The sequence below is a fragment of the Vibrio salinus genome (assembly GCF_021272385.1).
Classification (GTDB): Bacteria; Pseudomonadota; Gammaproteobacteria; order Enterobacterales; family Vibrionaceae; genus Vibrio; species Vibrio salinus.
The window spans coordinates 403,700-461,370 of sequence record NZ_JAJSDZ010000005.1 but is presented as its reverse complement, the minus strand read 5'-3'; the positions used below and the strand labels follow the sequence as shown (position 1 = coordinate 461,370).

General features: G+C 42.5%; 50 protein-coding genes and 1 pseudogene (2 of these 51 running past the window's edge). 25 read left to right on the top strand and 26 right to left on the bottom strand.

From position 1 onward, the window contains the following. From citF to citC, 4 genes are all read left to right on the top strand, one after another. Positions 1 to 55, top strand: the end of a protein-coding gene (citF, locus tag LRQ06_RS02235) for a citrate lyase subunit alpha (RefSeq protein WP_232764815.1). The gene continues 1,457 nt to the left of window position 1, outside the view; the window shows 55 of its 1,512 coding nt (coding positions 1,458-1,512); its start codon lies off the left edge, out of view; its stop codon occupies positions 53 to 55. After that, on the top strand, positions 56 to 592 hold the full coding sequence (gene citX / locus LRQ06_RS02230; protein ID WP_232764814.1) for a citrate lyase holo-[acyl-carrier protein] synthase: 537 nt from the start codon (positions 56 to 58) through the stop codon (positions 590 to 592). Continuing rightward, the gene (citG, locus tag LRQ06_RS02225) at positions 573 to 1,661 is read left to right on the top strand and encodes a triphosphoribosyl-dephospho-CoA synthase CitG (protein WP_232764813.1); all 1,089 of its coding nucleotides are present in this window, start codon (positions 573 to 575) and stop codon (positions 1,659 to 1,661) included. Before citX ends, citG begins: the two co-directional genes overlap by 20 nt. Before the next feature lie 279 nt (positions 1,662 to 1,940). Continuing rightward, entirely contained in the window at positions 1,941 to 3,035 is a 1,095-nt protein-coding gene (citC, locus tag LRQ06_RS02220; protein ID WP_232764812.1) for a [citrate (pro-3S)-lyase] ligase, read from the top strand. A gap of 109 nt (positions 3,036 to 3,144) precedes the next feature. Here the strand turns inward: citC and LRQ06_RS02215 are convergent, their stop codons facing one another. Further along, entirely contained in the window at positions 3,145 to 3,669 is a 525-nt protein-coding gene (locus tag LRQ06_RS02215; RefSeq protein WP_232764811.1) for a citrate lyase holo-[acyl-carrier protein] synthase, read from the bottom strand. 300 nt (positions 3,670 to 3,969) lie between these two features. On the opposite strand from LRQ06_RS02215, the gene LRQ06_RS02210 reads away from it, so the two are divergent. From LRQ06_RS02210 to LRQ06_RS02185, 6 genes are all read left to right on the top strand, one after another. Beyond that, positions 3,970 to 4,215, top strand: coding sequence for an OadG family protein (locus LRQ06_RS02210; RefSeq protein ID WP_232764810.1), 246 nt, complete (start codon positions 3,970 to 3,972; stop codon positions 4,213 to 4,215). A 31-nt stretch (positions 4,216 to 4,246) separates the two neighbouring features. Continuing rightward, complete coding sequence (gene oadA, locus LRQ06_RS02205) at positions 4,247 to 6,043, top strand: sodium-extruding oxaloacetate decarboxylase subunit alpha (RefSeq protein ID WP_232764809.1); 1,797 nt, start codon at positions 4,247 to 4,249, stop codon at positions 6,041 to 6,043. 9 nt (positions 6,044 to 6,052) lie between these two features. After that, complete coding sequence (locus tag LRQ06_RS02200) at positions 6,053 to 7,357, top strand: sodium ion-translocating decarboxylase subunit beta (protein WP_232764808.1); 1,305 nt, start codon at positions 6,053 to 6,055, stop codon at positions 7,355 to 7,357. A gap of 231 nt (positions 7,358 to 7,588) precedes the next feature. Continuing rightward, positions 7,589 to 9,262, top strand: a complete 1,674-nt coding sequence (locus LRQ06_RS02195; protein ID WP_232764807.1) for an ATP-binding protein — start codon at positions 7,589 to 7,591, stop codon at positions 9,260 to 9,262. A gap of 250 nt (positions 9,263 to 9,512) precedes the next feature. Continuing rightward, on the top strand, positions 9,513 to 10,430 hold the full coding sequence (locus tag LRQ06_RS02190; protein ID WP_232764806.1) for a triphosphoribosyl-dephospho-CoA synthase: 918 nt from the start codon (positions 9,513 to 9,515) through the stop codon (positions 10,428 to 10,430). A gap of 111 nt (positions 10,431 to 10,541) precedes the next feature. Then, positions 10,542 to 11,069 carry a lipocalin family protein gene (locus LRQ06_RS02185; protein ID WP_232764805.1) on the top strand — a complete coding sequence of 176 codons (528 nt, stop codon included), beginning with the start codon at positions 10,542 to 10,544 and terminating at the stop codon, positions 11,067 to 11,069. A 45-nt stretch (positions 11,070 to 11,114) separates the two neighbouring features. On the opposite strand, the gene hutG is transcribed toward LRQ06_RS02185, so the two are convergent. After that, on the bottom strand, positions 11,115 to 11,921 hold the full coding sequence (hutG, locus tag LRQ06_RS02180) for an N-formylglutamate deformylase (protein WP_232764804.1): 807 nt from the start codon (positions 11,919 to 11,921) through the stop codon (positions 11,115 to 11,117). An 87-nt stretch (positions 11,922 to 12,008) separates the two neighbouring features. Here hutG and LRQ06_RS02175 point away from each other — a divergent pair, with 87 nt between their 5' ends. After that, positions 12,009 to 13,364 carry a formimidoylglutamate deiminase gene (locus LRQ06_RS02175; RefSeq protein WP_232764803.1) on the top strand — a complete coding sequence of 452 codons (1,356 nt, stop codon included), beginning with the start codon at positions 12,009 to 12,011 and terminating at the stop codon, positions 13,362 to 13,364. A gap of 6 nt (positions 13,365 to 13,370) precedes the next feature. Here the strand turns inward: LRQ06_RS02175 and hutC are convergent, their stop codons facing one another. Then, positions 13,371 to 14,129 carry a histidine utilization transcriptional repressor HutC gene (gene hutC / locus LRQ06_RS02170; protein ID WP_232764802.1) on the bottom strand — a complete coding sequence of 253 codons (759 nt, stop codon included), beginning with the start codon at positions 14,127 to 14,129 and terminating at the stop codon, positions 13,371 to 13,373. A 143-nt stretch (positions 14,130 to 14,272) separates the two neighbouring features. Here hutC and LRQ06_RS02165 point away from each other — a divergent pair, with 143 nt between their 5' ends. After that, positions 14,273 to 15,409, top strand: a complete 1,137-nt coding sequence (locus LRQ06_RS02165; protein WP_232764801.1) for an alpha-hydroxy acid oxidase — start codon at positions 14,273 to 14,275, stop codon at positions 15,407 to 15,409. A gap of 47 nt (positions 15,410 to 15,456) precedes the next feature. Here the strand turns inward: LRQ06_RS02165 and LRQ06_RS02160 are convergent, their stop codons facing one another. The 7 genes from LRQ06_RS02160 to hisC all read right to left on the bottom strand — a co-directional run bounded on the left by LRQ06_RS02160 (position 15,457) and on the right by hisC (position 22,852). Beyond that, positions 15,457 to 16,212, bottom strand: a complete 756-nt coding sequence (locus LRQ06_RS02160) for an SDR family NAD(P)-dependent oxidoreductase (RefSeq protein WP_232764800.1) — start codon at positions 16,210 to 16,212, stop codon at positions 15,457 to 15,459. Continuing rightward, positions 16,205 to 17,521 (bottom strand): hypothetical protein, encoded by a 1,317-nt coding sequence (locus tag LRQ06_RS02155; RefSeq protein WP_232764799.1) that lies wholly within the window; start codon positions 17,519 to 17,521, stop codon positions 16,205 to 16,207. The genes LRQ06_RS02160 and LRQ06_RS02155 overlap by 8 nt, the downstream gene beginning before the upstream one ends. A gap of 2 nt (positions 17,522 to 17,523) precedes the next feature. Further along, positions 17,524 to 18,840 carry a histidinol dehydrogenase gene (gene hisD, locus LRQ06_RS02150; RefSeq protein ID WP_232764798.1) on the bottom strand — a complete coding sequence of 439 codons (1,317 nt, stop codon included), beginning with the start codon at positions 18,838 to 18,840 and terminating at the stop codon, positions 17,524 to 17,526. Positions 18,841 to 18,871: 31 nt separating this feature from the next. After that, entirely contained in the window at positions 18,872 to 19,636 is a 765-nt protein-coding gene (locus LRQ06_RS02145) for an ABC transporter ATP-binding protein (protein ID WP_232764797.1), read from the bottom strand. Positions 19,637 to 19,638: 2 nt separating this feature from the next. Further along, positions 19,639 to 20,496: an ABC transporter permease gene (locus tag LRQ06_RS02140; RefSeq protein WP_232764796.1), complete on the bottom strand. Its 858-nt coding sequence runs from the start codon at positions 20,494 to 20,496 to the stop codon at positions 19,639 to 19,641. 1 nt (position 20,497) lies between these two features. After that, positions 20,498 to 21,481 carry an ABC transporter substrate-binding protein gene (locus LRQ06_RS02135; protein WP_232764795.1) on the bottom strand — a complete coding sequence of 328 codons (984 nt, stop codon included), beginning with the start codon at positions 21,479 to 21,481 and terminating at the stop codon, positions 20,498 to 20,500. 240 nt (positions 21,482 to 21,721) lie between these two features. Beyond that, complete coding sequence (gene hisC / locus LRQ06_RS02130) at positions 21,722 to 22,852, bottom strand: histidinol-phosphate transaminase (protein WP_232764794.1); 1,131 nt, start codon at positions 22,850 to 22,852, stop codon at positions 21,722 to 21,724. Between the two features lie 459 nt (positions 22,853 to 23,311). On the opposite strand from hisC, the gene LRQ06_RS02125 reads away from it, so the two are divergent. The 4 genes from LRQ06_RS02125 to LRQ06_RS02110 are packed head-to-tail and all read left to right on the top strand — an operon-like array spanning position 23,312 to position 26,308. Further along, complete coding sequence (locus LRQ06_RS02125) at positions 23,312 to 24,139, top strand: transporter substrate-binding domain-containing protein (RefSeq protein ID WP_232764793.1); 828 nt, start codon at positions 23,312 to 23,314, stop codon at positions 24,137 to 24,139. A gap of 21 nt (positions 24,140 to 24,160) precedes the next feature. Further along, positions 24,161 to 24,820 (top strand): amino acid ABC transporter permease, encoded by a 660-nt coding sequence (locus tag LRQ06_RS02120; protein ID WP_232764792.1) that lies wholly within the window; start codon positions 24,161 to 24,163, stop codon positions 24,818 to 24,820. Further along, a complete protein-coding gene (locus LRQ06_RS02115) occupies positions 24,817 to 25,482 on the top strand; it encodes an amino acid ABC transporter permease (protein WP_232764791.1) in 666 nt (221 codons plus the stop codon). Before LRQ06_RS02120 ends, LRQ06_RS02115 begins: the two co-directional genes overlap by 4 nt. A 1-nt stretch (position 25,483) precedes the next feature. Then, entirely contained in the window at positions 25,484 to 26,308 is an 825-nt protein-coding gene (locus LRQ06_RS02110) for an amino acid ABC transporter ATP-binding protein (protein WP_232764790.1), read from the top strand. 286 nt (positions 26,309 to 26,594) lie between these two features. Here the strand turns inward: LRQ06_RS02110 and dfrA are convergent, their stop codons facing one another. Continuing rightward, entirely contained in the window at positions 26,595 to 27,068 is a 474-nt protein-coding gene (gene dfrA, locus LRQ06_RS02105; RefSeq protein WP_232764789.1) for a trimethoprim-resistant dihydrofolate reductase DfrA, read from the bottom strand. A 164-nt stretch (positions 27,069 to 27,232) separates the two neighbouring features. Next, positions 27,233 to 27,865, bottom strand: coding sequence for a lysozyme inhibitor LprI family protein (locus tag LRQ06_RS02100; RefSeq protein ID WP_232764788.1), 633 nt, complete (start codon positions 27,863 to 27,865; stop codon positions 27,233 to 27,235). Positions 27,866 to 27,888: 23 nt separating this feature from the next. Between LRQ06_RS02100 and LRQ06_RS21295 the strand changes: the two are divergent. Beyond that, positions 27,889 to 28,014: pseudogene (locus tag LRQ06_RS21295) on the top strand (IS982 family transposase); the annotation flags it as partial. A 95-nt stretch (positions 28,015 to 28,109) separates the two neighbouring features. Here the strand turns inward: LRQ06_RS21295 and LRQ06_RS02090 are convergent. The 3 genes from LRQ06_RS02090 to pdxR form a co-directional block, all read right to left on the bottom strand. After that, positions 28,110 to 30,902, bottom strand: a complete 2,793-nt coding sequence (locus LRQ06_RS02090) for a M16 family metallopeptidase (protein WP_232764787.1) — start codon at positions 30,900 to 30,902, stop codon at positions 28,110 to 28,112. A gap of 856 nt (positions 30,903 to 31,758) precedes the next feature. Beyond that, positions 31,759 to 32,520 carry an SDR family NAD(P)-dependent oxidoreductase gene (locus LRQ06_RS02085; protein WP_232764786.1) on the bottom strand — a complete coding sequence of 254 codons (762 nt, stop codon included), beginning with the start codon at positions 32,518 to 32,520 and terminating at the stop codon, positions 31,759 to 31,761. A gap of 68 nt (positions 32,521 to 32,588) precedes the next feature. Continuing rightward, positions 32,589 to 34,088, bottom strand: coding sequence for a MocR-like pyridoxine biosynthesis transcription factor PdxR (gene pdxR / locus LRQ06_RS02080; RefSeq protein ID WP_232764785.1), 1,500 nt, complete (start codon positions 34,086 to 34,088; stop codon positions 32,589 to 32,591). A 201-nt stretch (positions 34,089 to 34,289) separates the two neighbouring features. Between pdxR and LRQ06_RS02075 the strand changes: the two genes are divergently transcribed. The 5 genes from LRQ06_RS02075 (at position 34,290) to LRQ06_RS02055 (ending at position 38,898) form a co-directional block, all read left to right on the top strand. Then, positions 34,290 to 35,645: an aminotransferase family protein gene (locus LRQ06_RS02075; protein ID WP_232764784.1), complete on the top strand. Its 1,356-nt coding sequence runs from the start codon at positions 34,290 to 34,292 to the stop codon at positions 35,643 to 35,645. A gap of 243 nt (positions 35,646 to 35,888) precedes the next feature. Next, a complete protein-coding gene (locus tag LRQ06_RS02070) occupies positions 35,889 to 36,755 on the top strand; it encodes a transporter substrate-binding domain-containing protein (protein ID WP_308218816.1) in 867 nt (288 codons plus the stop codon). A gap of 66 nt (positions 36,756 to 36,821) precedes the next feature. Then, the gene (locus LRQ06_RS02065) at positions 36,822 to 37,463 is read left to right on the top strand and encodes an amino acid ABC transporter permease (RefSeq protein WP_232764782.1); all 642 of its coding nucleotides are present in this window, start codon (positions 36,822 to 36,824) and stop codon (positions 37,461 to 37,463) included. 12 nt (positions 37,464 to 37,475) lie between these two features. Continuing rightward, a complete protein-coding gene (locus LRQ06_RS02060; RefSeq protein ID WP_232764781.1) occupies positions 37,476 to 38,141 on the top strand; it encodes an amino acid ABC transporter permease in 666 nt (221 codons plus the stop codon). Continuing rightward, entirely contained in the window at positions 38,134 to 38,898 is a 765-nt protein-coding gene (locus tag LRQ06_RS02055; RefSeq protein WP_232764780.1) for an amino acid ABC transporter ATP-binding protein, read from the top strand. The genes LRQ06_RS02060 and LRQ06_RS02055 overlap by 8 nt, the downstream gene beginning before the upstream one ends. Before the next feature lie 89 nt (positions 38,899 to 38,987). On the opposite strand, the gene LRQ06_RS02050 is transcribed toward LRQ06_RS02055, so the two are convergent. Further along, positions 38,988 to 39,575 carry a DUF938 domain-containing protein gene (locus LRQ06_RS02050; protein ID WP_232764779.1) on the bottom strand — a complete coding sequence of 196 codons (588 nt, stop codon included), beginning with the start codon at positions 39,573 to 39,575 and terminating at the stop codon, positions 38,988 to 38,990. 523 nt (positions 39,576 to 40,098) lie between these two features. On the opposite strand from LRQ06_RS02050, the gene LRQ06_RS02045 reads away from it, so the two are divergent. After that, positions 40,099 to 41,979, top strand: a complete 1,881-nt coding sequence (locus tag LRQ06_RS02045) for a methyl-accepting chemotaxis protein (RefSeq protein WP_232764778.1) — start codon at positions 40,099 to 40,101, stop codon at positions 41,977 to 41,979. Positions 41,980 to 42,073: 94 nt separating this feature from the next. On the opposite strand, the gene hutH is transcribed toward LRQ06_RS02045, so the two are convergent. The 4 genes from hutH to LRQ06_RS02025 all read right to left on the bottom strand — a co-directional run bounded on the left by hutH (position 42,074) and on the right by LRQ06_RS02025 (position 47,662). Next, positions 42,074 to 43,606: a histidine ammonia-lyase gene (gene hutH, locus LRQ06_RS02040; RefSeq protein WP_232764777.1), complete on the bottom strand. Its 1,533-nt coding sequence runs from the start codon at positions 43,604 to 43,606 to the stop codon at positions 42,074 to 42,076. A gap of 10 nt (positions 43,607 to 43,616) precedes the next feature. Next, positions 43,617 to 45,314, bottom strand: coding sequence for a urocanate hydratase (gene hutU / locus LRQ06_RS02035; RefSeq protein WP_232764776.1), 1,698 nt, complete (start codon positions 45,312 to 45,314; stop codon positions 43,617 to 43,619). A 70-nt stretch (positions 45,315 to 45,384) separates the two neighbouring features. Next, positions 45,385 to 46,593, bottom strand: a complete 1,209-nt coding sequence (hutI, locus tag LRQ06_RS02030) for an imidazolonepropionase (RefSeq protein ID WP_232764775.1) — start codon at positions 46,591 to 46,593, stop codon at positions 45,385 to 45,387. Between the two features lie 160 nt (positions 46,594 to 46,753). Further along, complete coding sequence (locus LRQ06_RS02025) at positions 46,754 to 47,662, bottom strand: 1-aminocyclopropane-1-carboxylate deaminase/D-cysteine desulfhydrase (RefSeq protein ID WP_232765455.1); 909 nt, start codon at positions 47,660 to 47,662, stop codon at positions 46,754 to 46,756. Between the two features lie 389 nt (positions 47,663 to 48,051). Here LRQ06_RS02025 and fabV point away from each other — a divergent pair, with 389 nt between their 5' ends. Beyond that, on the top strand, positions 48,052 to 49,254 hold the full coding sequence (fabV, locus tag LRQ06_RS02020; RefSeq protein ID WP_232764774.1) for an enoyl-ACP reductase FabV: 1,203 nt from the start codon (positions 48,052 to 48,054) through the stop codon (positions 49,252 to 49,254). A 62-nt stretch (positions 49,255 to 49,316) separates the two neighbouring features. On the opposite strand, the gene LRQ06_RS02015 is transcribed toward fabV, so the two are convergent. After that, positions 49,317 to 50,999 (bottom strand): aspartate:alanine antiporter, encoded by a 1,683-nt coding sequence (locus LRQ06_RS02015; RefSeq protein ID WP_232764773.1) that lies wholly within the window; start codon positions 50,997 to 50,999, stop codon positions 49,317 to 49,319. Between the two features lie 162 nt (positions 51,000 to 51,161). After that, positions 51,162 to 51,425, bottom strand: a complete 264-nt coding sequence (locus tag LRQ06_RS02010) for a GrxA family glutaredoxin (RefSeq protein ID WP_232764772.1) — start codon at positions 51,423 to 51,425, stop codon at positions 51,162 to 51,164. A gap of 282 nt (positions 51,426 to 51,707) precedes the next feature. Here LRQ06_RS02010 and LRQ06_RS02005 point away from each other — a divergent pair, with 282 nt between their 5' ends. After that, a complete protein-coding gene (locus LRQ06_RS02005; protein WP_232764771.1) occupies positions 51,708 to 52,961 on the top strand; it encodes an iron-containing alcohol dehydrogenase in 1,254 nt (417 codons plus the stop codon). A 72-nt stretch (positions 52,962 to 53,033) separates the two neighbouring features. On the opposite strand, the gene LRQ06_RS02000 is transcribed toward LRQ06_RS02005, so the two are convergent. The 4 genes from LRQ06_RS02000 to LRQ06_RS01985 form a co-directional block, all read right to left on the bottom strand. Beyond that, positions 53,034 to 53,888 carry a MurR/RpiR family transcriptional regulator gene (locus LRQ06_RS02000; RefSeq protein ID WP_232764770.1) on the bottom strand — a complete coding sequence of 285 codons (855 nt, stop codon included), beginning with the start codon at positions 53,886 to 53,888 and terminating at the stop codon, positions 53,034 to 53,036. A 303-nt stretch (positions 53,889 to 54,191) separates the two neighbouring features. Beyond that, on the bottom strand, positions 54,192 to 55,823 hold the full coding sequence (gene panP, locus LRQ06_RS01995) for a pyridoxal-dependent aspartate 1-decarboxylase PanP (RefSeq protein WP_232764769.1): 1,632 nt from the start codon (positions 55,821 to 55,823) through the stop codon (positions 54,192 to 54,194). A 137-nt stretch (positions 55,824 to 55,960) separates the two neighbouring features. Next, complete coding sequence (locus LRQ06_RS01990; protein ID WP_232764768.1) at positions 55,961 to 56,857, bottom strand: LysO family transporter; 897 nt, start codon at positions 56,855 to 56,857, stop codon at positions 55,961 to 55,963. Positions 56,858 to 56,869: 12 nt separating this feature from the next. Next, a protein-coding gene (locus LRQ06_RS01985; protein WP_232764767.1) for an HDOD domain-containing protein crosses the window boundary here: on the bottom strand, positions 56,870 to 57,671 show its 3' portion. 119 nt of this gene lie beyond the right edge of the window; 802 of the gene's 921 nt are visible here — the last part of the coding sequence; its start codon lies off the right edge, out of view; it ends in the stop codon at positions 56,870 to 56,872.

Sequence of the window (57,671 nt, the reverse complement as noted above, 5' to 3'; positions counted from 1 at the left end):
TTATGTTCGCTATCGCGATGGTTCCGTGATTGATGTAATTAAACAGGTGAAATAAATGAATGCCGAACGTGCCACAGAAGTTGGACTAGCTGAACATTTAGCAAATAAAGAAGCTCGGGTAGTCCGGCAGAATAGCATGCTTGCAAGGTTTTCCCGGCCACTGGTGTCTCTGACGATTAACATTCCCGGCCCATGTAAAATGACCCCTGCGTCGAAGAAAGTTTTTTCTGAGGCGACAGAAGCTGTAAAAGCGGTTTGTAAAGACAAGGGTTGGAATATTGTCGGACGTCAGATAACGGAGAAAAACACAGGTCCGGAGGCAATTTTTGCCATTGATGTTCCTGATGTTCTTGAACTAAAGCGTGCGATGATTGAAATCGAGTCATCGCACCGGTTAGGCCGTCTGATGGATTTAGATGTTTGCGGGGAAAACGGTAAAATGGTATCCAGGCGTAGTCAGGAAATGGCACTGAGAAAGTGTCTTATCTGTGATAAACCTGCCGTTATCTGTGCGCGTTCGGCTGCTCATTCACTTTCTGAATTGACTGAATGTATCGAAAGGATGGTATTTGATGACAAACGTTGCGCCTAATCTTGATCTTCTGATAGATCCGACGCTCTCCGTTGTCGAATCGGATAGTCCGGTTTCTTTAATAGAGGAACCAAATGGGTTAAAAGTGATTTCCGATTTTGCTTATCATTCTATGCTGGTTGAGGTTCACCATACGCCGAAGCCCGGTTTGGTGGACGTAGAAAGTAATGGTGCTCATACCGATATGGATGTGCCTCTGTTTGAGTTAAGTGCGCAGGCCATCCGACCCTATATTGAACATTTTGCAGCGACCGGATTCTTTTACCGGGATCTGCCTGCTCATGCACTGTTGTCTAAGCTGAGACCGGTAGGTATTGAAGCGGAAAAGGCAATGCTCAAAGCGACATCTGGTGTAAATACTCACAAAGGGATGATCTTTGGGCTTGGTTTAATTACCGGTGCTGCCGGTTGGTTGCTCGGAAAATCATTACCGGTCGATGCGCTTCATATAAGCAAAGTAATTAAAGCGACATGCCAGCTATTGGTTCTGGATGAGCTTAAAAAAAATCGTTCACAGGCTGATTGTGAATCGAATGGACAGCGTCTGTTCCGAGAATATGGGTTGACTGGTGCCAGAGGTGAAGCGGCTTCTGGTTACAGTACGATTCTGGATTATGCGTTACCCGAGTTTGAGTCTTTGATTTTAGACGGTGCTTCTTCCGAAGATGCTCTGAGACAAACATTGTTGGTGATCATGGCGAAGAATCAGGATTCCAATGTTGTTAACCGTTCTGGCGTATCTGGTTTGAGTTATGTTCAAAGCTGTGCAAGAAACTTGTTAAATCAGGGTGGGGTTGAAAATCCGAAGCTAAAAGAAGTGCTAAGAACTTTAGATCATAGTTTTATTCAGAAAAATATTAGCCCGGGTGGTAGTGCTGATCTGTTAGCGATGACTTGGTTGCTTGCACAGATCGAGCAGCTTGATTTGCTTCCCAACCACAAGGATGCACTATGGGTGGCTAAAACATTAAATACCGCTAATCAGTGTGATTGTAAATGCTCAGAACTTTCACTTGGTTCTTGTGTTTGTTCAAATCAGAGCATTTATCATCAAGAATTATCATCTTGAGCTTTGACTCGATTTAGTATGCGATTATATGGCGATGTGCATTATTTTTCTCCGGTTATCTTATCCGCTTATAAAGAAGCCAAGATAAAATAGTAGTGACATCAATTAAAACCATTAACGCTATTTAAAGTATTTTTTTCCGTTTGAGGATATGATTCAGGTCATTATTCTTAACTCATTTAAAAGCGACAATTTGGATGTCCGGGTTTACTGAATTCTGGCTTTAATGGTGACAGTCAGAAACCTGATTAACAGACCGACTAAAATTGAGAAATGTCCGTGATCACATCGTATTCCTTTGAAAAAGTAGTAACCAGCAGCAAGACAGAAAAAATGACGAAAGTCGCGTCTTTTCTTTCTGATATGGGGTTAGGTATCGATGATGACGTTGAATTTTTTCTTGTCGCTTTGGATGGCGATAAAATAGTTGCTTGCGGTGGACTGGCAGGAAATATTTTAAAGTCGATAGCGGTAAGTCAGGAGCATCAGGGGCAGGGAGTGTCGACAACACTTTTATCGGAACTGGTGTCATTGGCTTATGAACAAGGTCGGTTTCATCTCTTTATTTTTACCAAGCCGGAAAATTACCAGATGTTTCATAATGCGGGTTTCTACCAGCTTACTTCGGTAAAAGATCGAGTTATTCTTTTAGAAAACAGCAAAGTCCGCTTGGATAATTATTGCCAACAGCTCTCAAAATTAAAGCATGAAGGCGATAAGATCGGCAGTATTGTCATGAATGCAAATCCGTTTACGTTTGGTCATCGTTATCTGGTGGAATATGCTGCCAGCCAGTGTGATTGGGTTCATTTGTTTGTAGTAAAAGAAGACAGCTCTTTCTTTGGCTATGAAGACCGTTTTAATATGATTAAAGCCGGATTAAGCGATATTAAAAATGTCACTATTCATCCTGGTTCCGACTACATTATTTCTCGCGCAACTTTTCCAAGCTATTTTCTTAAAGATGAAGGAGTAGTTAACTACTCTCATACTGCTGTGGATTTGCAGCTTTTCCGTAACCATATTGCGACCGCTTTGGGTATTACCCACAGGTTTGTCGGTACGGAGCCCATATGCAAAGTGACCCGTTTTTATAATCAGCAGATGCATAATTGGCTGACAACACCGTCAATCGACAGCAAGCCTGTAACCTTGGTGGAAATTCCAAGAAAAGAACAGGAACAGAGACCAATTTCAGCATCGTTGGTGAGGCATCTGTTGTTTAATAACGAGTGGGATGAGTTACATAAACTGGTTCCGGAAACAACATATAACTACCTGAGAGAGTTGTTCAGCAATGAAGACAGTGAGTATCAACATAAGAGAAAAACAGCAATAACTACGTCTTCATCTGTTGCTCCTGTTGCATTGTAAATTTCGATGTTTTCTGAGGAACTGATACAACTGATATAAAAAGCCAGACCGTATAAAATAGACGGTCTGGCTTTTATCTGTTGGAACTAAGGAAAGAGTATATTCTCATTCAGGCAGATGTTGTTGCTCTGTCCATCATGACGGTTATTTGTTTTTCTATTTCGTCACATTCAAAATAGTTTTCATTAGAATGGAACAGCGCTGTAGATTTGCGGAACATGTGTTTTCTTGGTGGCATATTACAGGAAGCTCGGGAAAGTGCCTGACCGAAAGAATTGTACACATCAATATTCATTAATTTCCCCAACGGGTGCTCGTGCTCAATCTTCATCATTATTTTTTTTATAAGTTTAGCGTCATGCGTATCGATTACTAACATAGCGTCACTGCCCAGCTTATGATGTGTGCGATGACGGGCAATGCATTTCCATTGAACTTTTTTCAGTTCTGTTTCCACGTGCCCTAACGCATCGGTGAAGATTTGATTCGCATAATCTTTTTCTGCCAGTTCGTTTGGCAGGTAAGCAGAAACCAGGATGACAGGTTTCTGATACTTAGCAGACAATCTCTTTTGTCTGTGTATCCGGTCCTGTTTGTATTCATAACTGTTTATCAAAGTGGGGCTGGTGAGCATTGCTTAGTCCTTCTGTTGTAGCCTCAATGTCCTATCAGAATAATGTAAGAAATTCTTTCATTAATGAGGTATGCAGGGCACTCAGCTATGTTTAAAGAGATTTAAATGGTGTTTATGAACGTAATTCAGCGATTTGCTAATGAATAGCTGATTTAACATGTCCTTTTGTCCATCATGGGTTTTCTTCATAAAAATCATATAAGTTGTTTAGTGGTTACAATTGAATGACCCTCTTCACGTAGTTATCCATATCTCGTCAGTAAACTGGCATGACCTAATAAAAGAAGGTCTAAGTTAACAATGAATGAAGGTCCGATTATCTTAGAAGGTGTAACCCTCATGACTCTTGGCATGGGGTTCGTTTTCATATTTCTACTGATTCTGGTTGGGGCGATTAAGCTTTTGGCTGTCGTAGCAATGCGATTTGACCCCGTACAGAAACCTTCTCCTGCAGGCGCATCAGTGTCGTCCAACCCGACTTCGGATGACAGCCTTATTGCGGCTATTTCCGTAGCGCTTCATCACCACAAGAAAAACTTCAGTTGACACTGTAAGTAAGAATTTAAAGGGATTATCCATGTCTAAAATAACGAAACCGTTAGGTATTACTGACGTTGTTCTTCGAGATGCTCATCAGTCTCTCTTTGCTACCCGACTACGCCTTGATGATATGTTACCTATTGCCTCTAAACTGGATGAGATTGGTTACTGGTCTCTTGAATCATGGGGTGGTGCAACATTCGATTCTTGTATTCGCTTCCTTGGCGAAGATCCATGGGTTCGTTTACGTGAACTGAAAAAGGCAATGCCAAACACAAAACAACAGATGTTATTCAGGGGGCAGAATATTCTGGGTTACCGGCACTATGCTGATGATGTTGTTGATAAATTTGTTGAACGTGCCGTTGCAAATGGTATGGATGTCTTTCGGGTTTTTGATGCCTTAAACGATGTCCGGAATTTAAAACAGGCAATTCAGGCAGTAAATCGTCAGGGGGCGCATGCTCAGGGAACGATTTGTTATACGACCAGTCCGGTACATACTATGCAGTCATGGGTGGATGTTGCAGAACAGCTGGTTGAATGTGGCGTTAATTCTATTGCCATCAAAGACATGTCTGGCGTGATGTCACCATATGAAGCTTATGAACTGGTTTCTACCCTGAAAAAACAGCTGGATATTGAGCTTCATATTCACTGCCATTCTACAGCCGGCCTTGCCGATATGACGTTGCTGAAAGCCATTGAAGCCGGTGCTGATAGGGTTGATACCGCTATTTCTTCAATGAGTGGAACTTATGGTCATCCGGCAACTGAGTCTATTATTGCTGCTATGAAAGGGACCGAAAGAGATACTGGTCTGGATATTGAGAAAGTCGAGAGTGTGGCGGCCTATTTCCGCGAAGTCCGTAAGAAGTACCATTCTTTTGAAGGTCAAATGAAGGGTACGGATTCCCGCATTCTGGTCGCTCAGGTTCCGGGAGGAATGCTGACCAACATGGAAAGTCAGCTTAAACAGCAGAATGCACTGGACCGTATCGATGAAGTATTGGAAGAAATCCCACGTGTCCGTCAGGATTTAGGATACATTCCTTTAGTTACACCAACATCCCAGATTGTCGGAACCCAGGCAGTGATTAATGTGATGATGGGTGAACGTTATAAAACAATTTCAAAAGAAACGGCGGGTATTCTTCGTGGCGAGTATGGTAAAACACCAGCCCCGGTTGATCAGGCGTTACAAGAAAGAGTACTGGAAGGTCTGGATCCGATTACCTGTCGTCCTGCCGATTTGATTGAACCGGAGGTCAGTGCTCTGACCGGGCAGGTTGAAGCGATAGCAAGAGAAAAAGGCATCACTCTGGCTGAAAATAGGATTGATGATATTCTGACCGTTGCTCTGTTTGATCAGGTGGCATGGAAATTCCTGGAAAACCGCGGAAATCCTGACGCATTTGAACCGGTTCCGACAGAAGCTGAGCCAGCTCCGGCTGTTTCTGCTGCGAAATCGGGTAAAGATGAACCGGCGGTTTATACCGTTAATGTAAATAATCAGTCTTATGTAGTTCAGATTAATGAAGGTTGCGATCCGGTTGTTCTTTCTCAAACTCAGACTGAAGCTCCGGTGGCAGCAGCGCCGGCTCCATCCGTTGCAGCAGATGCTGAAACTGTCACTGCACCACTGGCTGGTAATATCTGGAAAATTCATGCTAAAGCCGGACAACCTGTAAAAGAAGGCGAAGTTTTGCTTATTCTGGAAGCCATGAAAATGGAAACCGAAATCCGGGCTGCCCGCGATGGTGTTGTCAATGAACTCCAGGTATCCGAAGGTGATTCGGTTCAGGTTGGTGATGCTTTACTGGCAATAGCATAAGGGAAAGAAATGGATAGTATTCTAGGACTGATAAGAGACTTCGGTTTTCTTCATCTGCAATTGGGTCAGGCCATCATGATTGGCGTTGGTCTACTGCTTCTTTATTTGGCTATTGTGAAGCAGTTTGAGCCACTACTTCTTGTTCCTATTGGTGTTGGTGGCATTCTGGCTAATCTGCCGGATGCCAACCTGGCGGCGAGTGCGGTGGATGCCGCTCTCCATGCAGGGAAACTGGATGTCATGCAGGCTTTCGCTTCAATTCTGGGAACAACGGATGTGTCTTCCGAGGGTATTAAGCATTTGATTTCTTCGGCAACACCAAAACAGTACGCAGAACTGAAACTGATGGCGGAACAATTCAGTTATACCGATGGTATGCTATACAGCTTTTATAGTGTTGCAATTGCTTCCGGTATCGGACCTCTGGTGATTTTTATGGGTGTTGGAGCCATGACGGATTTTGGTCCGCTTTTGGCAAACCCTAAGACATTGTTACTTGGTGCCGCAGCGCAATTCGGTATTTTTGCAACGGTGCTTGGTGCTCTGGGATTAAGTCAGCTAGGTATTATGGACTTCAGTGTTGCACAGGCTGCTGCGATTGGAATTATCGGTGGCGCAGATGGTCCAACAGCCATTTATGTGTCAAGCAAGCTGGCTCCGGAACTGTTGGGAGCAATTGCTGTGGCAGCATACTCATATATGGCGTTGGTGCCTATGATTCAGCCACCGATTATGAGAGCCCTGACAACGGAAAGTGAACGAAATATTGTGATGAATCAGTTGCGCCCAGTGGGTAAACTGGAAAAAATTTGTTTTCCTCTGATGCTGCTTATTTTAATTGCAATGCTGTTGCCTTCCGCTACTCCGCTGTTGGGTATGTTTTGCTTCGGTAATCTGATGCGTGAATGTGGTGTTGTGGAACGATTGAACGACACTGCTCAGAATGCTCTTATTAATATCGTCACCATTTTCCTCGGGTTGTCGGTAGGTTCTAAACTGATGGCCGAGAAGTTTCTTCAGCCTCAAACTCTGGGAATTCTGGCTTTGGGTATTGCGGCATTCTGTGTCGGAACTGCGGCGGGATTATTGATGGCTAAAGCGATTAATATGTTGTCTAAAGAAAAAATGAACCCACTTATAGGCTCTGCCGGGGTATCAGCTGTACCAATGGCGGCCAGGGTCAGTAATAAAATAGGCCTTGAAGCCAATGCCCAAAACTTTCTTTTGATGCATGCGATGGGACCCAATGTGGCTGGTGTTATCGGATCGGCAGTCGCTGCCGGCGTGATGATCAAGTATGTTCTGGGAGGCTGACGTAAGCGGTGGATAAAAGATTTAAATAACAATAAAAACAATATGTGTATAATAGGTTATCAGAGCAAGACTCTTGCTGGTGTTAACTGATTGATTAAATGGGAGAAAGTAATTTCTCCCTGTTGTCGTTTTTGAATTCAGTTATGAGGGCGTTGTTTTTGTCGCAACGTGACCTCATCAGGTTCAACGGATATTGAGCCAGTAATGAGATGGTATCAGGATGGGAACTTCATGTTAAATACACCAATTAAATTGTTAGAGAAAATTCAGAATAGCGTTTCTTTCCGAAATAAAATATTTATATTTATCTTAGTCTCCATGGGATTTCAGTTAGCATTTATCGCCGATAATTTCCGCAGTGCTCTTTTGAATACACTTGAGCATCAGGTTGGAACCCGGGCATTGGTGCAGGCGGAAGAAATCGCCAGTGATCCTTCTATTATTAAGGCTGTCAGCCAAAGGAATATCCCTGAATTAGAATCTATTGTCGGACGTCTTCGGAAAATATCAGATGCGAATTTTATTGTTGTTGGTGATGACAAAAAGATTCGTTTGTCTCATCCCGTAACCGATTTAATCGGGACGCCAATGCAAAGTACTGATAACGAGGGAGTATTACAAAAAGGCAAGTCTTATATCTCATTTAATTCAGGGAGTTTAGGGTATTCAGTCCGTGGAAAAACACCGGTAAAAAATAGTCAGGGTAAGATTATTGGTGTTGTTTCAGTCGGATATCTAATCGATAGAATTGACGGTTGGCTGATAGAATACGCGAAGCCGTTATATCAGGACTTTTTTATTATACTATTTATTACTTTAGTTGTGGGGTGGTTATTCTCAAACCACGTTAAAAAGAATATGAATGGTAAAGAGCCCGCAGAAATTGCTTTTGCCTATAATATGCGTAAATCCATAATGCAATCGGTATACGAAGGTATTATTGCTATTGATAAAAAAGGAAAAATCCTGACGGTGAATAATACGGCTCGTGCGCTGATTGGCACCGAAAAGAGCCCCAAAGAGTTACAACAACATAATATTACTGATTTTATAAATCAGGGGCAGTTTTTTTTCCATACACCATTCGAAGAAAACTTAAACGACGAACTTATTAAAATTAATAACAATGTTCTTATTGCAAATCGAGTGGCTATTTTTGATCAGGATAAATTTATCGGCTGGGTGATAAGCTTCCGGAAAAAAGAGGAAATTAGTTCACTGACCAAAGAATTAGCGCAGGTTAAGCAGTATACCGATAGTCTTCGTGCACTCAGAGATAATTATGAAAACAGGATGTCCACTGTCGCAGGATTACTTGAGATGGGTGATATAAATACGGCTCTTGAATTTATCTACAGTGATAAACATCGTAAGCAAGAAATTATAGATTTCATTGTTGAACGTATACATTGTAAGCAGGTTGCCGGTATTTTAATTGGTAAAGCTGCCCGTGCGAGAGAGTTGGGGCTTGAACTACAGTTTGATCCTCTGTGCCAGTTGATGGATGAAAAGAGAGCTATCACGATCAGTGAGCTTTCAGCAGTTATCGGTAATTTGCTTGATAATGCTTTTGAAGCATCACAGAAAAACCCAGAAAGTAATAATGTAGTTTCTTTTCTTATTTCTGATGCCGGAAAGGAATTAGTTATTGAGGTGAAAGATAATGGTTGTGGTATTGATCCTGAATTTGCTATGACAATGTTTTCTAAGGGAGTATCAAGTAAAAATGCCCCAGAGAAAGATGCCAGTGGTGTCGGACTCTATCTTATCAATCGTTATGTTAACCATGCAGGAGGCGTGATTTTGGTAGACGATGCGAAACCGAAAGGAACTATTTTCTCTATTTTTATTCCTAAAACTGAAATCATTGAGAATGAAGTGGTGGAAACAGAATCAGAGGTGTAATGATTCATAGTGCCTTTTAATATTTTTGCCTCTGAATGACGAAAATTAAAACCATAAAATGCATTGATGTTGTTAATGCCAAAGCGAAGCATGAAGAATATCATTTTTAGTATGCTTATCTCATAGCAAAATAGGATTTTACAAAGTTTGTCAGGTTCCAAATGGTTCAATCAAAATAGCAAGAAAAGTGGTTTTCGTAACGTAATATGATTGATAGAAATGGAGCACTTTAATACGAGTATGATAAGTCATGATTTCAAATAATTTTTTTAAGCTGTTAATGGACGATTGTGAGATCTGTCAGAAATCCGCCAGTGGTAAACTACAGCTTAATATCTGTGAGCTTGCGGGGAATATGGCTTATCATGCAATAATGCTGGAAATACACCTCACACCTAAAGCCGGTCTTATTGATTGCTCATCCGAAAGCATTCAGGAGAAGATTGATATTGATACGTCTATTGCCAGTGCAAATGTGCTCAGAACGTACATGAAGGAATTTGTTCAAACAGGCATGGAAATGAAGCATAAAGAAGCCTGGCATTTATTTCCGGCGTTGCAGGAAGTGGGATTAAAGGCTGAAAAGGATGTCTTAAAAGCGGCAAGTGGGAAAATATCGCAACGAGGTATGATTTTCACACTTGGCCTAATCTGTGGGGCTGTTGGTTGGTTATTTGGCCGAAAGCGGTCATTCGATGCGGTGCAGATTCGGAGAGTTATTACTTTTTGTTGTGCTCCCCTTACGGCGGGACAGCAAGGTTCTTCTGTAACAGGTAACTCCTGTTACAAGAAAGTATCCGGAGTACAAACAGAAGCGGCACAAGGTTATCCGACTATTTTTCATCATGCGTTACCTGCTTATGAAAAATCTATCGAAGCAGGACAATCAGAAGAACAGGCTTTATCAAAAACACTTTTGGTGCTTATGGCAAATAGTCATGACACCAGTATCATTAAACAGGGTGGTCTTGAAGGATTAGCTTACGTTCAGGATTATGCTTTTGATATGTTACTTCACCCCTCGACAACTGACGTGGAATTTGAAAAGAAAATCTTAGCCTTTGACCGAGAATTGAAGCAAAAAAAACTGTGCCCGGAAGGAAGTGCTGTGTTACTGGCGGCTACCTGGCTTTTAGCTCAGTTAAATATTTGTAATGAAAGAATATGATACATGTTAGCGTATGTTATTCTATCAGGAATATATTTTCCTGAAAGACTGTTAGGTTAGAAAAGTTTTTACTTAGATGATCAATAGATCTTAAGAGGGATGAGTTAACAAGTGAAAAAATTCTTCGTCATAATTATCTCTTCTCTCATTTGTGGCTGTTTAGGGATGCCCGATTCCGTTGTTCCGGTAAAACAGTTTGAAGTAGACCGGTATTTAGGTAAATGGTATGAAATAGCCCGGCTCGATCATTCTTTTGAACGTGGCCTCACCAATGTTACGGCTGAGTATCGTTTGCGTAGTGATGGTGGCATATCTGTTTTAAACCGGGGGTTCTCTGAGAAAAAAGGGGAGTGGCAGGAAGCGAAAGGGAAAGCTTATTTTGTCAATAATCCGGATGATGGCTATCTTAAAGTGTCTTTTTTTGGTCCTTTCTATGGTTCTTATGTCATTTTTTATTTAGACAAAGAGAACTATCAATATGCGTTTGTCTCTGGCCCGGATCATTCTTATTTGTGGTTGCTCTCCAGAAAACCGAAGGTAGAACCGTCGGTCTCCAAAGCGTTTAAAACACTGTCTGCAAAACTGGGCTTTAATACAAAAAATATCATTTGGGTTGATCAAAAGGGGCCTTGGGAATAGTTAAGAATGTCTGCATTTGCCCCTTAATGCCGCCCGTGTGAGTTATTACTCTGAAACTTGAGAGTATTGTTCGGCAACCGATTGATAAAAAAGAGTAACGATGTTTTTAAGAACGGGCATAAGCTGGCTGGCTTTTTTCTGATCCCAGGAAAAAGGTGGTTTTTCAGTCATATAATTGGTTTGTGCCAGCTCAAGTTGCATCGCATGCTGATGTTGTTCCGGTAAACCGTATGCCCGGGTAATATGCCCACCTTTAAAACGTCCGTTAATAATCCAGGAGTAGTTCTGGCTGAGACAGTAATTTTTCAGCTCGGTTACGGTTTGGCTTTTACAGCTTTTATCTGTGTTTGTGCCGATATTTAAATCAGGCAGAGGGCCATCAAATAATCTGGGTATGCAGGAAGCTATGGAGTGGGCATCAAATAATACCGCGTATCCGAATTCATCTTTGAATTGCGTTAACACGGACTGGATCTGTTGGTGATACGGTATCCAGATCTGTTTCAGATATTCCTTTCTGGTTTCAGCGGAGGGGGCCTGTCCATCTTTATAAACCGGAGAACCATTAAATAAGGTGGTGGGGAAAAGTCCGGTAGTTGCTGTGTTATAAAGAGGCTGATCATCCGCCGGACGGTTCAGATCGATCACAAAACGGGAATAATTGGCGACGATCATATGAGCTCCCATATCAAGTGCAAACTGATACAGTCTTTTTACGTGCCAGTCGGTATCCGGCAGGCTTTTCGCCTCATTCGTGAGTCCTGTTTCCACTTCTTTTGTCAGGGATGTTCCTGCATGAGGAATGCTGATCAATAGTGGAATGCTTCCCGGAATATAATGAAATGGGGTCATAACAATTCTCCTCCTGACAGAGTATTGCATATTTGTATATGTGTAGTATAAATATGTATATACAAATTAGCAGGGAAAGCCAGAAAGATGAAGCAGTTTTTTATTGATGATGCTTATGTCCGGGGTCAGTGGGAAAAAAATGTGTTTATCTCCGTTGATGATAACGGATTGATTGATCAAATTACTCCGGATGCCCGGAAAGACAGTGAAGCGTTACATATTAAAGGGATCGTTATTCCCTCCATGCCCAATCTCCATTCACATGCTTTTCAGCGGGCAATGGCGGGATTATCTGAGGTCGCCGGAAACCCTAATGACAGTTTCTGGACCTGGCGTGAGCAGATGTATCATCTGGTTGAACGCTTGACGCCGGAACAGGTTCATGCGATTGCAGCCTACCTGTATGTTGATATGTTGAAAGGAGGGTACACGCAGGTCGCAGAATTTAATTATCTTCATCATGATGTGCAGGGACGCCCTTATAAAGACGACGATATGTCGGAACAATTGAAAGCGGCCGCGAAATATACCGGTATTGGTCAGACATTATTACCGGTGTTGTATTCCTTCAGTGGGTTTGGTGATCAACCTGCCCATTCTTCGCAGAAGCGCTTTATTCAGACGACGGAGCAATATTTAAGTCAGTTTGAAACGTTATCCGGCAATCAGGAAAGCCTGCAAAATTCGGGTATTTGTTTTCACTCACTTCGTGCGGTCAATGTGCAACAGATACAAGAAATCCTTGATGCTTTACCTGACGGATTGCCGGTACATATTCATATTTCAGAGCAGCTAAAAGAGGTGAACGACTGCCTCGAATGGTGTGGTCAGAGGCCGGTTGAGTATCTTTGTCATAATATGAATGTGAATGAACGGTGGAATTTAATTCATGCAACTCATCTTTGTCCGGATGAAGTGACGGCTATTACACAACGTGGTGCCGTTGCTGGTATTTGCACCACGACTGAAGGCAATCTGGGGGATGGTATTTTCCCTATGGTTGATTTTTTGCAGCAGAATGGACGTTGGGGAGTCGGTTCCGATAGTCATGTGTCTCTGAGTGCTATTGAAGAGCTAAGATGGCTGGAATATGGACAACGCTTAATACATCATAAACGGAATTGTCTTGTGACCTCTGAGAATAAATCCGTGGGAGAGGTTTTATGGACTCAGGCTGCGAAAGGCGGAGCTCAGGCCTGTGGTTTGAGACTGGGTGTACTGGATACCGGCTATCGCGCTGACTGGCTGGAACTGAAGCCTGATGAATGGATGTCCTGTCTGCCCCGGGAACAATGGTTGAACCGTTGGCTGTTTGCAGGAGAAAAATCTCAGATAGACAATGTTTATGTTGCCGGGTGTAAAGTTATCAGCAACGGACATCATCCTTTGGAAGAAAAATTATCATCAGATTTTCGAGTTGTCATGAAAAACCTGATCCGATAACTGTTTCTATCTGTGGTGCCCTTTAAAATGACCGAGCAGTTTGTAGCGGGAACCCGGATACAGGAGTTTTGAATAGGTGACGATTTTATTTTCACTCCAGGTTTGCCGGCGAATAAGAAGACATGGTTCAAATTCATCAATATTCAGATAAGCCCTTTGACGGTTTGTTGGCATAACCGCTTCAACAATGTGTTCTCCGGCGGTAAGCGGGGCGATTTTCATCAGATAGGTATAGGGTGTCTGATTTTGATAATCCTGATGAAGATAGTCCGGAGCCATCTGCGGATTAACCAGTCGTTCTTCGAGTTGAACCGGAACCTGGTTTTCGTAGTGGATGATATGAGAATAAAATATTTTATCGCCGGTACTGAGCCCCAGCACGGCTGCCTGTTCCGGATCGGCGCGTATCTCTGTCAGAGAAAGCAGTTTACTGGTATGGGTATGTCCTCTTTGGGTGATTTCTTCTGCAATATTATGAACTTCTAACATAGCGGTGTAGCCTTTCATTTCAGCGACGAAAGTACCAACTCCCTGCATTCTGAACAGATAGCCTTCCGCTGTTAGTTCGCGCAGGGCCCGGTTAATTGTCATCCGGCTTACACCCAGTTCAGAAACGAAATCACTTTCAGACGGGATTTTCTGGTTGCACTTCCACTTACCGTTTGCGATATGGTGAACAATGGCATCTTTGACGCGTTTGTAAATTGGTGCCGGGTTGTCTTCCATTTTGCTTATCAGATGTTTTGCGAGAGGTTTATCTGCCATCTACATGCTTACCAGTTTATTAGGGGGATAAAGCTATCTTAGCGTGAAATAGTTTTAGATGTATATACAAGTTAGGTGTAACATCGGATAAATAAGTGAAATGAAATAATATTCAGTCGATTGTACATGTAAAAGGACGATACATGATTTTAAATTCAGAGGATTACAGAAATAAAGCCAGACACATTCTGCCAAAGTTTGCATTCGATTATGTTGACGGAGGAGCAGAATCAGAATCCACGATGCAGCTAAACCGTCATGCTTTTTCTAAATGGGGATTTATCCCATCCGTACTTGTTGACTGCGATGAACGGGATACTTCTGCCAACTGGTTTGGAAATACGTTTTCAGCCCCGTTTGCGGTGGCTCCTACGGGATATAATGGCATGCTTTGTCATTATGCGGACGAACACCTGGCTCTGGCTGCCGGTCAGAGTGGTATTCCTTATATTCAGAGTACGGTCTCGACCAGTTCCATTGAAGAAATCGGAAAACACAATCTGAAGAATCACTGGTTCCAGCTGTACGTTTTGCGGGACCGTTCAGTGACGGAAGATCTGCTATCACGGGCAAAACATCAAGGGTGTGAAACATTAGTTGTCTCTGTTGATGCGGTGTATTTTGGTAATCGTGAGCGGGATAAACGAAATTATTCGAAAGCGTTTCATTTATCGTGGAAAAGTAAGTTGAATATTGCCATGCACCCATATTGGGTCGGGAAAGTGATCCTGCCTCAGGGCGTTCCCGGCTTTGGTAACCTGATTCCTTATCTTCCTGAAAAATACCGGAAAGGCGTCAGTGCCGCCGCATACTTTGCTGAGCAGATGGATCCGACATTAGACTGGGAAACATTAAGCTGGATACGCAGTCTGTGGGATGGAAAACTGGTGATTAAAGGAGTGATGAGTGTAAATGATGCCAGACAGGCGATTGCAAGAGGTTGTGACGGCATTGTATTGTCTAATCATGGAGGGCGTCAGTTAGACGGAACCATCAGTCCACTGGATATGCTTCAGGATGTGAGAGAAGCGATAGGTCAGACCCCGCTATTACTGGTTGATAGTGGATTCCGTCGTGGTACCGATATTGTAAAAGCCATTGCTCTGGGCGCGAATGGTGTGTTAATCGGGCGGCCTTTTTTATATGCGCTGGCAGTGGAAGGTCAGAAAGGTGTAATGAAAGTAATGGACATTCTTAAGCAGGAAGTTGGTCTTACCATGGCTCAGCTTGGCTGTAAAACCCTCGGTGATATTGATGCTTCATTGCTGAAATCGCTGTGAAGTCGTGGGAAAAGCAGGAGAGGCTTTATGCTTTCCTGCTGAACGAATCAAATGGCAGCCAGATAGCCTCCATCCACATAAATGACCTGTCCGGTAATATATTTTGAGGCATCTGAAGCCAGAAAGATAGCGGTGCCGATCAGATCATCCAGTTCTCCAAAACGTTGCTGAGGTATTTTACTCAGCATTTGTTCACACCAGTTTTTGTCCTCGTAAAACACTTCGGTCATTTCAGTCTGAAAATAGCCCGGACCGATACCATTGATCCGGATTCCCTGCGAAGCCCATTCTGTACTTAATGCTCTGGTTATGCCTAAGACTCCGGATTTCGATGCCCCGTACGGAACGGCACCGGGAACTCCAACTTCACTGGTTAATGAACACAGATTAATAATGGAACCATGGCCATTTTTTATCATTTTTTTTGCGGCGGCCTGGGCGCAGAAAAGTGAACCTTTCAGATTGGTATCAATGATTTTGTTCCAGATATCTTCCGTCAGATCCAAAGACGGGCAAACCCGTTCGGTTCCTGCGTTATTGATCAGAATGTCAATATTGTCAATTTGGCTGAATACCTGTTTGATATTGGATAGATTGGTTACGTCGAGTTCGAACGCTTGTAGGGTTCCGGATACGTCACCAATACTTTCAATGGCTTTCTCAAGATCCGTCTGAGAGCGGGCGGTAAGCATCACATTAGCACCGGCTTTCGCAAATCCATCAGCAAGCGCTAACCCTATTCCCCGGCTTGCTCCGGTGACTAATACATTTTTTCCAATAACCGAAAATCGTGAATCATTCATTTTTTTCATCCTGAGATATCGATATCTTATCAAGCCAGTTACTTAAACTGCTTTCTGATGAATTCGCCAGACTTACCGCAATGGCAAATCCCAGAGGTGAGCTATGAGTGGTATGAGAACTAAGGCCGTTAGCCCGGAGGTCCATGACGAGTGTCGGGCAACAGAATAGCCCCATCCGGATGATTTCTTTCCAGTCAGAAGGTAGTACATTCTTTCTCTGTAAGAAGGTAATAAGAGGTTTCCAGTAGTGAGTGACTTTTGATTCTAAAAATAAGCCTCTGAGACGGGAGAGCTGCCAGTTGTGCGTGACGATAATCCGGTTCGATTCAGGATCGTATTGGGCGGTAACCTCATACTGTTGTTCAGCCAGTGACGGTTCGTATAACCAGTATGGATGGGCGTATATATTGTGAAATGTGGCTTTTATCTCAGCCAGTAACGCGGGAATGTATTCCCCGGCAAAAGCTGGGTCGAATAAGGATAGGATGGCTTTTTCTCCGTCTTCATACCACACATTCGCATTATGAGCATCACCATGAGCCGTGACCACTCCGTGACGGGCTAAATGCTCAGGTTGTAATTTTTTTGCAGACAGGGTGAATAGTTCATGAATGGATAAAGGGAAAAGGTCTCCGTTTATTTGCCATTTTGCATGAGAGAAGGTCTCCCAGTCCAAAATGACATTTCCCAGCTGAAAACGTTTATTTACATAAAATGTGTTTACCCGACCGCCGAATCCATCCGGATTTTTACCATCGGTTAATCTTCGGTAAAATAGTTGGTGTATGGCTTCAGCACCGACCTGTTCTGCCGTGGCCGTTTTATAGGATTGCAACGTTTTCGACAGTGTTAATTTATCGAATTCAATCTGGGCATCAACAACTGAAAAAAGAAGATCCGGATTGTGACCGGATTCGATTTCCCGGCAGACATCCGCCAATCTACTATCATTTCTTTTGTTGTACAGCAGGATTTGTCTTCCCGGTTCTTTACAGGCGAAAACCGGAACATCAACCGGAAAGCCATGTTCTTTGAGTAATTCTGCCCGGTAATATTCCTCAATGGAGTGTTCTTCGCCTTCTTCATGATGATACTTGAAAAAGTACTCACGACCATTGCTGAGAGAGACGAAGCCATTCAGTGAATTCAGGCTGTATTGATCGCGGTTGATTGACAATTGGATGACGTCTGATTCTGTGAGTTCAGATATTAGTGTTTTCAGCTTTTCCGCTGCACCATTCCAGTCTCCTTTTTTACTCAGGGCATGTGCCTGAGCGGCGAGGGGGGCGCTCAGAATGGAGGATGTCATTTTTATTCTCCCTGAATGCGTTGGCGTACTTCTGACACGGCAAGAGCATGGCTGGAAAAACCTTCGTATTCAGCAAGACGTTTCGCATTTTCTGCCAGTTCAGGATAACCTTCTTTGGTGACATAACCGATGGATATGCGTTTCATATAGTCAAACACGGATAGCGGTCCGGCAGTTTTTGCTGCGCCATTCGTTGGCAAAACCGCGTTGGGACCCAGAACAAAATTACCTAAAGAGATCGGAGTATGTTCACCCAGTAAGATCTCTCCGGCATTCCGGATTCTGGTCATGGTTGCCATCGGCTCTGTCGAGTGGATTTCTAAATGCTCCGGAGCGTATTGATTGACAAACTCAATCGCGTGTTCGAAGTCTTTTGTCAGAATGATGCCGCCATGTTCACCACACAATACTGTCTGGGAAAAGCTTGCACGTTGTTCCGGCATTTTCTGCCAGTATTCGGGTATGGCTGTCAACGCTTCATTTGCTACCCGTTCGGAGGATGTAACAAGAAATGCGGATGAATCCGGGCCGTGTTCTGACTCTATCAGCAAGTCCAGTGCGGCAAGTTTTCCATTTGCAGAATCATCGGTCAGAATGATGCTTTCACTCGGACCTGCCGGTACTCCCGGATCCAAAAGGTGAGCCAGTTGCTTTTTGGCTGCAACGACCCAGGGGCTGCCCGGCCCCACGATTTTCAGACATTTCGGTACCGACTCAGTGCCAAACGCGACGGCAGCAACACCTTGTGCGCCACCACATTTATAGACTTCTTTAATACCAACCAGCCGAGCTGCCACTAATGTTGCATCATCAACTTTGCCATCCGGACCCGGAGGGGTAATGATAACCGGTCGGGGGACACCGGCAACGACAGCAGGAACCGCGGTCATGATCAGCACACTTGGAAAAGAACCTTTTCCTCTGGGTACATAGCAGGCCACCGCATCAATCGGGACATGCCTGTCACCGGCAAACGCACCGGGCTTCATCTCTTTCATCCACATTTCTTCCGGTTTTTGTGCCTGATGAAATGCCCGGACATTTTCAACGGAATATTTTATGGTTTCGATTAATTCCGGAGCGAGGTTGTTAAAGGCGGCATCAAATTCGCTTTCTTCCGCTTTGATTGAAAAGGTTTGTGGAATAACGCCATCAAAATCCCTGGCAAACTGAATTAAAGCGTCATCGCCTTTTTCTTTTACTTCATGAATAATCGGTGTGACTTTTTCCGTAAAGAAGGATAGATCCGATTCGGTTCTTGCCAGCAAATTTGCCGGAATTTCTGTGGAATGGGTTAAATCAAAAAATGAAATAGTCATTATTTAAATCCTTTTCTTTATATCCCTGTCTCTATGCCATTTCTAATGGTTGACTGATCCTGTCGTAGACATGTTGTTGCAATTCCGCAAATTCATTGGTGCGGGTAATAGAAAGAGGCCTTGGCCTTTCAAGATCAACATCGAGGGTTTCATCGATTGCGCCTGGTTTCATGATGACGATTCTGTCTGAAAGATAGACCGCTTCCTCAATATCGTGAGTAACGAACATGACGGTCAGACGGTGTTTCTCCCATATTTCCAAAAGCAACTGTTGCATTTGCTGGCGTGTCATGGCATCGAGTGCACCAAATGGCTCATCCATCAGTAAAATTTTGGGCCGGTAAGAAAGTGCCCGGGCGATAGCAACGCGCTGTTTCATCCCACCGGAAAGCTCTGCCGGCCATTTGTCTGCTGCATTTCCAAGTTTGACCAGTTCCAGATGTTGCTGGGCCAGTTCAATGCTTTCGGAATGGTTATAACCGGCCGCCTTGAGAGCAAACTCAATATTTTGTCTGGCAGTCAGCCAGGGAAGGAGCGTGTACGACTGAAACACAACGCCACGATCAATTCCCGGACCTTTGATTGAGCTGCCATCGACCAGAACATCTCCGGAGTCAAAATCTTCAAGGCCTGCCGCGATTGAGAGTAAAGTACTTTTTCCACAGCCAGATGCTCCGACTATGGATACAAATTCATTGTTTGCGAGTGTCAGATTTATATTATCAAGAACAACGTTCCGCTCTCTTTTTTTAGCAGGATAACTCTTGATTAAATGATTGATTGTCAGAGTCGCCATGCTTAACCTCGCTTGTTATACCGGAATAAGAAACGTTCGGCTGCGCGCATAATTTGATCCGTAATGAGTCCGAGAACGCCCAGCAGAAGGATATATCCAATAATGGTATCAGTTTGAAAATAACGCTGAGAAACGACGATGCGGTAACCCAGTCCGGAGGTAGAAGCAACAAGTTCTGCTAATACAAGCCATGTCCAGGCCCAGCCGAGACTGATTCTTAATGCATCCCAGATGTCAGGCAAAGCGGATGGAAGAACAATTTTGAACAGGATTTTTCCATCATTCATTCCCAGAGTCCGGCCTAATCCGATGAAATCTTTCGGTACCCGTTTTACGGCATCGATCATCATTAAAACCTGTTGGAAAAAGGTACCGATCCAGATGACAAGGAATTTTTGAAAATCGTCCGTTCCCGTCCACAGAATCGTCAGGGGTACAAAGGCAACCACAGGCATGTAACGAATGAAGTCAACAAGAGGTTCTACCATTGCTTTTACAAAACCGTAGCATCCGGCCAGAATTCCGATAATGATCGACATGACTGATGAAATTAAAAAGGCGATCATAATCCGGTAGAGACTGCTTTGAAGGTCTTCCCATAAGATTCCCTGACTGGCTAATTTTATCAGCCGGTTCCAGACCTGTTCTAAACCGGGTAAAAATATCGGTTTTACTTTTCCTGTTGAGGTTGCCAGCCACCATATAACGAAAAGGATGATAAACGTTGCTATACCAATGCAGATTGCCTGCGTTTTGGTCGGTGTTTGCCCTATGGTGAATAATGTTCGTTTCAATGTCTTTCCCTGTTTTGTCTTGTTTTTAATTGGAGAGCCGGAGCTCTCCAGATCTGTCACAGACATTTTATTCTTTAGTTTCAATGAATGAAGGATCAACAACCTGCTTGAAGGTTAAATCAGCTGAAATAATATTGGCTTCATTTGCGGCTTTCAAAATATGCGGGAAAGTTTTGTTTTTGAATTCACCGTCTAACATGGATTTGTTCGTTGGAATATCAAGGTATTCTACGCCATCAAAAGCCGTTGACAGTTCTTCCGGGCTGGCGCCGACCGCTTTAGATATAATCTCTCTGCCACGTTTCGTATTGTTATTATATTCCTTCAGTGATTTAGCCCATACATCGATTAACGCGGTGATCTGTTCCGGATGTTTATCGATCACTGACTGGCGAACGACTAATACGTCACTGATTAAACCTGGGTCCGATGCACCGCTGTAAAGCATTTTAATGGATGCATCATTGTTTTTAGCCGCTGTTAGGTATGGCTCATAGGTTACGGCAACAGGGACCTGACCGGCGATAAGTGCACTGCCTGCATTTGATGCCGGCATTGGGACCGGTATGATGTCTTTTATGGTTAAACCGATTGAGCTTAATGCACTGTGAAGCAGAATATCACTGGTTGTTCCTTCTTCGTAGGCAACCCGTTTTCCTTTCAGGTCTTTAAGTGATTTGATTTTATCAGAAGTGATTAGAGCATCGGCGGTTTCACTCTGATCAAGCAACATAATGACTTTAATTGGCAGACCGGCTGAGATCATGCCCATTGCCGTGTGAGTGGCAATGTTCGCTACATCAATCTGACCGCTGGCTAATGCGGCATTGATGTCTTTATCTTCGGCAAAGTTGACAATATCAACGTTTTCAAAGCCTTCTTTTTTGAACAATTTGTCCTGTGCTGCGATGTGCCACAAGCCATAACCTAACCAGGGTTCAATACCCATTTTCATTTTACCCAGATTTTCTGCCAGCGCATTTGATGAACACAAAACTGCCAAAGATAGGGTAATGGCTTTAGATAATTTTTTCGCGCAATTAACCATCATTATCGTACTCTCCCTGTGATAATTGTCTGTTATTGTCGTATTGGTTATATATGTATATACAAGTTAACATGCACCTGCCGTGCCATATCCGGATTCTTATACCGTTCCTTGTATTGATTGAATTATTGATTAATTACTTAATTATGTACAGCACCAAATTTGTTCAATTTTGTTTTTTTGACCTGAATGTGTGCGATAAACGGTCAGTATGGATTCCGACGCTTGCCCGTTTCAATAAAATCAGCCTGTTTCGTTAAGAATTGCCTTCAGGCTGGTTATAAAGTGCTGATTTTCTTCATCAGTTCCGATTGAAACCCGCAGATAGTTTGTGTAGTTTTTCTCAGCCCAGGGTTTGACAATAACCCCTTTTGTAAGAAGTCTTTCTGCTATATTGACCGAAGGCATGGAGGTTGAGAAAAAAAGAAAATTACCCTGAGAGGGGATGGGATTTAAGTCTAATTTTGTCAGTTCATTAAAAAGCATCGCCCGGGCTTGTTTGTTCCAGATGAGCGTTTTTTCCAGATGTTTTGCATCGGCTAAAGCGGCAATGGCTGCTTTTTGGGCTAACCGGTTAACATTGAAAGGCAGACGCACTTTATTCAGGTATGTTGCCATGTTTTCAGTTGCACACAGAGCATAACCAATCCGCAAACCTGCCAGTGAATACGCTTTCGACAGTGTTCTGAGTAAGATGAAAGGCTTACCGGATGATTTCAGTTTTTCGAGTACGTCACAATAGCCATCTTCGCAGGCCGCAAATTCAAAGTAGGCTTCATCAAAAACAAAGAGTGTGTCAGATGACTGGTGAGAGAGTAGCTGATCGATTTCTACGGAGGAAAGTGTACACCCAACAGGATTACTGGGACTGGCAATGAAAAAAAGTTTGGGTCGTATGTGCTCCAGTTTTTGTGTTAAGTCATCAATATCGAATGTCAGTGCGTCTGTCATTTGGGAAATAATGACATTGGCACCATGGGACTCAGGGTAGAGAATGTGCAATCCGAATGAAGGTGTGACAGTAAGAACGGAATCACCGTCTTCCAGAAAAGCATGGCAGAGCATGTTGATGATATCTTCAGAACCATTACCAGTAACAATATGAGAAGGGGGGGTATCGTAGCGTTGACCAAGTGTCACTTTTAATTCATGGCATCCGGGATCCGGATAATGCGCCAGATTGTGCATTTCATTAAGAACTTTTCTGACCGATTCCGGTGTTCCGAAAGGGTTTTCATTGCTGCCGAGCTTGGCAATTTTTGAAACGTTGTACTTTTTCTTTAAAGCCTCAACGGAAAGACCCGCATTGTAGTCATGTAGTGGGGCAACATAGTGACTGACCAGTTTATCGACGATTTCATCCATGGTTTGCATCTTATTCTTTCCTTATACCAGATTCATCTGTCCCGATGTTTACGAATAAAATTAGTATATACATGTATAGTTTTTAAGCGCATTAGTCCAGAAATAAATCAAATTACCCAAATGTTAATTTGTTGGGGTAATTGTTAATTTAAGGAGATTTCAAGAGAGTGGATTACATGGTCAGCACATGATTGAGATAATAAAGCAGCTATAATGGTGGTGTGTAGATGTTGTTGGTGCATTATTTCATCATCTTATTTGTGTGGTAATCAGAAATAACTATTTCACAATTTTTACAAATAAATTTGTTATTAGCTCTGTTTGATGAAAAAAAGCTGTGATATATATGTATATACAATTTCTTGCGAGCTTGTCGAATGAAAGGCAGTGTCGCGTAGATTTTGTCTCACTAGCGAAAAAATGGATTTTATGTCGGTTGAACCGAATTCTGCTGAATGGAGAATGAAAATGCGAAAACAAAAAGTGGCTTGTGGATTAGGAAAAGCAATTTTATTGCTTTCGGGACTGCTTGCTTTTACAGCAAACGCGGACGTTTTATCGGATATCAAAGCAAAAGGTGAGCTGGTCATCGGTACGGAGATGCAATTTGCCCCTTTTGATTTTCTGAAAGGGAATAAACATGTCGGGCTTAACAAAGATTTCTTTGATGAGGTGGGCAAAGAGCTGGGTGTAAAAGTCAGTTATGTTGATTTACCGTGGCCGAGTGTTTTACCCGGGCTGGAAGCGGATAAGTTCGACATGGTTGCCGGTCCGGTGACCATTACTAAGGAACGGGTTAAAAGATATAGCTTTACCTATCCGATTGCGGATGCCTCTGTAGCGCTGCTAAAAAAACGTGGTGATAGCCGGATCAGTAAACCATCGGACATCGCCGGAATGACCATTGGTGTACAAAAGTCTTCGGCTCAGGAACAGCAGTTAAACGATTTTTCTGCAACATTATCAAAACCGGTTGAAGTGAAAAGCTATGTTGATTTTAACCAGGCGTATTCTGAAATCATGACGGGACGCGTTGCCGCGGTTGCAAATGCATTACCCAATATCGGATACATGGCGAGTCAGCATAAGAACTTTGAAGTGGTGATGCCTCCGTTTGGTAAAAAGACCTATTTTGGCTATGTTGTCCGTAAAGATGAAGATTCGGCATCATTACTGAAAAAAATCGACGACATTATGGTGAAAATGGAAAAAGATGGCCGGATGAAATCGATTCAGAAAAAATGGTTTGGTGTGGAAATGAGCCTGCCAGAGGAAACTGTGGTTCCAGTCATCTAATTTGTCAGGGAGGATCCGGAAATGCTCGACTTTTCGATTCTTCCCTCAACACTCCCGCTCTTATGGGATGGGGTCAAAATGACCCTGTTTCTCTCTTTTATGGCAGTGTTTTTGGGACTTATCGTCGGTATGGTGATGTGCGCATTGCGCCTGTCTTCAAACCTTTATTTACAGCGGATGGTTAAGATTTATGTTTCGGTTTTCCGGGGCATTCCTTTGCTGGTGCAGCTGATGGTGGCTTACTATTGTTTGCCTCTTATTGGTATCAAAGTACCGGCCTTAGTCGCCGCAATAGGATGCATCGGATTGTGTTCAGGCGCTTATATGACGGAGATACTCCGTGGAGGGTTCCAGTCTTTACCCGACGGTCAACAGGAATCGGCGCAGATGCTTGGAATGAGCCAGTTGCAAATTCTGTTACATGTGCAGTTACCTCAGGTTTTCCGGCTGACGATTCCGGGACTTATTAATGAAACTATTCTTCTTGTCAAAGCGTCCTCTCTGATCTCGGTGATTGGGATCGCAGAACTGACCCGAACGGCACAAAATCTGGCTGCCAGTAATTTTCAGCCATTTGAGTTTTATCTGGCGGCAGGCGCCCTGTATTTTATCATTAATAGTTTGGTCGCTATTCTGGGGTTGTGGCTGGAACGCAAGGCACGGCATGAGGTGGTACTATGATGACCTTTGATCCTTCTGTTATTACCAGTCACATGCCGGAAATTCTCAGCGGATTCGGAACAACAATCTTCACGACGGTGGTTTCCTGCTTTATTGGTATGGGAATAGGGCTCATTCTTGCTTTGGGTCTGACGGCTAAATCAGCCATATTCCGTTATCCTGTTCGTCTCTTTGTCGAAATAATCCGGACAACGCCTTTTCTGATTCAGCTATTTCTTCTTTATTATGGCGGACCTTCTGTTGGTATCTATCTGGAACCGTTGGAGGCCGGAATTATTGGGCTGGCAATATATGGAAGCGTCTACTACGCGGAAATATTCCGGGCGGGGTTCCAGTCTGTTCCTAAAGGTCATGTGGAAGCGGCTCAGATTATGGGATTCTCTGTCCCTCAGATAATCTGGCGTATCCAGATCCCACAAATGATGGTGCTTATTATTCCTGCCTTAGTCAATACCTCCATCATTTTAAGTAAAGAAACGGCGGTACTGTCTATCGTAACCGTTCCGGAGTTAACGTTTGTGTTAACCGGTATTGGTTCGGAGACCTATGCGTACGCAGAAACATTATTTGTACTTTCGGTTGCCTATCTGGTTTTTGCTGAGGTTACATCGCGTCTTGGCATGTTAGCTGAGAAACGTCTGAGAAAATATATGGAAAGATAACATGGAAGTGAAGTCTGATAATCATCCACATCCGATTGTGCAAGTTCAGTCGATGGGGAAATCTTTTGGTGATAATGAAGTTTTAAAAGGCATTAATTTAAATGTATCTCAGTCTGAAGTAGTCTGTCTTATCGGGCCTTCTGGGTCGGGGAAAAGCACACTGTTACGCTGCATTGCCTTTTTAGAGCAGTATTCAAGTGGAACCGTGCTGATCGACGGAGAATTGCTGGGGTATAACGATGATACGGATTACCGTAAATTAGCCCCGGCTAAAGAGTTGAACCGGGTGCGGCGCAATATGGGAATGGTCTTTCAGCAATTCAATTTATGGCCTCATATGACAGCGTTAGGTAATGTTTCAGAAGCGTTAGTTCGGGTCAAAAAAATCCCGAGAGCGGAAGCCGGGCAAAAGGGCCGGGAATTACTGAAAAAAGTGGGGTTATCGGAAAGGGCGGATCACTATCCGGCTCAGCTTTCCGGTGGGCAGCAGCAAAGGGTCGCCATCGCCCGGGCATTGGCAATGGAGCCTCAGGTTATGTTGTTTGATGAACCGACCTCGGCACTGGATCCGGAACTGGTCGGGGAAGTGTTACAGGTCATGAAAGATCTGGCGAATGATGGTATGACCATGATCGTTGTGACGCATGAAATGGGCTTTGCAGCTCAGGTTGCGGATACGGTTGTCTTTTTAGATAAAGGTGAAATATTAGCAAAAGGATCGCCGAAGCAGTTGTTTCAGGGAGCACAGCCTCCGAGATTAAAGCAGTTTTTGCAAAATTATCTGGATAGAAATGCGTTCTGGACTCAGGAAGAGACAACAGAATAGCAGGGGTGAGGTTTTTTCCGGTCTTGGCAGGAGAACAATAAAACCTCATTAACTCGAATTTGAACATTTTCGCGTTACTAGATAACAGCGAGCACGACAGTGACGATAATAGTCCGTAACGAAATATCACGTTAAGAGCTTATTGTTACTGTTCCAATGCAATAAGCACTTCGGCTTTAATAGTTCCATCCCAGGGTTAACCGATAAATTCCTATTAACTATTTAAATTTAAAGGAAAAATTCAATGGGAAGTGGAGAGTTTGCAGTAAGAGAGCCTCTATATGTGTTAGCCCTTTTGCCAAATTTGGTATGTGTAATCAACATTTGAACTGAAGTGTTGCTCAAATACTGGCTGCATGCTGTTTGGTAGCTCTGGAAAAAACACATCGCCAGAAATTTTCTTGTGAATTACCGAGAGATGGACTGTATCCGCCTGTTCTATTAACGCCTTGTAAATTTCACCACCACCAGAAACAAAAATGTGCTCCGTGCTTTGATCTAAGTACTCAAGCGCTGATTCAATGCTAGTGAAGTAGAGAACGTCAGTGTCATCTGAAGTAATTTCTGAACGAGTAACAACAGCGTATTTTCGATTGGGTAGCCTGCCCATTGAATCAAAAGTTTTACGGCCTACCAACAGCCACTGATTATAAGTCATCTCTTTGAACAGGAGTTGCCCTCCTTTGACATGCCAGGGGATATCCAAACCTGATCCGATCACTCCATTTTCTGACACTGCTGCCATTAAGGATATTTTCATTTCCCCTCCTGAGGCTAACGCATAGAACATTTGCAAAATATATGGCGCGACATTTTGGCAACCAAAATTCGTAACATGTATTTTGTCAATTGGTTCGTCTTGTTAGTTCAACACCAAGTGCACCGTAGCTTTTGTTGTTGACTAAATAATAAATTAATGTGGTTTTATTGTGCATATACACCACCATTATTGGTATCGACTAACCATGTATTACCCGGTTTAAATACGATGAGTTCGAAATGTTTATGAGCTTTTTTGAACGTTACATGGCAAACTGCTTGCCACCCGCTTCCACAGAACACTCCGTCCTTTGCTACTTGACCATCTTCTGTTTTTTGTAAGTGCCACCCTGTTCTTTGGAGAAGTTGAACGGCTTGACCAAATATAATACCGCGTTTGATTCCATATGATTTCAAAACATATTGAAACCACTTACCAGTATTAAACTGAGTAAAATATGTATACTTTCCATCAATGCTCACATGATTATTGTACAAATCAGAGAGTTGAAGAGCGTATAGATCAAAAATACAGCTAGGTGTTTTACATTGATTTCTATATGACAACCAAGATTTTTGAAAGGAAACGATTTCACTATTACCTTTATCATTAGGATATTTTTTCAAATCAGATAATAAAGAGTTGTAGTAATTACTTAATGAGGAATCGATATCCGACAGTTGCTCCTCTGAACAAACTGTCTTCTCAACATATGTAGTAACCTTAGAACAATCAAACGAAGCTGCTGCAATATTACTGCTAATAGTAAGTAATATTATCAAAATTATTTGTTTCATGTGTAGTGCTGTTCCGGAATCTGGTTGAAAGCGGTGAACGTAAACGTCACCGCAAGGGTCAGATGTCTGAAAGCGAAATCATGACTATCATTATCGCATTTCATTTGTCTCAACTGCGTGATTTTAAAAGCTTCTATCTGGGCATTGTCATCGTTATAACAAAATGAGTATTAACAAGCTTTCAGTGAGCGTACTTTTAGCAAAGGTTATCACTTAAAATTTTTCGCAATGGTTATATCACTGTTTAGTAGATTTGCTTATCCGAATTTTTATGTACAAGAAATGCATTTAGTCGTTGAGCATTTCTGCCGGTAAGAGCTTCCCATGTCTGATTTATGTCTTTGGTTGTTAACTGAGCAATAATGTTTTGTGGTTGAGTATAAGCGTTTATATCGTAGTCTTCCGAAAGATATGATGTAAGTTGCGATAACTGCTTTGAGACATCATGTTGATCGCGTTTAATTTCTGTCAGCAATTGAGTTTTAGCTGTTGCAAGTTCCTCTGAAGTTATGCCATTGGTCAAATCAGAAATTAGAGTATTTACAGCTTTTTCAGCTTTACTTTTATCTGCTGGATTTATTGTCAAGGTAAAGAACAACGTTGTAATACCTGATGTCTTTGAACTTCCGAATCCAAGATATGGAGAGTAGTCTAATCCTTCTTTTTCTCGTAGTTCTGTCGTCATTCTTGTATCAATAATTTTTTTCAGCAGCTTTATAGAAAATAACTCTTTATCGGTCTGTTGGGGAAGTTTTGATGCGAAACTAGTAACGTAGACAGTTGAATCTTCATTGGATGCCGGGACGATCAGGTTTTCATTAATCTGTCTAAGGGAAATTGCTCGGGTTGATAATTTTCCTGAAATATAGTTGATATTGGCCACATAGCGTTTCAAATAAGATGTGATAATTTTGGGAGCAATATCAGCCACAATAACCAGTTTGAAATCGTCTTCATGCCTAAATAATAGTCGATATACCTTTTCAACTTGGTCTGCTGTAACATTCTGTAATGCTTTGGGTGTAGATAGCTGATAAAACGTATTTTTGCCGTAGACAGCCGTATTTATTTTAACTCTGAATTGACCTGCTGGGCTATGAAGATAAGCTTCCCTTTTTTGTATTAGATTATTTTTTACGGCATCAAATTGAGTTCTATCCAATTTTGCATTTGTTGCAGCCTGATGCAAAAGTGAAAAGGCGGTTTCTAAATGTTTTTGGTTAGTTGTGAGATAAAGGCCTCGTTGCTCGAAACCAACCTGTGGGTATAAAGAGGTGTCATTTCTTGTTAAAAAGTCATTGAGTTGAACCGCATTCAAACCACAAAGTCCGCTGCGCATATATGAGGCGTAACTCATTTCCATTGCGGGTATCAAATTTTTCGGCAATAGCAATTCACTTCCTTGAGCAAAATATGAAAGGTAAATATTATTTGCTGCCTTAGGCTCTCTTTTGAGCCACACCTCAATACCATTTCCCAGTTTCCATCGATATAAGTTATTCTTTTTATCATCGTTGGCGGTTACTATTTTCCCGGGAGCTTTCGGTAAAATCAATCTATCAACAATTTTCTTATCCTCAAGTTGGTGACCTGACTGAGACATCGTAAATACGAATTCTTTGTTGTTATTTTCAAGCCATGTATCACGGTCGATTTTTTTTGCTTTTTCGGTAGGGAGAGCAAAGACATTTAAATGCTGCTGACTGCTTAACTGCTGTTTTAGCTTCTGGTTTAGGTGTTTAATATCTACCTTTTTAAGGAATAGATGAAGATTTTCCCTGTAACTGTTCTTCGACTGATAAGTTTCATTGGTTGCCAGAGCATATTCTTGGTCTTCTATTATTTCCTGTGATGTTTTTTTCTTCCATAGAGCATCAATATTTTCCAGTCTGGTGCGGTAAGGTGCAAGGGCGGTATCAAGTTCAGCTTGTGAAATACCATAGTCTCTAAGGTTTGCTAATTCTGTAGCTAAAAAGTGTTGTATTTCAGTACGTTTTTCTTCAGAAAAATCGATATCAATAAAGTTGTACTGAATATTTTCGATATTAGCGGCATCCGCTTCGATGCGTGAGTACTCAATTTTTTTCTCAATAGCTCGATTCTTTAAACGGCGGGTTATCAGGTTATTTATCAGAGTATTCAGCATTTCTTGTCGTTGATCTGTTAGTGTTTTGTAATACGACATGCCTGCAGGGAAAGTCAGGTCAAGTAGAGAAGGACTGCCTTGTGGAAGTACAAACATTTTGGCTGGAAAATGCTGAAGATGAGAAATTTCAGACAGATTTCTATGATCTATAGGTCTTGATTTCCAGCTTGAAAATGTAGTGGTTACAAGTTTATCTGCTCGAGATAGATCAAAATCTCCGGTTATTAACAGTTCAGAATTATTGGGTATATACCATTTACGATAAAACTTGGTCAGCTGTTCAGGATCGAGCTGTTTGATACTTTTTTCCGAACCAAGGACATCATGTTTATCCAAAATGGTATTTTTGATGACAAAATGGTACATCTGTTCACTAAATGGCTCTTCTTTTGGCCTGGAAATTCTCATTTCACCAAGTACAACGCCTTTTTCTGCCTCAATTTGAGTTTTATCTAAATTTAAGCCGTCACCAATATCCCTGAACCAAGTTAGGGCTTTGTCCATGTGTGCATCATCAGGTAGAGAAAGTTTATAGCTTGTGAGATCATAAGTTGTAAATGCATTCATGTCTGGACCAAATTCTAAGCCCGTTTTTTCAAGCTCAGAAACAATAGCATTTCCTTTGTAATGCTTACTTCCGTTAAAGGCCATATGTTCCAGAAAGTGAGCATAACCTGATTGTTTTTCTGTTTCCTGAACACTTCCCGTATGGACTAAAAGGCGTAATTCTACAGGTTCATTTTTCTTGTAGAAAAAATGGTATTTCATACCATTAGGCAATGAATGATGTTTCCAATTGTTATCACTAGCGATTTTATCGTTTGAAGTCCCATTACATGCGGTTAGAAATAGCAGACTGGCCAGTAAAGATAAAATAGAATACTTGGACATAAATGTTCCTTGGTAAACATGAAATTTGAGCGGGAACAGAGGTTAATAATAAATTCATTATTAATCAAAGTGTTATGGTTTTATGTTGCTCTTAAAATATACATTAAGTCAAGTATCGAAATTAAGAATAGAAAGCGAAGTGTAACTATTTAGCCAGAGGCTATTGACAGCAATTTAGTGAGCCCTGTTAACTTGAGCGACCATTTTCCCTGACTGATAGGAGTCTTTATGAAAACAAGTGAGTCGTAAGCACCCCACAAAACCACTGGATCTAATTTAATGAGAGAAGTCCAGGGAATTTTCTGCCTGCTTAACTTCCTCCGAAACGTTTCCCTACCAAGATGATCGTGACCAACGAGATGGAAAATATGCTTTGCCAAATTAGTATTTAACGGATTACCTGAGATATTGTAAAACTTTCAATATAGTGGCCAATTTACCTCATCCACTACACTCGAGATGACGGATCGATCGTGCCTCCAATCATAAAATCTGAGTTTTTGATGTATTCAGTAGGATTACTCAGGAATTTCGAACTTTCTTGTGAGTACTCTTTGATTAAGTCATCGAACAAACTGTAAATCTTGTTGGGGATTTGAGTTCTCATACAAACACTCTCAAGTAAGGTTAGGAAAGAAAAAATTATACCAAGCACATTACATGGATTAGTAAAATTAAGTCAATTTCCTGTCCGTTATGTGAGTTACCTGAGAAGGAAAACACGAAAAGGGGCATTTTCGATTTATAAATGGCAGCGAACCGTTCAGATCGCTGTCATTTAGTATGAGATTTTATTACCTTCCATAAGGCGAATACCGCAGAGCCCGTGAAGAACCGGCTCTGCTTTTGGTATCGGTTAACCTTCTCTGTGGATGGCAAAGGGAGACCAGGCTTGTGTGGTTGGCATTACTTCCAGCCGGTTAATACAAATATGAGGCGGGAGAGTGGCGATATAAAACATTGAGTCAGCGATATCTTCTGCAGAAAGAGAGTCGGTTCCGCTGTATAACGCATCCGATGCTGCCTGATTGCCTTTTGTTCTGACCAGAGTAAACTCCGTTTCTGCCAGCCCCGGGGCAAGGTCGGTTACCCGGACGCCGGTGCCCAGAAGATCGCAGCGCAGGTTATAGGTAAACTGTTGAACAAATGCTTTGGTGGCGCCATAAACATGGCTTCCGGGATACGGCCATTGTCCGGCAATGGAGCCAACGTTGATGATGGAAGCCCCGCGACCGGTTTTGATCAGCACCGGCAGCAAAGCGTGAGTAACATTAACCAGACCTTTCACGTTCGTATCTATCATGGTATGCCAGTCTTCGATATTGACATCCTGAGCCAGTTCTGGGGCTAAAGCCAGCCCCGCATTGTTAATAAGGCAGTTCACATTTTTGAATTCTTCCGGTAGCTGGTTAACGAGCTTATCTACCTGCTCTTTATCCTGAACATCGAGTCTCTGATAATAAACCGGTGCCAGTTTTTCAAGCTCACCGGCTAATTCTTTCAGCCGGTTTTCTCTTCGTCCCGTAATAATGGTTTTCCATCCGGCTTCGGCAAATTTTCTGGCAGCCGCCCGTCCGAATCCGGACGTTGCTCCGGTAATGAAGACAATTTTTGACATACTATTCTCCAACTTAGTATTTTTATCTGTCCCTTTACTTTTATACTGGAGTAACTTTTTTCCTTCGTTTAGTACCAGATTTTTGTGGTTGTTGGGGCAGAGGCTTTTTTGATCACTTTTGCCAGTATCATTATCCCCGGTTCAATATTGTCGGCACAGATACCGGAGAAACCAAGGCGCAGATAATGGTGCTCGTGTTGTTCCGGGCTGTGGAAGTGAAGGTCACCATCTTCGACCAGCACTCCGAGTTTCATCGCATCCCGTACGACATCAGGTCCTGACACTCCTGCGGGGAGTTTCAGCCAGAAAGCACTGCCACCAAGTGTCTGGTTTGTAATGCAGTCAGGCAGATGGCGTTCCAGAGACTGGCGGAGAATGGTCCATTTGTCGGTATAAGAGCGACGGATTTTAGCCAGATAACTATCATAGTAGCCCAGAGAAATGAACAGCGCACTGGTTCTCTGGTTGTTTGCCGGCGGGTGACGGTACATGAGCCGGCGTAATTTTCGTGCCTGGTTAATCAAAGTGCGGTCTGCCACCATAAAACCAATTCTTAATCCCGGGGATAACGATTTGGATAAACTTCCTACGTAGATGACGCTGCCGTCTTTATCCATACTTTTTAATGCAGGAGAGGGTTTGGTATTGAGGTTAATTTCACTGTCATAGTCATCTTCAATGACGATGGTGTTGTTTTTGCGCGCGTAATCTAATAGCGCTGTCCGCCGTTCCATGCTCATTGTGACGTTTGTCGGAACCTGATGACTTGGTGTGGTGTAGATGTAATCGCACAGAGCCAGATTATGATTTAATTCTATTCCCTGATTATCCAGACTGAGAGGTACTACTTTGGCCCCGAACGTTGAGAAAATATTCCGGGCATCCGGATAACCGGGATCTTCAACACCCACAACAGTGCCGGAATCGGTAAGGAGCTGCGCCAGCAGGAAAAGAGAGTTCTGTGTGCCGATGGTGACTAAAATTTCATCCTGACTGGCGCTGATTCCCCTTTTACTGAGCACACTGGTCTGAAGCTGTTTTATGAGCAGTTTGTCATCGCAATCGATGTGGTCTGAAATCCAGTCTTTAATAATGGTCTTCCGTTGTGCCAGACGAACACATTCCCGCCAGTGGTTCGATGGGAAAAGGGTATCCTCCGGCTGACCGAACAGAAACGGGTAAGGGTAACTTTGCCAGTCCGGTGTTTTCTGAATGTTTCTTTGTTCTGAAAAGTCGACTTTGAATTTGTCGGTCCATTTTTGTGCAGACTGATCACAAGTTTGGGTAGAATCGACCATGACATCCAAAGGACTGATATAAGCGTCAGGGTTGGTAAAAAAACCACTTCTTTGCTGAGAAATCAAAAAACCTTCATCAACCAGTTTTTCATAAACTAATACAATGGTGTTTCTGGATACGTTTAGCATTTGTGCCAGCTTGCGGCACGAAGGCAGTGCTTTGTTGCCAAATACTCCCTGATGGATTTTTTCCAGCAGGTGTTCTCTTATCTGTTCCTGCAAACTTCTTTCGGGAGAAAAGTTGATATGAATGAGGTGATCATTTTTCATAAGTTCTTCTCGTTTTTGTGATCTGCTATAGATCAGAAAATGCACGATATATGCCAATCATGGTGTTGAACCATCAGGCGTAGATGGTTGCAGATCGGTTATCTGGGGCCAATTGTTCCCAAAAAAAGCTAATTCTGGCGCTAATACTTATTACGATGTCGTCCTAATGTTGGTTTTAACAGAAATGAAAGGAGTAACAAAATGGAAATGGATATTCTTGAAGATGTGATTGAATTAGATTCAGCACACGTCTGGCATCATATGACACAACATGCTACCGCTAAAGCACCGATGTTCGTTAAAGGTGAGGGGAGTTATGTCTGGGATTCGAACGGTAAACAATATCTGGATGCCACGGCCGGCGGCGTTTGGTGTGTGAATGTCGGCTACGGACGTGAATCCATTGCGGAAGCGGTAAAAGAACAGCTGGTTCAGTTAAACTACTTTGCCGGATCGGGAGCGACGCCTATCGGAAGTCAGTTTGCTGCAAAACTGGTGAGTCTGATGCCGGGAATGAGCCGTGTGTATTTTTCGAACTCAGGTTCCGAAGCGAATGAAAAAGCATACAAGATGGTTCGCCAGATTTCTGAAAAATATTATGGCGGCAATAAGTCGAAAGTCTTATATCGTGAGCGTGACTATCACGGGACAACCATTACCTGCCTGAGTTCATCCGGTCAGGAAGAGCGTCGTAATCAATATGGTCCGTTTACTCCGGGATTCGTTGAATTCCCGCACTGTTGTGAATACCGCAGTCAGTATGGTGACGTCGATAATTATTCTGAGTTATCTCTGAAAGCGCTTGAAGAGGTTATTCTGGCTGAAGGGGCCGATACTGTTGGTGCGATTGTCGTAGAACCGATTACTGCCGGAGGTGGGGTTATTGTACCGCCGGAAGGGTATCTGAAAGGTGTTCAGGCGCTTTGCCAGAAATACGACATGTTACTTCATATTGATGAAGTCGTCTGTGGATTGGGCAGAACAGGGAAATGGTTTGGTTATCAGCATTTTGATGTGAAGCCCGATATCGTTACGATGGCAAAAGGTCTGGCTTCTGCCTATGCACCGATTTCATGTACGGTCGTAACGGAAGAGATTTTCCAGAAATTAAATAATCAGCCTGAAGATCGTGAGAGCTATTTCCGGGATATCAGTACATTTGGTGGATGTACTTCCGGCCCGGCTGCTGCGCTGGAGAACCTGGCGATTATTGAACGGGAAGGCCTATTGGAAAATTCTTCAAAAATGGGTGATTACCTGCTGACCCGTCTGTCTCTGCTGAAACAGAAATATGACATCATAGGTGATGTTCGTGGTAAAGGCTTATTTCTTGGAATGGAACTGGTTCAGGACCGTGGGACAAAAGAACCGGTTGATGAGAGCGTATTGATGAAGATTGTGGCTCACTGCAGTCAGAATGGAGTGCTGATTGGGCGTACTAACCGTTCGTTTAAAAAATACAACAATACATTGTGTCTGAGTCCGATTCTGACGTTAACGCAGGAACAGGCCGATACTATTGTCGATGCAATTGATGCTGCACTGGCAAGTCTGTAAAGGTTAGAATTGTTAATCATTAGTTAAATTATAAATTTCATAATTGAAAAGGGCGCTTTTAAAGCGTCCTTTTTTGTATTGCTCTGTGCCAATTTGGTGCTGCCCGGAAGAAAATTGAATAATTGGCCCCTTGGACCTATATTTTATTTTTTTTTGGCTCTATACCCGGCAAAAAATATTGTGGAATATAAAAATTAACACAAAGTTAACAATGCTAACATTATCAGGGAGAGATATTTTATGATGCGATGGAAGCGTAAATTTGCCGGTTTTACTGCGGCAGCCACATTATCCGTTTTACTTGGTACCAGTTTAGCAACTGCAGCTGATTTGCCGGAAATTGAAAAAACAGGCGTTTTTAAAGTTGCAACGGAAGATGACTATGCACCGTTTAACTTTATGAAAAATGGAGAACCGGCCGGTTTCAATAAAGACATTCTGGATGAATTGAAAAAGTACAGCAGCAAGTTTGAAATCAAGCAGAGCATCCTTCCTTGGACAGGTTTGTTAGCGGCGGTTTCTTCCGGCCAGTATGACGCTGCAATTACCGGTGCATTGATTACCGATGACCGCCTTAAAGTCTTCAACTTCGTTGTGCCATTAGCGTCAGCTCAGCATTATTATGTTAAACGTAAAGGCGATGACAGTATTAACAGTATTGCGGATCTTAGTGGAAAAACACTGGGTGTTCAGGCTGGTAGTGCACTGCTTGCCCGTTTGCCTGAATTGAAAGCCATGCTGAAAGAGAAAGGCGGCAAACTGGGAAAAGTGGTTCAGTATCAGTCTTATCCGGAAGCGTATGCTGATTTGGCGAATGGCCGTCTGGATTATGTCGTTAATGCGGTTATTTCCATTAACGATTTGGTGAAAGCACGTCCTAATGTGTTTGCAAAAGGCCAGCCGGTATCCGGTAAAGGGTTCGTTTCATGGCCTGTACCGAAGAGCAGTCCGGAATTACTTAAATTCCTGGATGGTTTTGTTCTGCACCTGAAAGAAACCGGCAAATTAACCGAATTACAGAAAAAATGGTTTGGTCAGGAATTTAATGGTCTGCCAGATGAGCCTATTACAACGGTTAAGCAGTTCCACAAGCTAGCGAATTTAGATTAACCCTCAGAATGTACCGGCTGATTTTCAGCCGGTATGTGTTTTCCTGTGTTGTAGAGGTGTAATTTCATGGATTTAGCTGCATGGATTTTATTATTTAAAGGGGCATGGACGACAATCTGGATTTCCGGGACATCGATTGCAATCGGAGTGACGCTTGGGTTACTAATCGCCATTATCCGGCAACGCTCTATTCCGTTCGTCGATCAATTTCTGGGACTGTATATCAGTGTTGCCCGTTCTACTCCTCTGGTTACCTTAGTTTTATTTATCTTTTTAGCATTACCGGCTTTAGGTGTGCATCTTGACAAAAATATCGCTGCTATTTTATCGCTGTCACTGAATACTGCGGCGTTTAACGCCGAAATATGGCGCTCAGCGATTCGTAATTTTTCAAAAGATCAGAGAGAAGCAGCCTATGCATGCGGTATGACTGAATGGACCTTTTTCCGTTCAATTATGTTGCCTCAGGTCATTTCTGTCAGTTTGCCTGCGTTAGTCAACGAAATGTCATTTCTGATAAAAGGAAGTCCGGCGGTGGCGATTATCGGTTTGGTTGATTTGACTCGAGTTACCAACCGCATTTCCTCAGTCACTTATGAACCCGTGTATCCAATTCTTGGTGCCGGACTGATTTATATCGTGATTATCAGTATTTTGGTAAAAGCGCAATCCGTTGCTGAAGTAAAAGCACGACGACTGGCGTTGTAACAGGAGGTCACAATGAATGAATGGATGACGATTTGGGAAGCCCGGGACCTCTTTATTGACGGATTTGAAATGACAATTTACCTGTTTGTTGTTTCGGCTATAGCCGCATTGATACTGGGTATTGTTTTGCTGTATCAGCTGGAAACCGCTCATCGTTTTATACGTTATGCGATCAGGGCGTTTATGACGGTAATGAGAACAATCCCTTTTCTGATTTTGGCTTATCTGCTCTATTATGGATTACCTCAGATGGGAATTCGCATGGAGGCAGAAACGGCAGGGTTTATTTCTCTTATTCTTTATCACGGCGCTTACTTTTGTGAAATTCTTCGTGGACAGCGGTTGGTCATGTCAAAAGGATTAACGGAAGCAGCAGAAGCATTAGGCTTCAGACAACATCAGGTATACAAAGATGTTGTGTTGCCAAATATCATTATGAGTTCCCTGCCGTTATTGGGCAACCAATTGATTATTTGTCTGAAAGACACCGCCTTTTTATGCATTATTACCGTTCAGGAAGTAACGGCATCGGCAAACAGTATTCAGGCTACGTATTTTATTCCGTTTAAAGCATTCTTAGTTGCGATTGTTCTTTACTGGATTATCGGACTTATTATTGAGAACTCAATTCGCCTGTTAGGTCAATGGGGTAGTAAAAAAGGACTTTATCATGCTTAATGATTCTGCAATTGAAGTAAGAAAATTGTCGAAGCAGTTTGATGGAATCGAAGTGCTGAGAGATATTAACTTAACCGTGAATAAAGGTGAAGTCGTCAGTATTCTGGGATCTTCCGGTTCAGGGAAGTCGACATTATTACGTTGTATGAACTGGCTGGAGCAGCCGGATAAAGGGAAAATATACATTGGCGATGAACGGATAGGTGTCCGTGATGAAGATAAGAAGCCAATGACGAATAAGCAACTGGCTAAGATTCGTGAACGTGTCGGTATGGTATTTCAGAGCTTTAATTTGTGGCCGCATGTAACGGTTATCGAGAACGTTATGATGCCGCTTCTGAAAGTGAAACATATGGATAAAATCAGTGCAGAGCAAATTGCGGTTGAGCAGCTCGATAAAGTCGGAATGCTGGAAAAGCGGGATGTTTATCCTATTACGCTTTCCGGTGGTCAGAAACAACGGGTGGCCATAGCCCGTTCTCTGGCAATGAGTCCGGATGTACTTTTGTTTGATGAACCGACATCGGCTCTTGATCCTGAAAGGGTTGGGGAGGTGTTAAACGTCATGAAAAAATTATCTCTGGAAGGGTATACCATGGTCGTGGTGACCCATGAGATGGAATTTGCCCGGGCGGTGTCGGATCAGGTTGTCTTTCTTGAAAAAGGCAAATTAATCGAAAAAGCGCCGCCGGAAGCGTTTTTTAATAACCCGAAATCAGAACGTGTTCAGCAATTCTTAAGCTCGTTTAACGATTAAATATGATGTCGGCTCTATGACCTCAAAGACCCGGAAACACCGATGTTTACCGGGTCTTGATACGATTTAACACCGGGCTGCTACGGTGATTATTTTTTCATTTTCCATACAAGTAAAAAATTATTCGCCGGCATCGGTATTTTCTCTGCCAGCTGCATTTTATTTCCCCATTTTTTCAGTTCGTCTAAAGACCGGATGCCTCCAAAACCGGATGCTTTTAGTGTTTGATCAAATTTCCGGTTGCTTTCGCTGGTGTATTCCCCTCCAATTTTCATAGGACCGTATTGGCAGAAAATACCGTCTTCCGGTAAATTTTCGGCAACCAGTTCCATCATTGTTCTGGCATCTTCCGGCTGCATTATGTGGGTCGTATTGGCCGTAAAAACCGCATTGACTTTGATATTCGGCCAGGGGTCGCAGCCAATAGTAAATTCAACTGGTGGAGAGATATTATTAAGTTGTGATTCGTTAATCCAGGCATGAATACTGCTGTGATTTTCCGGCATATCACTGGTATGCCAGTGAAGGTGAGGTAAGTGATTAGCAAAATAGACAGCGTGTTGTCCGGTTCCGGAACCGATTTCCAGTACTTGGCTGGAATATTTAAAATAAACCGCCAGTTTTTCTAAGATAGGTTGTTTATTTCTTTCACAATGAGGTGCAGTACGTTTATGCATAAATAAGTCATTCCGGGCCGAGAATCATATGTTCTCAAACATTTTTAAGTTACTTGTCTATATGCATATTTGATCATAATAATTAAAAAAAGAAAAGAGCAGTTTTAAAAATTTAGTAATTTGTATTGAATTAAAAATGAAACAGATTCAGTTATTAGAAATGTATATTTAAGTAAAATTTATTTTCATCTTTTATTACATATTAGTGAATAAATAATAAGTATATGATGTAAGTCAAAAATAATATGCAGCAAGTTAAATAAAAAATAACTATTTTGCAATTAGTTTCTTAATGAAGTTTTAAAGAATATTATTCTTTTCAGAAAGAAATTTTCTTTAAGCTGACTTATAAATTGTTTATGATAATCCGGCTATACAAATAATTGTAAGAATATATAAATAAAAATATTACTGAGATACCTAATCTGATTTCTGTTATTTTTGGTAGAAATTTTGTGTTATTACTGTGTTACTCAGTCTGTGAATTAATTGAAGTACTATGTAGTAGGTCGGGTGTAATTATATGAATAAATTTAAAATGCAAATTATTGGAGCGTTAAGTCTAATAATTACATTAATTGTTATTACATTAATGGTGATTAGCTATACGTCATTTAAATCTGAAAGCATCACGCTGACAAAGTCCATTCTAAAAGAAAAAAATAAGAATATACAAACGGAGTTAACTGAAAAGTTCAATAGCTATTACCGGATGCTTTCGTCGATTAAATTATCGGCCTCTGATGTGAGTGATGATCACTTGTCTGCTCATCTGATTCAGCAATTAAAGCTGTTTGCTCAGATTCAAAAAGATGCCAATCTGGGTGTTTTTGTTTTTAACCGGCACGGTGTCATTTTTGATCAGACAGGGAAAAAGCTTGATTTCAACGTGCGGGATTTACACCGGGCTTATTATGATGAAATCTTTAATAAGGACCGGAATTTTTATGTTTCTGCACCTTATACTTCTGCGACCACGGGTAAACAGGCATTAGGTATTGCATACAAAGCATCAGGTGATATTGGAATATTGTCCAGTACCGATGCGGAAATTATTTTAGGTGACTTGCTGAAAAAGAAAAATATTTATATGTATGCATCTGATGGTAAGTTAATGTTAAGCCCTTACCCGGATCTCATCAATAAAAACGTCTATGATGCACGGCCTGACTTTAAACATTTTAATCGTGATAATCCGGAACTTACATATAAAGCAAATATTGATAATCAGGATATCCAGTTTACCTCTTTTTGGGGAAGATTAGACATCAATGGGTGGGAATTCGTGACATTTAAGAAAAGTCGTGAAATAGCTCAAAGCGCGAATGATAATTTATTATTTTCGTTAATTGTTGCAGTAGTCTGTCTGGTGTTTGCGATTACTATTATGCTTTTTATTATTAAAAAGCTGATATTGAAACCTGTTGGTGGTGCACCGGATCATATTGCGTCATTGATGGAGAAAATGGCTGAAGGTGATTTGAGGGAAAATAAAGAATCCGATGGCATACCATCGGGGATCAACCTGTCTTTGAATCATTTTTCCCATCAGCTACGTTCTTTGATTAAAGGGTCTCATGGTATTTCTGAAAGTGTTTCTTCTGCTTCTCATGAACTGAATACGGTTATGGAAGACACATTGAAGAATGCTCAGGATGAACAAAATCAGATTGAACAAATATCCACTGCCATCAGTGAACTATCCTCCACCTCTCTGGAAGTGTGTAATAAGGCGGCATTGGCAGAAGAGGAAACCAATAAAACGTTGTCCAATGTTTCGGACGGACAGGATACGCTGGAAAAGAATATCACGCTGACGAATAAAATTAGTTCATCAGTAACGGATACCGCTGTAATTATTGGAGAATTGAGAGAGTTTGCCATTGAGATTGGTTCTGTGACGGAAGTGATTAACCAAATTTCAGAGCAGACGAACCTGCTTGCACTGAATGCTGCCATTGAGGCTGCCAGGGCTGGAGAATATGGCCGGGGGTTTGCGGTGGTTGCGGATGAAGTCCGTAATCTGGCATCAAAGACTCAGCAATCGACTGTAACGATTCAGGAAGTGATAGAGAAACTTCAGACGCAATCGGAAACGGCCAACAATAATATGAATCAGAATCTGGAATTGATTGGAAACTCGGTCACGCTTGCTGAGAACATCAAAACGTCTTTTACGGATATTTCAGCGGCTATTGGATCGATATCTGAGATTAATACTCTGGTGGCGACGGCGTCCCAGCAGCAGTACAGTGTGACAGAGGAGATTTCTCAGAACACTACTCAGGTATTTGATTTGGTCCGGCGTAATGTCTCAGCAATAAATCAGACATTACAGGCTTCTTCGGAGTTGTCGCAGTTGGCTGAAACACAAAAGAATGATCTGAACCGCTTTAAGATTTAACGTTTAGTCATTTTGTCAGAAAAGTAAAAACCACCTGGATATTCGCATCAGGTGGTTTTTTTATTATCGCGTTATGCTTCTTTTTCCACTTTGGTTACAGGCTTGGAAGAAGGTCTGCAGGCATTAGCGCATTGTGCTGTGCCGATAGCAGTACGCCATTAGCTTTGGCGATATCCGGAGCGAAGTAGCGATCTTTATCGTAAAAAGGAACATGTGCTCTTAGCATGGCCTTAGCCTGTTCAATTTTTGATGTTGAGAGTTTCGGTGCCCTGAAATCAATACCCTGAGCGGATGCCAGATATTCGACAGCAAGGATGCCACGGGTGTTTTCTCCCATATCTCTCAGACGGCGGGCCGCAAAAGTGGCCATGGAAACATGGTCTTCCTGGTTCGCTGACGTTGGCAGGCTGTCTACCGAAGCCGGATGGGCGAGGGTTTTGTTCTCACTGGCCAGGGCAGCCGATGTGACCTGAGCAATCATAAAGCCGGAATTCACACCACCATTATCAACCAGAAACGGAGGAAGATTACTTAAACCGCTGTCTATAAGCAGAGCCATTCTCCGTTCAGAAAGGCTTCCGATTTCAGCGATAGCCAATGCCAGATTATCGGCCGCCATTGCTACCGGCTCGGCGTGGAAGTTACCCCCGGAGATGATGTCGTCTTCGTCAGGGAAGACAAGAGGATTATCAGAGACGGAATTTGACTCTGTCAGAAGCGTATCGGCCGAATTGCGAATCTGTTGCAGACAGGCTCCCATTACCTGAGGTTGACAGCGTAGCGAATAGGGGTCCTGTACTTTTTCGCAATCAGCGTGAGATTCTCCGATTTCGCTCGTTTCCTCCAGCAGGTAACGATATGCGGCAGCGGCATCAATCTGTGTCTGATGGCCTCGAACTAAATGAATTTTGGGATCAAACGGCCGACGGCTTCCTAATGCTGCTTCAACCGACATGGACCCACAGACAGTCGCGGAGGCGTAGAGATCTTCGGCGATAAAGAGTCCTTCCAGTGCAAGCGCAGTTGAGGCCTGAGTCCCGTTAAGAAGGGCAAGCCCTTCTTTCGGTGCCAGTGTTACAGGTTCTAAACCTGCCATAGCCAGAGCGGCTTTTCCTGAAATGATTTCACCATTATGACGTGCCTGTCCTTCACCAAGCAGAACGGTACACATATGGGCAAGAGGTGCCAGATCCCCGGATGCGCCTACTGAGCCTTTTTGCGGAATACAAGGGTAAACCTCGTGATTGACCAGTGTCATTAATGCTTCCAGAACGCATAAACGAATGCCGGAATAGCCGCGAGCCAGACTGTTAATTTTTAATACCATCATCAGACGGACGGTTTCATCGTGCATGAATTCCCCGATTCCGGCCGCGTGGGAAAGAACGATACTTTTTTGCAGTGTTTCCAGATCTTCCGGGGCAATCTTTGTATTCGCCAGTAAGCCAAATCCGGTATTAATACCGTAAACGGTCCGGCCTTCTGCAATGACCTTTTCAACCATTTTTGTGCTCTTATCAATGTCTGCAAAGGCTTCAGGTACGAGAGATAACCGTACCGGTTCCCGGCTGACACGACGAAGCTGAGCAAGCGTTAACTTCCCTGGTTTAATCGATAAATCAAACATTGTTCTATCCTTACTTATGTGTTGCCAGCTCGTCATTGAGCATAGGTAAATCCAGTTTTTGTTCGGCAGCACATTGTTTGGCAATATCATAGCCGGCATCCGCATGACGCATGACTCCGGTTGCCGGATCATTATGCAGTACCCGTCCTATACGTTCTGCTGCTTCATCGGTTCCATCACAACAGATAACCATACCAGCGTGCTGAGAGAATCCCATTCCGACACCACCACCGTGATGAAGTGATACCCAGGTTGCGCCTCCTGCGGTGTTTAGCAAGGCATTAAGCAGTGGCCAGTCTGAAACGGCATCAGAACCATCTTTCATGCTTTCCGTTTCCCGGTTAGGACTTGCGACCGAGCCGGAATCTAAGTGATCACGCCCGATGACAATCGGCGCTTTTAATTCCCCGTCTTTTACCATTTGGTTAAAAGCCTGACCTAATCTTTCGCGGTCTTTCAGGCCGACCCAACAAATTCGTGATGGCAGGCCCTGAAAGTGAATTCTTTCTTTAGCCATGTCAAGCCAGTTATGAAGATGAGGATCGTCAGGAATCAGTTCTTTGACTTTTTGGTCGGTTTTATAGATATCTTCCGGGTCGCCGGAAAGTGCCGCCCAGCGGAAGGGGCCAATGCCTTCGCAAAACAGGGGACGAATATAAGCCGGAACAAACCCGGGGAAATCAAACGCATTTTTTACCCCTTCTTCAAAGGCCATCTGACGGATATTATTACCGTAGTCCAGAGTCGCGGCTCCACGGGTTTGTAGATCTAGCATAGCCTGAACATGAACGGCCATTGACGCTTTGGCCGCTTTAACAACAGCTGCTTCGTCTGTTTTCCTCATGTCTCTGGCTTTCTCCAGTGTCCACCCCTGAGGCAAATAACCGTTTAGTGGGTCGTGAGCTGAGGTTTGGTCAGTGACCACGTCCGGCGTAATATTTCGGTCAACCAATTCTTTAAAAATATCAGCGGCATTGGCCAGTAGCGCAACGGAGACCGGAGTGGTTGATTCTTTGATGACGGCAAGTGCTTCGTCCAGAGAGGTGACTTTTTTATCGACATAACCGGTACGAAGACGGTAATCAATTCGTGATTCATCGCACTCGACGGCTATCATGGAAAAGCCCGCCATGGTTGCAGCCAGTGGCTGCGCTCCACCCATTCCGCCAAGACCACCGGTCAGTATCCAACGGTTTTTGACGTCACCGTCATAATGTTTTTTGGCGACAGCCACAAAGGTTTCATACGTACCTTGTACAATCCCCTGAGCGCCAATGTAAATCCATGAACCTGCGGTCATTTGACCATACATCATCAGCCCTTTTTTATCGAGCTCGTTAAAATGTTCCCAGTTCGCCCAGTGGGGAACAATATTTGAATTGGCAATCAAAACCCGGGGTGCATTTTTGTGTGTTGGAAACACGCCAACCGGTTTGCCTGACTGAATCAGCAGAGTCTGATCTTCTTCAAGTCGTTTCAGGGTTTCAATGATTTTGTCATAGCATTCCCAGTTGCGGGCAGCACGACCGATCCCACCATAGACGACCAGTGAATGAGGATGTTCTGCGACATCCGGGTCAAGGTTATTCATCAGCATACGAAGAGGTGCTTCCGTCAGCCAGGATTTTGCATTTAGTTCAGTTCCTCTGGGAGCATGTATGGTCCGGGTGTCGTCGAGACGGGTTCCGGTGTTATCTTGTGCAGACATGGTTCATTTCCTTGTGAATGTTCTGTTGCAACCAGCCATTTCATGTAGGCCGGTCAATTAGTCGTTGTCGTTAAATCTGGTGATAATGTCCGTCAACCACACGGGCTAACGCTTTTTGATTGCCGAACTGATAACTCAGATCTGCCGGGTCACTGGTGTCCCATAGGGTTAAATCAGCGGTCATCCCTATATCAATCGCACCTGTGTGATGATGAATACCGAGTGCTTTTGCCGCATTGCAGGTAACACCACGCAACGATTCTTCGGGTGTAAGACCAAACAGAGTGCATCCCATGTTCATCATAAGAGTGAGATCGTAAAATGGGGAAGTGCCGGGATTGGCATCGGTTGACAGTGCGATAGGAACATTATGTTCACGTAGCTGTTTTACCGGTGGTTGCTGCGTTTCTCTTAAGAAATAAAAGGCTCCAGGAAGCAGAGTAGCGACAGTCCCTGACTGTGACAGTGCCAGAACGCCTTTTTCATCGAGATACTCAATATGATCAACGGACAGTCCCTGATATCTGGCTGTGAGCTCACTGCCGCCTGAATGAGTCAGTTGTTCCATATGTCCTTTGATTTTTAATCCATATTTAATGGCGGCCTGAAATATTTTTTCAGTCTGCTCAAGCGAAAAAGCGATGGATTCACAAAAAACATCGACGGCAGACGCTAAATGTTCTTCTCGCGCCCGTGGTATGATGGTGTCACAAATCAAAGAAACATAATCATCCGGAGCTTGTTGATATTCTGGTGGTACAGCATGAGCGGCAAGTAACGTGGTTTCTATTTTAACGGGGCGGTGAAGACTGAGCGCTTTTGCCGCCCTGAGCATTTTTATTTCGTCGTTTAAGTTAAGACCATATCCGGATTTTATTTCTACAGTTGTCACACCACTCTTTATGAGTCCGTCAAGACGGGGTAATGCCGATTCAATCAGCTCTTCAACAGATGCGCTTCTGGTGGCATTGACAGTTGCCAGAATACCACCGCCTTTCTTAGCAATTTCGGTATAGGGAACACCATTTAATCGCATTTCAAACTCATTGGAGCGATTGCCCCCATAGACCAGATGCGTATGGCAATCGATGAGCCCCGGCGTGACAAGACATTGATGACCGTTAATCACTTCCACAGAAAGATCTTCCGGGAAGGCTCCGGGATGAATCGCGGTTATTTTGTTATTACTGATTTCAATATGGGCACAATCTGAAACCTGGTAGCCTTCAGCTCCGGGTTTCATTGAAACAATGTGTACGTTAGCCAGTATCCAGTGCATGCAAAAAATCCATTTGTATACTCTATATGTATATACAAATAAACCAAACCGGCCAGTTTGACAAGTGATTTGTTAGAAAAATGTTGAATGATGTAGTAGAAGAAGTTGGAATTACTCTATCTTACCTTTGAGAAATTTAAATGCCTTTTATCTTTAGATACTATTTATTTCGATAAAAATACCGATAGCGTGCTTTCATACTTTCGTTACCCAGAATCCCCCCCTGATGAATGTATATCAGAGTTTTATCTTTGTTTTTTGGCAACCATTGTTGCAGGCACCGCCACATCAGAGGATCGTACAGCAGATCAAATTCCACTCCGGTCTGGTTAAATAACTCGTTCCAAATCTGAAAATACTCATCGTACAGCTTCCCGAAATGCATTTTTCTGCACAGAGACAGAATTTCAGGGTGATGCGAATCAGGCAGAAGTTCAGAAAATTGTTTTGTCAGGTAGTCATTACCACCGACACAGGCACAGGTAATAACCTTAATATTTTTCTTTGATAAAGCATGATTTAAATATACGGCAGTTGTTCCGGTACCGGAGGGAAGGGCGACAACAACATTATGAAGCTGATTTAATTCAATGTAAGTCAGTAATTCGTCTGCCAGAGAATACACTCCCTCTTTAGCAAGGTGGCATCGTCCGCCTTCTGGAACCACCAGACATCGTTCATCTGGTTGACGCACCTGATGAATATAATCTCTCGGGTGAATAGGAAACTTTGCTGTTTCTGAAACCGGAATAATATTGGCCCCAAGCCCCAGAGCGCCTTTGTAGTTACCTATCGGAGAGTGAACTAAGGTATCCGGAATGTGGTCTACATAAAATTCGAACTCCCAGTTATGCAGGTGAGCCAGTGCCGAAAATGAATATAATGAGTTTGCCTGAGGCGAACCATAACTGATTAATGTTCTGATACCGGCAGGAGGCGAACTGACCAGTGATTTGAGTTTTCTGGCTTTGTTACCTGAAAACTGAGGATGCAGCTGGTCATCCCTTTTCAGATAAAACTCATAATCCTGGTATGTATGTTTTGTCACAGGACTGTGAGATAAGGTTATCATCAGGTCATTCTCTTATGGATTTGAGGTGTAATATATCACATTGCTTTTTAGGAGACAGATAAAGAAAACCCAGCTCTAATGTGTTGAGCTGGGCTATATAATAGGAGTTAACAAGAAAAAGCAGCGTAAACAGAGAAACTAAATGTCGACAAATAAACTTAAACATTAGGTTTACCGTTAACGTGTACTTATTGAGACGCGTGATTTAAAAAATAGTTCAAATAAAAATGAAAAAATTTCAGAAAGAACAAAAAATGAACAATTTTGCGGCACAAACGTTGGTTAGAACGCAGACTTCTATGCTTTTTGTCATAAATTATCACAAAGAGGATGAGATTTTTTTCTGAAACTTTTATCCTAGCGAAGATTTTTAAAGGAAGTTGAATATGATCATCAAACCTAGAATTCGTGGATTTATTTGTACAACGACACACCCATCGGGTTGTGAAGCGAATATTAAAGAACAAATTGAATATACTAAAGCTAAAGGTAAGATTGAAAATGCGCCTAAACGCGTTTTAGTCGTCGGGGCTTCCAGTGGCTATGGTATGTCTTCCCGTATTGCTGCTGCATTCGGTGGCGGTGCATCAACAATAGGTGTATTTTTCGAAAAACCGGGAACTGAGAAAAAACCGGGAACTGCTGGTTATTATAACGCCGCTGCCTTTGAAAAATTTGCGCATGAAGAAGGCCTTTATGCGAAGAGCATCAATGGTGATGCTTTTTCTCATGAAGCAAAACAAAAAGCAATTGAACTTATTAAAGAAGACCTTGGTCAGATTGACTTGGTTGTTTACTCTCTTGCTTCTCCGGTTCGTAAATTACCGGATACCGGCGAATTAATCCGTTCTTCACTGAAACCAATTGGTGATACATATACCTCAACGGCTGTTGACACGAACCGTGATGTTATCATTGAAGCCAGTGTTGAGCCTGCGACTGAACAGGAAATCGAAGATACGGTTACTGTTATGGGTGGTCAGGACTGGGAACTTTGGATTAATGCACTGGATGAAGCCGGTGTTATTGCCGAAGGGTGCCGTACCGTTGCTTACAGCTACATTGGTACAGAATTAACCTGGCCTATCTACTGGGAAGGTGCATTGGGTCGGGCCAAAATGGACTTAGACCGTGCGGCACTCGAACTGAATACAAAACTTGCAGCAAAAGGCGGCGCAGCAAATGTGTCTGTACTGAAATCTGTGGTTACACAAGCCAGCTCTGCCATTCCGGTCATGCCTTTGTACATTGCGATGGTGTTCAAAAAAATGCGTGAAGAAGGTCTTCATGAAGGTTGCATGGAACAGATTTACCGACTGTTCAGTGAACGTTTGTATCGTGCTGATAAAAACGCACCTGATGTTGACGATAAAAATCGTTTACGTCTTGATGACTGGGAATTGCGTGAGGATATTCAGGCTCATTGCCAGAAACTTTGGCCTCAGATTACTTCAGAAAATTTGCGCGATCTGACTGATTATGATGAGTACAAAGAAGAATTTCTGAAATTGTTCGGTTTCGGTATTGATGGTATCGACTACGAAGCAGATGTAAATCCTGTTGTCGGATTTGATGTTATTAATCTGTAATCGGCTGTTTCCGGTTAGAAAAAAGGCGCGTAAAGCGCCTTTTTTGTCCGTACAACATTTCATCAGGTAAGCAGAATCATCAGGGTTCCCGCCAGAGTCATCAAAATATTAGCAATAGTATAAGTACCTGCATAGCCAAGTGCGGGAATGGTGGATTTTGCATAGTCATTTACGATATCCATTGCCGGTGCGCAGGTTCTTGCCCCAATGATGGCTCCAAATAGCAATGCTCGGTTCATTTTGAGAATATAAGCACCGATTAAATAGGCGAAAAAGACCGGAACCACACTAACCAGTAATGCCAGACCAAAGACCTGACCACCGATAGATGACAAGTGATCGAACATTTTTCCACCGGCGCTTAAACCAATACCGGCCATAAAGAACATCAGACCCAGATCTTTGACCATGTTTAACGCTCCCTGAGGAACATAACCAAAGGTAGGGTGATTGGCTCTCAGAAACCCTAGCATAATTCCTGAAAGTAGCAGACCAACAGCATTCCCCAGGCCAAAGGAAACCTGACCAAATGTCATGGTAACCAGTCCCAGGATGATACCTAATATGAAGAAGCTACAAAATGCCAGTAAATCAGCAACTTGACTGTGAATAGAGATGAAACCGATTTTTTCTGCCAGTCCTTTTATCCGGGTTCTTTCACCACTAACCTGAAGTACGTCGCCTTTCGCTAAGACTATGTCCAGATCCATCGGCATTTCGATTTGTGCCCGGGTGACCCGGTTCAGAAAACAGCCATATTCTGAAAGATTCAGATCTGACAGTCTTTTCCCTGCGATGCCGTCGCTTTTAACGACGATCTCTTCTTCTGAAATCCGCAAATCCAGCAGGTTACGATCAAAGACTTCTTTACCATTCCGGAAACTGGGATCGAGCCTTGCATGGCTGTCCGGGAAACCCATTAACGCGATTTCATCTCCTTCCTGCAGAATGGCATCGCCATCCGGGTGAGCAATAATATTATTCCTGCGAATTCTTTCAATGTAGCAGCCGGTTTGCCGGTAAATACCCAGTTCTCTGAGGTTACGGCCATCTATCCAGTCAATAAGTTCTTTACCAACCCGGTAAGCCCGTATAATAGGCAGATATACTTTCCTTTGACCGTTGTGTCCTAATCCACGTTCCTGAGCAATTTGTTGCGCTGAATCAGACAGATTCTGTTTTTGTAATTTAGGAAGCAGTTTTGCAAAGATGATCATACTAATCAGACCAACCAGATAGGCCATGGCATAACCGACGGAGACATTTTCCAGTACGGTGTCCAGCGTCATATTATGAGGAATATTTGCCAGTCCGGAGTTCAGAGCATCCTGCGCGCCAACCAGAACCGGAGTTGATGTCAGTGCTCCGGCCATCATGCCTGCAGATAAACCAAAATCGAGATGAAGGAACTGGCTGCCAAAATAGGCAATGAGATTTGCAAAGCCTAAAACAACGAGACTTAGAATGAGATAGTGTTTCCCATCACGGAAAAAGATGCTAAAGAAGTTGGGGCCTGCCTCAATACCTACGGAATAGATAAACAGCATAAAACCAATGGTAAGAGCTTCTGAATTAAAAGAAAATCCTAAGTGCCCCATGGCGAGCGAGGTAATCAGGACACCTATAGAATTCCCAAACTGGAAACTACCGATACGAATTTTTGCAATGGCTAAGCCGATACCCAGAACAACAAAAATTAATAAAATCGGATTTTGGTCTAGCAAAGTAACGATATCTATATTCACGGCAAACTCAAATTATCTATGCCAAAAAAGAAAGTAATTGCCGGACGATTGTATAGCAAATTGATTAAAAGATAACTTGAAATTTTAAAATTTATTAAATATTTAAAACAGAATAAAAAAACCCGCAGAAGCGGGTTTAAATAATATGGAGTAGGTTGATTATTAATCAAACAAGCCCAGATTTTCTTTTGCGTAAGCTTCAAATTCGGTACATCCACCGATATGTTCCTGATCAATGAAAATCTGAGGAACGGTTTCTACCGGTTTGCCAACGGTTTTTTCTAAATCCGCTTTGCTAATTCCTTCTGCCTGAATATCGACATAACGGAAATTAAAATCATCGCGTTTTTCTTTTAATGTTTCTGCGTGTTCTTTTGCACGTACACAAAAAGGACATCCAGGGCGACCAAATATAACTGCAAACATAACTTTCTCCTTAATTATTCTTGCCACACTATGCCCCAAATAGTTTGGATAATAAAGTGACATTTAGCTTTTGATTTAATAGATAAAACCTATCATAAGCAATTTGTTTATTACAGCAGATAAGATGTAAAAAAGTATTTTTTATTACCTATCTGTGTGAGCATTCGCATGATATTGACAATAAGTACATATAAAAATTTAGGCAAGTTGTAGTGTATCAAATAAATTTTTCAGAATTGAGTCCAAGCTTTTCTCAGAGAAGTCTGAGGTAGGAGGAAGCTAATGTTCCAGTTTATGACCTCAACTAAAATATGTTTTGGGGAAGGCACCCTTAGGGAGTCACTATCGATCATTAATCAGTATGGTTACAGTGTTCTTCTTGTTTCCGGTCAAGATGCTTCCCGGTTTAATCATATTGTTGAGTATTTGAAATCTCAAAAGATGCATTATCAGCATGTTGCGATTTCTGGAGAACCCTATATCCGTGCCGTTGAAGAGATTGCTCAGAAGGCAAGGGAATTTCAGCCTGATGTTGTTGTTTCTATAGGTGGGGGAAGTGTGATTGATACGGGAAAAGCGCTGGCTGCTTTGATTCCTAATAAAGGAAATTTGTATGATTATGTGGAAGCACTTGGGCGCCGGGTTCCGATTAAAACCAAACCATTGCCATTTATTGCTATTCCGACTTCAGCCAGTACCGGTTCAGAAGTAACGCAGAATGCAGTACTAAAATCGGGTCAGGATAAACTTAAGGTCAGCCTGAAAAGCCCGGAAATGTTGCCTGATGTCGCGTTGATTGACCCTTCATTGACGTATGGGATGGAACCAAAGAAATCGGCCCGGGGAGCGATGGATGCGTTTGTCCATTTAATGGAAGCGTATGTGTGCGGTGAGCCTAACCCTATTACTGATATGATTTGCGAAGAAGGATTCAAACGTATCCGGGATTCAATTATTCCTGCCTGTCTGGATGATGATCATCAGGCTCGTAGTGACATTTCTTTTGCGGCCATGCTGGGAGGGATGGCATTAAGTAACGCAAAATTAGGCGCTGCTCATGGGCTGGCTTCGGCATTGGGCGGAAAACTGGATGCGCCTCACGCTGTTATTTCGTCTCATCTGGCTCCTTTTGTTATGCAGGAAAATATCAATGCCGCAATGCGCGAAAATCGCAAGGACGTACTGAAACGGTACTATAAACTGGCGCAAATACTTACCCGACGGCGGCATACGCATGTTAAAGATGCAGTATTGTGGGTAAATATGATGTTGGATAAGCTACCGATTCCCAGCTTATCTGATTACGGTGTATGCAGAACGTCGTTTGATAAAGTAGCCGATGATGCTCTTGTTTCGTCATCGATAAAGGGAAATCCATTTCCCTTAACGAAGGAAAGACTCATGTCAATTCTGGAGCAGGTTTGCCAGTGTGATGATAATGGTGAATGTTGTGATGAAGGTACTGCCGAAATGGTCAGCAATAAGGTTGAGTTTTTGCATGATCCAACTGAGAGACAAAGTGAAAGTACCCGGTAGACATATACAGTGTGACTGAAATGATAAAAGCCTGTATGTGCAGGCTTTTATTTTTATCGGGTTATGAATTACTTATAGTTGTGGTAATTTATCGTAGCGAGAGTCTTTGAGTGCATCTTTGACCCGTTTAAGGTTTTCACGGAAACCGCTACCACGGCGTAAGGTGAAACCCGTTGCCAGAACATCTATAACGGTCATCTGAACTACGCGACTTGCCATCGGCATATACACATCCGTATCTTCCGGCACATCGAGGCAGATAGACAAAGAGCTGGCGTGATCAAGGGGTGAGTCTTTTGCTGTAATAGCAATAACGGTTGATCCATTTTGTCTTGCCAGATTCGCAATTTCCACCTGACTTTTGGTTCTGCCAGTGTGGGAGATAAGAACGACCACATCATTATCGGTTGAATTAATGCAGCTCATTCGTTGCATTACAATATCTTCAAAGCAGGCAATCGGGATGTTAAAACGAATAAATTTATTCTGTGCATCCCGGGCGACAGACGATGAAGCACCCAGTCCGAAAAAAGAGATACGTTTAGCCTGAGTTAACAGATCCACAGCCCGGTTTACCTGAACAGGATCGATGCTGTTTTTCGCTACGTCCAGACAGGCCATTGTAGATTCGAAAATTTTGTGTGTGTATGCATCAGGTCCGTCGTCTTCTTCGACATTACGGTTCACATAAGGCGTACCATTTGCCAGACTTTGAGCTAAATGCAGTTTAAAGTCAGGAAATCCTTTCGTATCCAGACGGCGACAAAAGCGGTTTACCGTGGGTTCACTGACATCAGCCATTTTGGCAAGTGTTGCAATGCTTGAGTGAATCGCAGTCTGTGGTGATGCCATTATAACTTCTGCGACTTTTCGTTCAGACTTGCTAAAATTTTCTAAATTATTTTGAATCTTTTCTAATGTATTCATAGTGTTCACACGGAATTGAGAAATGGTCTCTTGAAATATTTAAATCAAAAGTAAAAGCTAAAAATTATCTGAATTTGTGCCTGAGAGCAGTATAAACCCAATTAATGAAAATTCTGTAGTACTTAAAATTATCAAATGATAAGAATATGACAAGCCTCAAACAAAATTTCAAAAATGAAGGAATACTTTCAAACTTGTACTCGGAAATTGCTCGTTTATGCAGAAATTGGATATTAGATTACATATCAGAGAAATAATCTTACATAAATAAATGAAAGTATAAATATTTGTTTGGCTTATAAATTAGTGATTAATTAAAGAAGTCAGCTGTTCGAGAATATCGGTTGCTTCTTGTGCAATACACCGTTGTTCTTCGAGAACTGAATGTAAAATTGCATTGGTTGTTAGTGGATTAGCAAGAACAACACGAAAGACGATGACTTTCTGTTTATCCCATTTCCCCGGATTTAACAAGGTTCTGGATACAAAAGATTTACCTGCTTCACGTTGTTTTTTCTGGATGAATATCGTTAGTTCGTTTAGTAAATTGTTTACAGTTTTTCTGATGCCGGAATTAGTTAAAAGTGAAAGATTTACAAATTCAGGAACATAACGATAAGTCAGTATGCATAATTCCGGGTCTGATATTAATTCAAAATCATGTTGTTCCCGGATCATATCCGCAAAGGCTTTCGTTTTTTCTATGCTTTGATTAATAAGTAATTCGTAACCCTGGCGGCTGATAATATGCATTGCTGAATAGATAAGCATTGCCATTCCGGGTCTGGAACCTTCCAGCGTTCTGGAGCCAAGATCTTTAGATCCTTCTCTGAGAATGTATTGTGCGTGATGCTCTATGGTATTGCTGGAGGAAGCTTCTTTGAAAATAACCATTCCGGCACCCATTGGAAGATAAAGTTGTTTATGAGCGTCAATAGTTACACTGTCGGCCCGTTCAATTCCGGATAGCAAATGCCGGTATCGATTTGACAGGAGTGTTGCCCCTCCCCAGGCCGCATCGACATGAAAATAGATTTTTTCTTTTTCACAGATCTCGGCAATATCATTAATGGGATCAACGCTACCTGTCTCTGTTGTCCCGGCAACGGCAATCACGGCGATGGGTAAAATATGTTGGTTTTTTAATTCTGTAATGGTGTTGTGTAACGCTTTCAGATCCAGATGATTATGTTCATCCGTTGGAATCGTTAGCAAATTGTGTTGACCGATTCCGAGTAAATCCGTTGCTTTCTTCAGTGAATAATGACCTCGTTCTGAGACTAACACTGCAATATCCCGGTAGCCGTAATGTTGAATGGCGGCAACTAATCCGGCTTTTTCTACTCCGGGAAATATTCCATCTGCACATAAAGCCTGATTTCTGGCTACCCACAGTGCAGTGATGTTCGCAACAGTTCCTCCGGAGCAAATCGCCCCCAGAGAATGATTTGCACTGTGCATATGGCAGTGATAAAAGTCGGACGAACGATGGAAAATTAATTCATGCAGCATACCAATGACCTGTCTTTCCATCGGTGTAAATGCCTTAGACGTTTCGACCTTCACGGTATTTTGATTCAGTGCGGTCATGAGTTTGGCCAATGGCATCAGGAAATAGGGCAGTGCAGAGGTCATATGACCGATAAACCAGGGGGATGAAGTATGTACCGAATGAGATATGACTTTATCCATTAGCTGCTGTGTATGTTCGGAGACAAACTGAGGCTGTTCCGGTATTTGGTAGTCTCGGAAATCATCTTCAATTTCTAAAAGAGATTTTGCGTCTGCCACAATATGCTCTTTTAGAAATTGGTTCAGGTTTTTTGAAATTTGTTCTTCGATTCTTGTTAAAGCAGAATCCGGACCTTCCGGAACGGTAAAAATCTTAAGAAGATTTTCTGAATTTGCTTTTGCTGTGTTTTTATCTGAAACCATTTGTCTCTGGTGTCTTTATCTTATTTCTTTTGGGCGGACAATCTATACGAAAAGAAAGACGTTGTCTTGTAGAAATTAGGTTGCCCTTTATCTTATCGTTTTATTGTCTGGTACCTTTATGTTGGTCTGGGTTATATCTAAGCGGTAATTGACAGGATAAGGACAGGCACAAGAGCGCTGAGGAGAAAACCGCTGATTAATGCAACCGGAACACACCGGAATCCGCCGTTGGTCTGAATCAGCGGTAACGTGAAGTCCATGGCTGTGGCGCCGGCGATACCGATGGAAGTACAGGGGCGGCTTTTGATTAATAAAGGAATCATGGTTAGTGCAAGTAATTCCCGAAACAGCTCGACCAGAAAGGAAGCCGTTCCGTATACCGGACCATAATGTTCACCAATTAAAATGCCGGTCAGAGAATACCAGCCAAAGCCGGAAGACATGGAAAGAGCCAGTTTTACAGGGATATCGGTTACAACGGAAATCAGGCCTCCGGCAAGCCAGGAGGAAATGATGACATAGACAGCAATTTTTATTCCTGTGGTATTAAAGAGGATGTCTCTGAAACGAATATTATTGGCTCTCAGGTCTATTCCGATGGTAAAAAGCAGAACGTATAAAGCAATTTCCATCCCTTCGTTGATATAAGCTGTTTTTACGATAAGCAGAAAACCGGTACACAGGCCCAGAATGACATAGAAAATGGGTTTGAATGTATTCAGAACCAGTCGAGAGAGAGGTAATACATGACGCTGAGCTGTGGTTTCGATAGATATTTTTTTATCTAAAAAAGATAAAGTTAAAAAATTAAGCAAAGAGATCACAAAGAAGAAACACAGAACGGTTGTTCCTATTTTCCCCAGATTCTGAGTAATATTTTCCAATGAGGCCAGATTAAGTCCTAAAAGAAATAAAATTCCTGCGATGAGATATTCAGACGTTTTCCGGCTATAAGAAAGGTAGTGAGTATTTTTGAATTTAATACAAAAACCTGCCAATAATGGCAGGAATATTAAAAATGCTGAGAGAAACATAAAATCGTGTTTTTAAAATCCGGCCATGTTGACAACCTCAGAAACCATAGAATCGAATTCATGGTGTTTTTTGCTGCTTAGATCATACAGAACCTGAACACTGTCCGTTGTTAATTCGATGTCCTGTTCTTCTTCGGTTAAATCCTGTTTTCTGGATTTAAGCAGATAATAGGCCATTTGAGCAATGTCCAGATAAGATACCGGTTTGTATTTTGGTGTTAGTGGGTTGTTACTGGCCACTTCCTGAAAGTCTTCATCAAACCCCCAACATTTCAGAACATGATGACTGGTTTGAGCACATCGGGATTCAAATAATTTGAGAATTATTTCTTTATCAATATAGTTACCGCGGTCAAGAAACATCTGATATTCACTTAACAGACAAAACAGACCAATATCAGCCAGCAGTCCGACTAATAATGCTTTATCTGGTTCAAGATAATCATATTTACCAGAGTTGATTTCTTTGAACTGTTTGGTTATGAGGACCATTGTTGCGCCCAGTTCCCGGGACGTCGTCGCACTTTGGCGAAGAATGCTTTTGCATTCGTTTCCTAATGTAATGGAATATTTCAATTGTTCAATAGATTGAGCAGTGACAATGTCACGTACACGGGAAATACCTAAACGTGATACCGCAGTATGAACGTCAGAAAAAAGGATGTTTCGTCGGTTGAATATGATGGAATTCGCGATTCTGAGAACCACAGCCGTCAGACTTGGATCATTCAGTAAGCACTCTGATACATCCGCCAGAGTTGTTTCTTCGTTAGTACAAAGTTTTTGAATCTCTAAGACGACTGCCGGAATTGGC

Bases quoted from the DNA above. Each gene is read 5' to 3' on its own strand.
- LRQ06_RS02005 (WP_232764771.1), top strand. From the start codon at position 51,708: ATGTTCCAGTTTATGACCTCAACTAAAATATGTTTTGGGGAAGGCACC.
- LRQ06_RS02120 (WP_232764792.1), top strand. From the start codon at position 24,161: ATGCTCGACTTTTCGATTCTTCCCTCAACACTCCCGCTCTTATGGGAT.
- LRQ06_RS02100 (WP_232764788.1), bottom strand. From the start codon at position 27,865: ATGAAACAAATAATTTTGATAATATTACTTACTATTAGCAGTAATATT.
- citG (WP_232764813.1), top strand. From the start codon at position 573: ATGACAAACGTTGCGCCTAATCTTGATCTTCTGATAGATCCGACGCTC.
- pdxR (WP_232764785.1), bottom strand. From the start codon at position 34,088: ATGAAAAATGATCACCTCATTCATATCAACTTTTCTCCCGAAAGAAGT.
- LRQ06_RS02190 (WP_232764806.1), top strand. From the start codon at position 9,513: ATGATTTCAAATAATTTTTTTAAGCTGTTAATGGACGATTGTGAGATC.
- hisD (WP_232764798.1), bottom strand. From the start codon at position 18,840: ATGACTATTTCATTTTTTGATTTAACCCATTCCACAGAAATTCCGGCA.
- LRQ06_RS02125 (WP_232764793.1), top strand. From the start codon at position 23,312: ATGCGAAAACAAAAAGTGGCTTGTGGATTAGGAAAAGCAATTTTATTG.
- LRQ06_RS02155 (WP_232764799.1), bottom strand. From the start codon at position 17,521: ATGACATCCTCCATTCTGAGCGCCCCCCTCGCCGCTCAGGCACATGCC.
- LRQ06_RS02160 (WP_232764800.1), bottom strand. From the start codon at position 16,212: ATGAATGATTCACGATTTTCGGTTATTGGAAAAAATGTATTAGTCACC.
- LRQ06_RS02195 (WP_232764807.1), top strand. From the start codon at position 7,589: ATGTTAAATACACCAATTAAATTGTTAGAGAAAATTCAGAATAGCGTT.
- hutG (WP_232764804.1), bottom strand. From the start codon at position 11,921: ATGACCCCATTTCATTATATTCCGGGAAGCATTCCACTATTGATCAGC.
- LRQ06_RS02145 (WP_232764797.1), bottom strand. From the start codon at position 19,636: ATGGCGACTCTGACAATCAATCATTTAATCAAGAGTTATCCTGCTAAA.
- LRQ06_RS02135 (WP_232764795.1), bottom strand. From the start codon at position 21,481: ATGATGGTTAATTGCGCGAAAAAATTATCTAAAGCCATTACCCTATCT.
- hutC (WP_232764802.1), bottom strand. From the start codon at position 14,129: ATGGCAGATAAACCTCTCGCAAAACATCTGATAAGCAAAATGGAAGAC.
- citX (WP_232764814.1), top strand. From the start codon at position 56: ATGAATGCCGAACGTGCCACAGAAGTTGGACTAGCTGAACATTTAGCA.
- LRQ06_RS02000 (WP_232764770.1), bottom strand. From the start codon at position 53,888: ATGAATACATTAGAAAAGATTCAAAATAATTTAGAAAATTTTAGCAAG.
- fabV (WP_232764774.1), top strand. From the start codon at position 48,052: ATGATCATCAAACCTAGAATTCGTGGATTTATTTGTACAACGACACAC.
- LRQ06_RS02010 (WP_232764772.1), bottom strand. From the start codon at position 51,425: ATGTTTGCAGTTATATTTGGTCGCCCTGGATGTCCTTTTTGTGTACGT.
- LRQ06_RS02090 (WP_232764787.1), bottom strand. From the start codon at position 30,902: ATGTCCAAGTATTCTATTTTATCTTTACTGGCCAGTCTGCTATTTCTA.
- LRQ06_RS02110 (WP_232764790.1), top strand. From the start codon at position 25,484: ATGGAAGTGAAGTCTGATAATCATCCACATCCGATTGTGCAAGTTCAG.
- hutH (WP_232764777.1), bottom strand. From the start codon at position 43,606: ATGTTTGATTTATCGATTAAACCAGGGAAGTTAACGCTTGCTCAGCTT.
- LRQ06_RS02050 (WP_232764779.1), bottom strand. From the start codon at position 39,575: ATGCATAAACGTACTGCACCTCATTGTGAAAGAAATAAACAACCTATC.
- LRQ06_RS02115 (WP_232764791.1), top strand. From the start codon at position 24,817: ATGATGACCTTTGATCCTTCTGTTATTACCAGTCACATGCCGGAAATT.
- LRQ06_RS02215 (WP_232764811.1), bottom strand. From the start codon at position 3,669: ATGCTCACCAGCCCCACTTTGATAAACAGTTATGAATACAAACAGGAC.
- oadA (WP_232764809.1), top strand. From the start codon at position 4,247: ATGTCTAAAATAACGAAACCGTTAGGTATTACTGACGTTGTTCTTCGA.
- LRQ06_RS02060 (WP_232764781.1), top strand. From the start codon at position 37,476: ATGAATGAATGGATGACGATTTGGGAAGCCCGGGACCTCTTTATTGAC.
- LRQ06_RS02210 (WP_232764810.1), top strand. From the start codon at position 3,970: ATGAATGAAGGTCCGATTATCTTAGAAGGTGTAACCCTCATGACTCTT.
- LRQ06_RS02140 (WP_232764796.1), bottom strand. From the start codon at position 20,496: ATGTCTGTGACAGATCTGGAGAGCTCCGGCTCTCCAATTAAAAACAAG.
- LRQ06_RS02075 (WP_232764784.1), top strand. From the start codon at position 34,290: ATGGAAATGGATATTCTTGAAGATGTGATTGAATTAGATTCAGCACAC.
- LRQ06_RS02070 (WP_308218816.1), top strand. From the start codon at position 35,889: ATGCGATGGAAGCGTAAATTTGCCGGTTTTACTGCGGCAGCCACATTA.
- hutI (WP_232764775.1), bottom strand. From the start codon at position 46,593: ATGCACTGGATACTGGCTAACGTACACATTGTTTCAATGAAACCCGGA.
- hisC (WP_232764794.1), bottom strand. From the start codon at position 22,852: ATGCAAACCATGGATGAAATCGTCGATAAACTGGTCAGTCACTATGTT.
- LRQ06_RS02055 (WP_232764780.1), top strand. From the start codon at position 38,134: ATGCTTAATGATTCTGCAATTGAAGTAAGAAAATTGTCGAAGCAGTTT.
- LRQ06_RS02065 (WP_232764782.1), top strand. From the start codon at position 36,822: ATGGATTTAGCTGCATGGATTTTATTATTTAAAGGGGCATGGACGACA.
- LRQ06_RS02165 (WP_232764801.1), top strand. From the start codon at position 14,273: ATGATTTTAAATTCAGAGGATTACAGAAATAAAGCCAGACACATTCTG.
- LRQ06_RS01990 (WP_232764768.1), bottom strand. From the start codon at position 56,857: ATGTTTCTCTCAGCATTTTTAATATTCCTGCCATTATTGGCAGGTTTT.
- hutU (WP_232764776.1), bottom strand. From the start codon at position 45,314: ATGTCTGCACAAGATAACACCGGAACCCGTCTCGACGACACCCGGACC.
- LRQ06_RS02175 (WP_232764803.1), top strand. From the start codon at position 12,009: ATGAAGCAGTTTTTTATTGATGATGCTTATGTCCGGGGTCAGTGGGAA.
- LRQ06_RS02085 (WP_232764786.1), bottom strand. From the start codon at position 32,520: ATGTCAAAAATTGTCTTCATTACCGGAGCAACGTCCGGATTCGGACGG.
- panP (WP_232764769.1), bottom strand. From the start codon at position 55,823: ATGGTTTCAGATAAAAACACAGCAAAAGCAAATTCAGAAAATCTTCTT.
- dfrA (WP_232764789.1), bottom strand. From the start codon at position 27,068: ATGAAAATATCCTTAATGGCAGCAGTGTCAGAAAATGGAGTGATCGGA.
- LRQ06_RS02045 (WP_232764778.1), top strand. From the start codon at position 40,099: ATGAATAAATTTAAAATGCAAATTATTGGAGCGTTAAGTCTAATAATT.
- LRQ06_RS02200 (WP_232764808.1), top strand. From the start codon at position 6,053: ATGGATAGTATTCTAGGACTGATAAGAGACTTCGGTTTTCTTCATCTG.